Here is a 56,642-nt window from a genome sequence, read left to right on the forward strand (position 1 = left end):
CACCCATGGTCATGTGCGGGCCCCACCCGTGGTCGTGCAGTGTTTTGTGAGTTTTCCTGGTGGGGCGCGACTCTTTTTGTGTCCGGATACCGAATTGTGTGATGCGAAATGGGTTTTGGCGAAATCTGTCTCAGAAAGCCTCGTTACCCGCCGGTAACGTTGTGTATGCTCTCGATCATTCGACCAGCTCGAGAGATGGATCACGACCTATGAAGTTCGTGTTACGCGCCACTGTGGCAATGGCCGCCGTCGTGCTGATGGTGCCACTGCTGGGCGGCGGCGCCGCGGCCGCGCCGGTGGTCACGGGACCGGATGGCGGAGCGGCGGGGGCGCAGTGGGCAGCCACCCATGATGGGCCGCAGCAGTATCCGAATATCCACATCACCTGGGATGTGCCGATCACGATGAGTGACGGCACCGTGTTGAAGGCGAATGTGTACCGGCCCGCCGATACCGCATCGCGGCCGATCGACACTCACACACCGGTGCTGGTGAATATGACGCCCTACACCAAGCTGGCGTCCAATCTCGTCGACCACCTGGGATCGGTGCCGGGCCTGTCCGATGCGGTGAGCCAACTGGCCGGGGATATCGATATGACCGGTACCCCGCTGTCCGGGCTCACCGATCTCACCAAGGCGCTCGGTGGTGGTGCGCTGCGGAACTTCGCCGTCGACCGGCAGCTGGTGAAGAGTGGTTACGTCCAGGTCGTGGTGGATGTCCGGGGTACCGGATTCTCCCAGGGCGTATGGGACATGCTGCGGCAGCGAGAACAGGCCGATACCGTCGAGGTGATCGATTGGGCGTCCCGGCAGTCCTGGTCGGACGGTCGGGTCGGGATGACCGGCATGTCGTATTCGGGGATCAACCAGCTCCAAGCCGCCGAAAAGCATCCGCCCGCGCTGAAGGCGCTGTTCCCCGTGGTGCCGGGCAGTGATCTCGCCCAAGACGTCCTCATGCCCGGCGGTGGGTTCGGCTTCAACTTCATCCCGCTGTGGATGACGCTGATCAACGCGACCAAATGGATGCCGAATGTGGAATCCATGGTGGACGGCACCTTCGATCCGCGGTGGTTGCACGACAGGTTGTCCTCGCCGTTCACCTACCTGGATGTCTTCCTCAACGCCTACACCACACCGCGGGTGGAGGATCTGGATCCGCGGCTGCAGGACATGATCCGCGGTGACAGCGCCGACCGGCAGGCCTGGCTGGGTGACCCGGCGAATATCGAGGTGCCGACCTTCGTCACCGGTGGCTGGCACGATCTGTTCACCTATTCCGAATCGCAGATCTACAACCGGATCCCGCTGGCCCCAGGGCAGAAACAGCTGCTCATGGGCGATACCTACCACATCAATTCGGGTAGCGAATCGGGTAGACCAGGGTTGCCGCCGCGGTTGGACGTGCTGCAACGCGCTTGGTTCGACAAGTGGTTGAAAGGTATCGACAACGGGATCGATCGGTACGGGCCGGTGACGCTGCGGCAGCAGGGTGGGGGCTGGGTCACCCGGGACGGCTTCGGGGAAAGTGCGCCGGCCGATCAGCAGGCCGGCCACCGCCGGATGTATTTGTCCGCGGCGCCCAGCGGTACAGGTGGTCACAGCGTGCACGACGGTTCGCTGACCACGGCCGCCGACAGCTCCGCGCGGCTGACCGTCGCGCCGGGCCTCACCGGCCTGTGCTCCAACGACGCCGGCCAGGCCACCGCGGGGGTTGTGGCGATCATCAATGCCTGTGGTGCGGATTCCCGGATCCAGGAATCGAACGGGCTGACCTTCACCAGTGCCCCGGTCGCCGAAGCCGTCGATGTTTCCGGTCCGATCGCGGTGCATCTGGAGACCGTGCACGATGCGGCCGACGGCTACTGGTCGGTGACGGTCAACGATGTGGCGCCGGACGGGCAGTCGCGGGTGTTGTCGTCGGGGCAGCTGATGGCCTCCCTGCGCGAGATCGACGAATCCCGCAGTAGCCGGTCGGCCAACGGCGACTACACCGATCCGCGGCCGTTCGTCTCGATCGAACACCGGCAGCTCACGGCGCCGGGTGAGATCACCACACTGGATATTGCGGTGCCCGCGATCGAGGCGCGGCTGGAGCCCGGGCATCGGCTGCGGGTGGATGTCTATGCCGGTAATCCCCCGAAGGGGGTGCCGCCACTGCCGATGCTCCTCGACACCGGGTTCAAGCCACAGCATGTGCAGCTGGACCCGAACCGGCCGAGTTTCGTGAACGTGCCGGTACGCGGAAACCCCGGCTGGTGATCGCCTGCGGGCGGTGAACGATGCGAACCCCGTTGTGTCCCAGACGCAACGGGGTCCGTTGTTGTCAGGGGTGGAACACGCCCGGACCGATTTGAAACCCGGCCTATGCCCAACATTGCGTAAACGCCCGGCGAACGCCGCCGTAAGCGCCCGTGACCTGCGTGAAACTTCACCGACCCCGGGTTTGTTTACGCGTGGTCGACCGTACGATTCTTGGTGTGAGCGTTCCTCAGGCCGTACTGCTGGCAGTCCTGGCGGCTGTCGTCGGACTGGCCGTCGGCGGCCTGCTGATCCCTTATGTGAACGCCCGGACGGCGCAGCGCCGGCAGACCGACTCCGGTCTCACCATGTCCCAGGTTCTCGATCTGATCGTGCTCGCCTCGGAAAGTGGTATCGCGGTGGTGGACGAGTACCGCGATGTCGTGCTCGTCAATCCGCGCGCCGAGGAGCTCGGCCTGGTGCGCAACCGTTTGCTCGACGAGCGCGCGTGGGAAGCGGTCGAGAAGGTACTGCTCACCGCCGAGTCGGCGGAGTTCGATCTCACCGCGGAGAAACCCACACCGGGCCGTGGCCGGATCGCGGTGCGCGGCCTGGCCCGGCCGCTTTCTCCGGAGGAAACCAGTTTCACCGTCCTGTTCGCCGACGACGATTCCGAACAGGCCCGGATGGAAGCCACCCGCCGCGATTTCGTCGCCAATGTGAGCCATGAGCTGAAGACTCCGGTCGGCGCGATGAGCCTGCTGGCCGAGGCACTGCTGGAATCGGTCGACGATCCCGAGGCGGTCCGGCATTTCGGGGAACGCGTCCTGGGCGAATCCAATCGGCTCGGGAAAATGGTCACGGAGCTGATTGCGCTGTCGCGGTTGCAGGGGGCGGAGAAACTGCCCGAACTCGAGGTCGTGGATGTCGATACGGTGGTGAGCCAGGCGGTGGACCGTTCGCGCACGGCCGCAGAAGCCGCCGGGATCACGGTCAGTACCGATCGGCCCAGCGGGCTGGAGGTTCGCGGCGACGAAACCCTGCTCATCACCGCCCTGTCGAATCTGGTGGAGAATGCCATCGCCTACTCGCTGCGCGGCTCGCATGTTTCGGTCAGTCGCTCGATCCGCGGTGACTATGTGGCGATGGCCGTCACCGACCGGGGGATCGGTATCGCCAAAGACGACCAGGAACGCGTCTTCGAACGCTTCTTCCGGTCCGATAAAGCGCGCTCCCGCGCGACCGGAGGAACCGGCCTGGGCCTGGCTATCGTGAAACACGTGGCCGCCAACCACAACGGTGAGATCACGCTGTGGAGCAAGCTCGGCACCGGCTCGACATTCACCCTGCGCATACCCGCGCACCAGGAGGCCGACGGTAGCGGCGTCGCGGGTCTGCCCGCGTTGACGAAGAGAGAACCCAGCCCGCGGCCGTCCGGCCCGGGCCGATCGAATGGTGTGGAGGCACGCAGATGACGAGTGTGTTGATCGTCGAAGATGAGGAATCGCTGGCCGATCCGCTCGCATTCTTGCTGCGCAAGGAAGGTTTCGAGGTGACGGTCGTCGGCGACGGACCTTCGGCGCTCGCCGAGTTCGACCGTTCCGGCGCCGATATCGTCCTACTGGACCTGATGCTGCCCGGGATGAGCGGTACCGATGTCTGCAAACAGCTGCGCACCCGCAGCGGGGTCCCGGTCATCATGGTCACCGCGCGTGACAGCGAGATCGACAAGGTGGTCGGGCTGGAGCTCGGTGCGGACGACTACGTCACGAAACCGTATTCGGCGCGGGAATTGATCGCCCGCATCCGGGCAGTGCTGCGCCGCGGCGCCGGTGACGAACTGGACGCAGGTAGCGAGAACGGTGTTCTGGAGGCCGGCCCCGTGCGGATGGATGTGGACCGGCACACGGTGCTGGTGAACGGCAACCCGGTAACCCTGCCGCTGAAGGAATTCGACCTGCTCGAATACCTGCTCCGCAACTCCGGCCGGGTCCTCACCCGCGGCCAGCTGATCGACAGGGTGTGGGGCGCCGACTACGTCGGCGATACCAAAACCCTCGATGTGCACGTCAAACGGCTGCGGTCGAAGATCGAAGCCGATCCGGCCCGGCCCGAACACTTGGTGACCGTGCGCGGCCTGGGATACAAGCTCGAAGCCTGAGTGAGTTATTTCGCCCTGAGGGCGGCGCGTTCTCTCGGCCGGGCCGAGGAGTACAGCCCGAGCACGCGAACTCGACGCGGGCGATCCTGTAGTGGCACTCAGGGGAAGTAGATCCAGACCTCGCCCACAGGCGTATCGGTCCGGTGCAGCGGCGCCCAGCCCAGGCCGTCTTCCTGGCTGCAGTCGTATCGCGGCACGGTGATGCCGTCGCCGCGGCAGACGATACTGCGCCGCGTTCCGTGCGGGCTGAGTACCAGCTGTTTTCCCGTATCGCGGGCGGCCAGCGCATTGGGTGCGCCGAGCGGAACGAATTCGGCGGTGTGATCGGAGAACTGATGGGGGTCCGCGGCCGGTTGTGCGTGCGCGCCGGCCGCACCCACGGTCACGCCGGTGCCGATGAGGACGACAGTGAACACGGTGCGAGATATGCCCGCAGTCCGGACGGTCGGTGCCGCCCGGCCGGACGAAGGCAGCGCCCCAGGCCACCACGCTGGTCGTGGTGCTACGCGACCCTGCTGCACCGGTAGAAGTTTCCTGACGCCGCCCAAGGCGCTGCTCGGCCGGTCGTAGCGCGGGGACTTGCTATCGGGGCGGATGAACCTGGTGTGGAGTGCAGCGAATCGCCCGACTTTCATGGCGCAGCCTCCGGTAGTGGGGGTTATCGCAGCTCGAGTCCCCGAATTTTATCCGCCGCGGGCGGCAAATCATTGTGACGCGCCCGGGCCTTGCGGCGAGCCTCGGTAGTTGCGGGGTGTTCCGCGACGATCGGGGTGCCCTCGCGGCGGCGCAGCTGCCGCTCCAGCTCGAGGTAGGCGGGTTCGCCCAGCAATTCGATGAGTTCGGCGCGGTAGGCCTGCCAGACCGGCCGCTCACCGATATGTGCGTCGGGGGATCCGGAGCAGTACCAATCGAGGTCGATCCCACCGGGGCCCCAGCCGCGCCGATCGTATTCGGTGAGCACTGTTCGCAGGATCTCCTCGCCGTCCGGCCGGGTGACCCAGTCCTGGGTCCGGCGGATCGGCAGCTGCCAGCAGACGTCGGGTTTGACGGTATGCGGTTCCAGACCCCGGCGTACGGCCATGATGTGCAGGGCGCAGCCGGCGCCGCCCGGAAAGTCCGGCCGGTTGAGGAAGATGCAGGCATCGTTGTGGCGCCGGGTCCGTTCGGCGGACTCGCCGTCCAGTTCGTCGGTTTCCAGGTAGGACTTGCGGTTGATCTTGCCCTTGTCGTTGCGGGCCTGATCCATCAACTGCCAATCGTCGGCGGTCAGCATCTTCACCGCTGTGCGCAGACGTTTGCGATCGTCGTCGTCGGAGAGGAACGCGCCGTGCGTACAGCAGCCGGCGTCGGGTTGTTCGGCGACGATCCCCTGGCAGGCGGGGGTGCCGAAAACGCAGGTCCAGTGCGAGAGCAGCCAGGTCAGATCCGCGGCGATCAGATGTTTGTCGTCGGCCGGATCCACGAACTCGAGCCATTCCCGGGGGAAGTCGAGGGACACTTCCCCGCTCGGCCGCATCTTCGGCATCGGAAGATCGGTCGGGGTGTGCCCAGCGGGGGTGGGCATAGAGTCGTTCGTGGCTGCGCCAGACGTCACAACCCCTAACGCTAACACCACGACCAGGTCGATTGCTGTTCAGGTAGACCAAGTACCGTGTTCGTGTGCGTCTAGGTGTCCTCGATGTCGGCAGCAACACTGTTCACCTACTGGTGGTGGACGCGCACAGAGGTGGTCATCCTATGCCGATGAGCTCGACGAAGGAGTCGCTGCGGCTCTCGGAGAGCATGGACGATGCCGGGCGGATCACGGCCGAGGGGGCGCAGAAGCTCGTCGATACGGTGGCCGATCTGGCCAATCTGGCGATCACCTCCGGCTGCGCGGAACTGATGGCGTTCGCCACCTCGGCGGTACGCGAGGCGACCAATTCCGACGAGGTACTGGCGCGCATCCGTACGGAGACCGGCGTCGACTTGCGGGTGCTGGCCGGAGTGGACGAGGCGCGGCTGACCTTCCTCGCTGTTCGCCGCTGGTACGGCTGGAGCGCCGGCCGGATTCTCAATCTCGATATCGGTGGCGGTTCGCTCGAGATGAGCAGCGGTGTCGACGAGGAAGCCGAAGTGGCGCTGTCGCTGCAACTGGGAGCCGGCCGGTTGACCCGCAAATGGCTGCCGGAGGACCCGCCGAGCAAACGACGGATCAATATCCTGCGGGACTGGCTTGCCGCCGAACTGGTCGACCCCGCCAAACAGCTGTCGGTGCCGGGTAAACCCGATTTGGCGGTGGGCACCTCCAAAACCTTCCGGTCGCTGGCCCGGCTCACCGGCGCTGCCCCCTCCGGCGCGGGGCCGCGGGTACGGCGGACACTGACCGGTTCGGGACTGCGGCAGCTGATCGCGTTCATCTCCCGGATGACCGCGGCCGACCGTGCGGAACTGGAAGGGGTCAGCGCCGATCGTTCGCAGCAATTGGTGGCCGGGGCGCTTGTTGCGGAGGCCGCCATGCGCGCACTTTCCCTCGATACGCTGGAAATTTGTCCGTGGGCGCTGCGCGAAGGGCTGATCCTGCGCAAACTGGATACCGATATGGATGGTGGACCACTGACAACGAACGCTCCGAAGGCGGCGGCCGGTAACGGTTGGGTGCCCGGTGGCAGCACGTCGGCGGGCCCGGTCGAAACGGTGCCTTCATGAGCAGGAATTCCAATCAGCTGTCGGTCGCCGAACTCTTGGCCCGCAACGGTCAGCAGCCGGCCGCCGGCGGCGGACGCAGACGGCGCGGTACCGGCGGTGTTTCGGTCTCCGAGCTGACCGGCGATCTTCCGGTCGTCGACGCCGGTACCGCGCACGGGGCCGCCGATGAGGACGAGGACCCGGCGGGCTATCCGCCCGCCGGCACCGGATACTCGCCACACGACGGCTATGCGGGTGAACAGGTTTCGGGCGGAGAGCCGAGCCAGTCGCCGATGTCCGGGCCGATCACGGTGTACAACCCGTTGGCCCCGCACTCGGACAGCGCCCCGCCGGACGGCCCGCCCGCCCGCCTGGGTGAGCCGGTCCCGTACCCGGCCGAAGACACCGCACCGCGGCGCGGCGGCCGGCGCCGGCGCGCCGAACCGGACGATGACGAGCCTGGGGCCGACATGTACCCGGGCGCCGACCCGGCCGCGGCGAATGAACCCCGGGAGACCGGTCCACCGCTGCCCGGCGGCGGCCGGGCGGCTCGCAGACGGGCAGCGGAAGCCGCCGAGGCCGCATCGGTGGTGGACGATCCACCGGCCCCGGTGGCAGAGGCCCCGGCGGAATACGGCTTTGCTCCGGCAGCCGGGGGAGTCGCTCCGTTCCCCGCGGCCGCGCCGCCGAAGTTCGGGCATCCCGATATGGGCCCGCCCTGGCCGGCGTCGGAAGGCGGGCCGCCGCGCCTGGGCCCGCCGGCACCTGCCACCGAGGTATGGTCGGCGCCCGCACCCGCCGATGATCCGCGGCCCCAGCTCGAACGCCGACGCCGAGGTGCGCGCCCACTGCCCGATCCCGCCCCCCGGCCGGAACCCCCGCGGCAACCCGGCGAGCCGGCGAACGCGGATCACGCGACCGCGGTGTGGTCGCTGGCCGAACAGAACCAGGGGTCGCCTTCGGGCCCGCCGGCCCTCGCGCCGCCGCTCGAGAAGGTGGACCGGGGCCTGCGCCGTGGGAAGCGCAGCGATCAACCCGGCGCCCCGCCGCCGGGTTTCCCCGAGCCCGGTCCGCCGCCCCCGGATTTCGCGGCCGGCGACGGTTTCCGCAATACCGATATGTATGCCACGGATGTGCACGGACCCATGCCGCCGGCGCCGGGTCCCATGCCGCGCGAGCGCGACACCGACACGGGCGATTTCGAGCCGGATTCCGATGTCTACGCCATCCCCGGGGACGAGATCGACGACGAGCCCCGCAAGGGCCGCAACCGGCTCTCCCGTTCCGGCAAACCGGGCGCGACGAGCACGAAATTCGGTGGGGCGAGCGGAAAACTCGCCGCCGCTCGCTCGCGGCTGGCCGCCGCTGGCCGGGAACGTGACAGCGCGGAAGCGGCGGATCCCCGGAAGCAATGGGTCATGCTGGGTGTCCAGAGCGTCGGCGCGGCTCTGGCCGGGATGCTGATGTTCAAGGGCTTCGAAATGCTGTGGGAGATGCAGCCGCTGGCGGCGCTCGCGCTGGCCGTCGTGGTGATCCTCGGTCTCGTGGCCCTGGTGCGGATCCTGCGCCGCACCGACGATATCTTGAGTACCGTGATCGCCGTGGTCGTCGGTGTGTTCGTGACATTGGGGCCGTTGGCATTTCTACTCAGTACCGGCTGAGCGAGGGCAGCGATGGCAGGCAACACTCCCGTGGCCCGGCCGCGGGACGGGGGGATAGAGGTCGGTCTGTCGACTGCCTCTGTCTATCCGCAGAACACCGAGGCAGCCTTCCGTTATGCGGCCGAACTGGGTTACGACGGTATCGAATTGATGGTGTGGGCCGAACCGGCCAGCCAGAGTGTCGACATCGTGCGCGGATATTCGCGTAAATATTCGGTGCCTGTGCTCGCGGTGCATGCGCCGTGTCTGCTCATCTCGCAGCGGGTGTGGGGCGCCGACCCGGTGGCCAAACTCGCCCGCAGTGTGCGCACCGCCGAGGTTCTCGGTGCCGATACCGTGGTCGTGCATCCACCGTTCCGGTGGCAGCGCCGTTATGCCGAGGGGTTCGCCGAACAGGTCGCCGGCCTGGAGCGGCAGAGTTCGGTGGCTGTCGCCGTGGAGAACATGTTCCCGATGCGCGCCGACAAGCTGTTCGGCCGCCGGTCCGGCGATATCCGGCGCCTCGAGCGCCGCGGTGGTCCCGGCCTGGCGCTGACCGCGTTCAGCCCCGGTTACGACCCCACCGTGACCGGTTTCCAGCACTACACGCTGGATCTCTCGCATACCGCGACCGCGGGTACCGACCCGCTGGACCTGGTCGAACGAATGGGCGAGGGCCTGGTCCACCTGCACCTGGCCGACGGCCGCGGTGCCGCCCATGACGAACACCTGGTCCCGGGCGAGGGGACGCAACCTTGCGCGGAGGTCTGCGCCGCACTTGTCGGCAACGGTTTCACCGGTCACGTGGTTGCCGAGATCAACACCCAGGAAGCTCGTACCACGGCGGCCCGCGCGGCCATGCTGACCCGCACTCTGGACTTCGCTCGCGCACAACTGTGTTGATCTGCTTCTCGAAATCGGGCGGGTCGCGCTGAGCCCGGTCGCCGTGAGACGCGTCATAGAACGCGCGGTCTTCCGGACAAGAGGGCCCACACCTCTCGGGGTTCCTCGGAAATCACCCGTAGGCTGTTCTCTCAGGAACGGCACCACCGCGGCGCCGAGTCCGGCGACGCCCCTCGGCTCGAAGTGCGCCCGCGGGCCTCGACCTCGTGGCGTCGCAGGCGCCGCAACATGAACACAGGAGTATTGATGACGACGGAAACGGAGCCCGGCACCGATATCGACCTGGTGCAAGCGGAGGCGCCGTTCAGTCGGGTCTGTGCTCTGACCGAGCTCGCCGCCGACGAGCCGGGCGCCGGGCGCTATCGCGGCGTCGTCGACGAGATCTGGACGATCGGGCCGAAGGTGCACGGCGGCACGATGGTCGCGGGCTCGGCCGCGGCCGCGGCCCGCTGGCTGCGGACCGTGGAGCCGGATCGGGCGGCGATGGCGCCGCTGTCGGGCAGTACCGATTTCCTGGGTGCGCCCGAGCCCGGTGAGGTCCTCTACGAGGTGTCCATCCGGAAGGTGGGCCGGCAGATATGCCTGGTGGATGTGACGCTGAACCAGCGGGGGCGACCGCTGGTCCGTACGGCGTTCACGTTCGGTCATCTCGACGGTCCGGAGCGGGCTCCCCTGTACACCCCTACCCATACCGATCTTCCGGTCGAACCGTCCGCGGATGCGATCGGTTACGAACCGGGTTCCTCGATGGGCCGGATCGTGCACGTCGCCCGCGGTATGGATGCGTTCCTCGACCGTGACTGGGCGCGGTTCATCGACAACGAGCAGGGCGAACCCCGGTTGCGGATGTGGCTGCGGCCGCGGCCGCGGGATCAGGCCGATCCGGAGACCGCATCCTATATCGCGATCATGGCCGCCGATATGTGCCCGCCTGTACCCATCAACCTGGGATATTTCGGCTGGTCACCGACCGTGCAGATGACGACCTATCTGCGGCGGCGCCCGGCTCCGGGGTGGTTGCGGATCATCGCGACCACCCATGAGGTGGGCGGGGGCATGTTCGATTCCGATCAGATAGTCGTCGACTCCACCGGCGTGCTGGTGGCGCAGAGCCGCCAGCTGGCGCTGTTGCCCTCTCCGAAGCGGTAGCCGGACTCGGGCGGGGCCCGGCGCGCCGCCTGCGGTGCGGCATTGGACACTGTCTTCATGACACGTATTGCGGTGATCGGCGGTGGCCGGATCGGTGAGGCCTTGATTGCCGGCTTGCTGGAGGCCGGGCGAGCCGTCAGAGACCTGGTGGTCGTCGAAACCCATGCCGACCGGGCCGAACTGCTGGCGGGAAGATTCGGGGTGCGGGTGGCCGATGCGGTCGCCGACGCGGCCGTCGGTGCCGATCTGCTGGTGGTCGCGGTGAAACCGATCGATGTGGACGCGGTGCTCACCGAACTCGGAAAAGCCGATCTCGGTGGTGAACGGGATCAGATTCTGGTGTCGCTGGCGGCGGGGGTGCCGACGCTCCGGCTGGAGAACAAATTGCCGGCGGGCTTCCCGGTGGTCCGGGTCATGCCGAACACGCCGATGCTGGTGGGTGAGGGAATGAGTGTGCTCGCCGCGGGACGTTATGCCAAGCCCGAGCAGCTGGAATTGGTGACCGAGTTGCTCAGCACCGTGGGTCAGGTCTGTGTGGTGCCCGAGTCGCAGATGGACGCGGTGACCGCGGTGTCGGGGTCGGGTCCGGCCTACTTCTTCCTCGTCGTGGAAGCGATGGTCGAGGCAGGTGTCGGGCTGGGGCTCACCCGGGATATCGCTACCCAGCTGGTCACCCAGACCATGCTCGGTTCGGCGGCCATGCTGGCGGAGTCGGGGCAGACCGCAGTAGATCTGCGGGCGGCGGTCACCTCGCCGGCCGGAACGACCGCTGCGGCCCTGCGCGAACTGGAACGTTCGGGACTGCGGTCGGCCTTCCTCGAGGCGTTGCATGCGGCAAAGCGGCGTTCGTCGGAACAGGGCGGGTCCGCTGAATGACCTGCTGACCCCCAGCGTATGAACCTGTTTTCTCACTCCCGTCGCAGTAATCCCACTGGTCCCGCTAAGCTTCAAGGAGCACGTGCGTGTCTGTTCCGCCGGTGGGGAAGCCGGCGGCGCGGACGTGCCGGAGGTCAGTGGTGCGATGATGTCTTCTAACAAGATGTCCGCTGGTGGCGGCGGTGGTTCGTCCCCAGGACAATCAATACTCGGTGGTGGGACGCAATTTCTCACCGTCGCCGAGGTGGCAGATTTGATGCGAGTATCGAAGATGACGGTGTACCGGCTGGTGCATTCGGGCGAGTTACCGGCAGTACGTGTCGGCAGATCGTTCCGGGTACACGCGAAGGCGGTACACGAATATCTGGAGACGTCCTACTTCGATGCCGGGTGAAGGCGGTTACCGGCCCCGTCCGGTGGGCCGGTAACATCAACCCTCGCTGTGTTGGATCGGTGGCGGCCCTCGAACTGCCTTCGGGCGGTCGTGGCCGGCCGCCGCCTCCAGGGCTGAGTGCTCAGCCGCGAGCAACCGGGCATACGGCCGGATAGAGAACGTAAGCGAGCGCGTGACGCGCCGAGGAGAGAACGCGAGGACACCCTATGGGTTCTGTGATCAAGAAGCGCCGCAAGCGCATGTCGAAGAAGAAGCATCGCAAGCTGCTTCGTCGTACCCGCGTGCAGCGGCGCAAACTCGGCAAGTAAGCGCGAGGCGCCTCGTATCGGGAAAAACCCGCTACCATTCGGTGGCGGGTTTTTCATTGCGTTTCGGTGGGCTGAAGTTGGGGTTAGATCCTCGTTAACGGCGGCGGGGGTCGCTGTCACGGTCGCTAGTCTGGTACGTGGAACATTGAGCGGGGGATTCCGATGCTCGAGGTGGGACGGTCCGGTGCAAGTGGACGCTGACGTGAACGGCGACGACAAGCCCAGGGTGGTGCTGGTGACCGGCGCCAGCCGATATTTCGGCGGAAATGTCGTCTGCCGATTGGCAGCGGACCCCGATATCGAACGTGTTGTCGCAGTCGATGTACTCACGCCCGCCCCGCCGCTGCGCCGCCGGATGGGCCGCGCCGAATTCGTGCGCGCCGATATCCGGAACCCGTTGATTCGTAAGGTTATCGAACGTTATCGCGTCGATACCGTGGTGCATACCGCGATTTTGTCGCAACCGCCTTCGGGTGGCGGCGGCCGGGCGGCGATGAAAGATATGAACGTGCTGGGCGCGATGCAGTTGTTCGCGGTCTGCCAGAAATCACCGACTCTGCGCCGGGTGGTGTTGCGCTCGAGTTCCGGGGTATACGGCGGCAGTGCGAAGGATCCCGCGAAATTCACCGAAGAAATGAGCGCGCGCACACCGCCGGGCGGCTGGTTCGCCCGGGACATGATCGAGGTCGAGGGTTTCGCCCGCGGCCTGGCCCGGCGTCGGCCGGATATCGCCGCCACCACCTTGCGGCTCGCGCCGATCGTCGGCCCCGGCCTGGGCGGGCGGGCCGCGCAACTATTGCGTTCGCCGATCACGCCGACCGTGCTCGGCCGGGATGCGCGGATGCAGTTCCTGCACGAAGAAGATGCCGTAGCGGCACTGGTCCACGCCACTGCGGCGGGGCCGGGCGGTACCTTCAACATCGCCGGCGACGGAGCCTTGGCACTTTCTCAGGCGGTTCGCCGTGCGGGCCGGGTCGCGATGCCGGTACCGTGGTCGGTGTTCCGCACCGTCGGCCGGACCTTGATGGGCCCGGTGATGCGTGATTTCAGTTCCGAGCAGCTCGACTATTTCCTTTTCGGTTGTGGTCTGGACACGACGCGTATGCGCGCAGAACTCGGGTTCGAGCCGCGCTGGACGACGGTACAGGCGTTCGACGACTTCACCGGGGGCGCAGCGTTGCGGCCCGTAGTCGATCCACTGTGGATCGACGCCGCAGAAAACAAACTGCTCGGCCTGCTGAGGGCCGGTACGGGAGCACATAAATGAACGACGTCGCCAAAGTTATACGGTTACAAGATCTTTCCACCGTGCCGCGGCCCAGGCCGCCCGCGCGGGACCGGGCCGATTCCGTCGACCGGTCGGTGACCTCGCTGATCGACCGGCTGACACCGCCCGCCCCGCCGCCGCCACGGTCGTTCGGAGATCTGCTGCGCGACGCCGTCGGCAAACAGGTCGGGCGCACCGCCGAGTTCGCCCGTCGCCGCCTCACCGGCGACTACCAGGTCGACGAGTTCGGCTTCGACGAGCATCTGCTCGAATCGGTGCTACTGCCCGCCATGCGACCGCTCGCCGAGAACTGGTTCCGGGTTCAGGTGAACGGGATGGAGAACATCCCGGAGGCAGGCGGCGCGCTGATCGTGGCCAACCATGCCGGCACCATCCCGATCGATGGGCTCATGCTGCAGCTGGCGGTGCACGACCACCACCCCAAACAGCGGGCCCTGCGCCTGCTGGCGGCCGATCTGGTCTTCGAGATGCCGATGGTGGGCTCGCTCGCCCGTAAGGCGGGACACACCCTGGCCTGCCGCCCGGATGCCGAACGTCTGCTGCGGTCCGGTGAGATCACCGGGGTCTTTCCGGAAGGATTCAAGGGTGTCGGCAAGCAGTACGCCGACCGCTACAAGCTTCAGCGCTTCGGCCGGGGCGGCTTCGTGGCCGCAGCCGTGCGCGCGGGTACGCCGATCATCCCGTGCTCGATCGTCGGGTCGGAGGAGATCTATCCGAAACTCGCCGATATCAAACCGCTCGCCCGGCTACTGGGGCTGCCGTATTTCCCGGTGACCCCGACCTTCCCGCATCTCGGCCCCCTGGGAGCGGTCCCGCTGCCCTCCAAGTGGTACATCGAATTCGGCACCCCGATCAGCACCGCCGAATACGAAATCGAGGACGCCGACGATCCGATGCTCATGTTCGAAGTCACCGACCAGGTCCGCGAAACCATCCAGCAGACCCTCTACAAACTGCTCATCAAACGCCGCAATACCTTCATGGGTTGAGGTCCGTGTCTATGTGCGCCGCCTTCAGCGGCGCGGGGTTTCGGCCCGCCTTGGTCCCTGCTGTCAGCACGTCGATGCTCGCGGCTGCACCGCATCGCATCGAGCACTGACAGCCGGGCCGGGCCGAAACTTTTCAGGACCTCGCTGAACTCGGCGCCGCCTTCGGTTGCGTTGGTGGTGCCGACTGTTGCGTCGGTTTGTGTCGGTATCGGATTGTGGGACGTTTCGACCGTCGCTTTCCGGGGCGGCGCGTTCGGCCGGCCGCACGGTGGTGGTGGGTCGAGGGGCCGAGACATGAGCACGTCCGTCTCGGCTGTGCGCTGGGGTACTACCGTCGCCGGCGGGTTACGGCGGCGGCAACGGCACCGCCGGCGGCGCCGAGGGCGAGAGCGGTGGGGACACCGATCTTCGCGGCCTTGCGGCCCGTGCGGAAATCGCGGATCTCCCAGCCGCGCGCCTTGGCGACTTCACGCAGGTCGGAATCGGGGTTGATAGCGACCGCGGTGCCGGTGAGCGAGAGCATCGGCACGTCGTTGTGGCTGTCGGAGTAGCCCGTACAGCGTTTGAGGTTGAGGCCTTCGCGGATGGCGAGCGCGCGTACGGCATGCGCCTTACCGAGGCCGTGCAGAATATCGCCGACCAGGCGGCCGGTGAATTTTCCGTCGACACTTTCGGCGACTGTGCCGAGGGCACCGGTCAAGCCGAGTCGTTTGGCGATCACCTGGGCGAGTTCGACCGGGGTCGCAGTGACCAGCCAGACCTGCTGGCCGGCGTCGAGATGCATCTGCGCCAGGGCGCGGGTACCGGGCCAGATCTTGTCGGCGATGATCTCGTCGTATATTTCCTCGCCCAGCGCTGCCAGTTCGGCGGTGGAGCGACCGGAGATGAATTCCAGTGCTTTCTCTTTACCGGTGGCCATATCGGTGCTGTTCTCTTTGCCGGTGATCCGGAACTTCACCTGCTTCCACGCGATATCCGCCAGATCGGCGCTGCGGAAATATTTGCGCGCCGCCAGTCCACGGGCGAAATGCACGATCGAGGCGCCCTGCACCATCGTGTTGTCGACGTCGAAGAATGCGGCGGCGGTGAGGTCACGTGGGGCCTCGGGGATCCCCGTATCGCCGACGTCGGCCCGTTCGGCATCCTGGAGCGCCAGGGCGGCGTCGGCACTGGCCTCACCGGCGACGTTGGCGCGGACTTCTTCCTCGCTGGGCCCGAACGGGCTGCGTGAGATACGCGCGAGCTGCTCGGTGAGGCCCTGTCCGAGCGGCCCGAGATTCCAGCGCACCGGAAGTTCCCCGAACCGGCCCGCGATGAACCCGGTTTTCCCCACCTTCGATCGTTCCGGCACCAGTACCTCCGCCTGTTCGCGCGAATCACGTCCACACTAACCGGACGCGCGCTCCTGGACGCACCGCAGTGGCGCGAACGGCACCGCCGGGCGGGTTGAATGGTGGTTATGACCTACCCGAGGACCCATGAGGTGACACTGCTGACCCGCGCTGGTTGTGCACTGTGTGACCGGGCACTGGAGCAGCTGCGAACGATATGCGCGGAATTCGGTCTCACCCCCGGTGCGGTGGATGTGGATGTGGCCGCCGGTACCGACCCGGCACTGCGCGCGGAATACGGTGACCGGCTCCCCGTCGTGCTGCTCGATGGCCGGGAACACAGCTATTTCGATGTGGATGAGACACGTTTACGCAGCGACCTCGGTCGCTGACCTTCCGTGAATTGTGGGCGCAGATCGTACAAGGCTCGGCCGCGACACAAAATGAGGCGAATTTCACCGACTTTGTGCATGGGTTCACAAGCAGTTACGGTGGTGGCACGCGAACCGCAGGCCGGGGCGAGTATCCGGCCGCCGGTAGCAGGTGAATCAACCCGATATCCGACCCCAGGCACAAAATCATGGCCGAGGTCGCCGAGCATCCTGGACCGTCTGGCGGTCCGGACGAGGAGCCGAGGACGTGAGTGAGCACCATGAGACGCGCGACGTCTCCGGCGATGCTCCCAACGTCACCTCTCGTACACCGCAGAAGGACATCCCTCAGGCTACGGTGGCCCGGCTCGCCACCTATCTCCGGGTGCTCGCCCTGTTGACCGATGACGGTGTCGCCATCGTATCCAGTGAGGAGCTGGCTGTCGCGGCGGGTGTCAATTCGGCCAAACTCCGTAAGGATCTGTCGTTCCTGGGCCCGAACGGGGTGCGCGGTGTCGGCTACGACGTCGCCAGGTTGCGAGCCCGGATCGAAGATGTTCTGGGCCTGTCCGGTGGTCATCGGGTGGTGCTGGTCGGCGCGGGCAATCTGGGCCGTGCGCTGGTCGGTTATCGCGGTTTCCGGCGGCGCGGATTCTCCGTGGTGGGCATCTTCGACAACGACCCCGAGGTGATCGGTCTGGAGGTCGAGGGCCTGCGGGTGCGCGACGCCGCCGACCTGGCCGGTGGGATCGCGCTGCTGCGTCCGACCATTGCCGTGATCGCGGTGCCCGACGACAGTGCCCAGCAGGTATCCGACGAGCTGGTGGCGGCCGGGATGCAGTCCATCCTCAGCTTCGCGTTGTGCCAGCTCACCGCACCACCGGGGGTCGAATTGCGGCGGGTCGATCTCGCTGTGGAGATGCAGATGCTCTCGTTCGAGCGCGTCCGCAATGCCGACCCCGCCGGGGCCGTGGAGGGCTCGGCCACCGCGGGTGTGGCACAGACCGCCACCGGTCCGGCGAATGGAACCGGTGCCGCCGGCGTTGTACCCAACAGTGCCGTACCGGCCGCTCGTCCGTTGACCGGTTCCGGCCGGATCGCCCGCCGGGTGCCCACCCACCCGACGCCGGGTCCCGCCGGACTGTCCCATTGCGCGGCGCAGGCCGCCCAGACGACCTCGCATACGGCAACGGAGCCAACCAGCAAGGGATCGGTGGTCACACCATGAGCGTTCTTCTCGTCGGGATCTCCCATCGCAGCGCACCTGTTGCGATGCTGGAGAAGGTGGCGATCACCGATGCCGATCGGCCCAAACTGATCGACCGAATGCTGAGTTCGGCCCATATCTCCGAAGCGATGATCGTATCGACCTGCAACCGGGTGGAGATCTACGCCATCGTCGACGCGTTCCACGGCGGCCTCGCCGATGTCGGTGAACTGCTGACGGCGCATTCCGGGCTGCCCATGCCCGAACTCACCCGCCACGCCTACGTCCGTTACGGCGAGGCCGCCGCCGAACATCTCTTCGCGGTGGCCAGCGGGCTGGATTCCATGGTGGTCGGCGAACAACAGGTGCTCAGTCAGATCCGCAGCGCCTACACCACCGCCGACGCTCAGCAGGCCATCGGGCGCACCCTGCACGAGTTGTCGCAGCAGGCGCTGCGGGTGGGTAAGCGGGTGCATTCGGAAACCGGCATCGACCGGGCCGGCGCCTCGGTGGTGTCGGTGGCATTGGACCGCGCGGCCACCATTCTCGGGCCGCTGGCCGGCCGGTCGGCGGCGGTGGTCGGCGCCGGAGCGATGGGCGGGCTGTCGGTGGCGCATCTGTCCCGCGCCGGAATCGACGAGATCCTGGTGGTCAACCGCACCATCGAGCGGGCCGAACGCCTGGCCGCGACCGCCGAATCGCACGGTGTGAAAGCCCGTGCCTACGAACTGTCCCGGTTGCCCGAGGCGCTGGTAGCCGCCGATGTGGTGATCACCTGCACGGGTGCGGTGGGGTCGGTGGTGACTCTGGCCGACGCGCACAACGCGCTCTCGCATCCGGAACGCAGCACCGGCCGGCCGCTGGTCTTCTGCGATCTCGGGCTACCTCGCGATGTCGATCACGCGGTGGCCGGGCTGCCCGGTGTCACCGTGATCGATATCGAAACCCTTCAGCGCGACCCGGCCGCGGGCGCGGCGGCCGACGATACGGCCGCGGCCCGGACCATCGTCGCCGACGAACTCGCCAAATACCTGGCCGGGCAGCGGATGGCCGAGGTCACCCCCACCGTTGCTGCGCTGCGGCAGCGGGCCGCGGAAGTGGTCGAGGCCGAACTGCTCCGGTTGGATTCCCGCCTGCCCGGCCTTGCCGATCCGGACCGCGACGAAGTTGCCCGTACGGTGCGCCGGGTGGTGGACAAACTGCTGCACGCGCCGACAGTGCGGGTCAAGCAGCTGGCCACCACACCGGGCGGCGACAGCTATGCCGAGGCCCTGCGCGAGCTGTTCGAACTGAAGCCGGGAGCGGCCCAGGCCGTGGCAACGCCCATGGAGATCAGCCGTCCCGAACACAACGGCGCCGGCTGGATGGGTCTGGACGGCGATGTCGCCCTGGCCGACGATTTCACCCCCGGCAGCCACGACGACGAACAGGAGCGGTCGACATGACAGTCCTGCACGGGGAGGGTGCCCCGGCCGCGGGCCCCGGCTCCGGTGGCCGGCCGGCGTGGCGGATCGGTACCCGCGCCAGCCTGCTTGCCCGCACCCAGGCCGGCGATGTGCGCGACGCACTCGTTGCGGCCGGGCAGCCGGCGGAGCTGGTGCTGATCGAAACGCCGGGTGATTTATCCACCGGGCCGGTCGAAGAGATCGGCGTCGGGGTTTTCACCAGCGCGCTGCGTGCCGAACTGGCCGCCGGAAAAATCGATATCGCGGTCCATTCGTACAAGGATCTGCCCACTGCCGCCGATGAGCGTTTCGTACTCGCCGCGGTGCCGCCCCGCCAGGACCCGCGTGACGCGCTGGTCGCCCGGGACGGCATGGTGCTCGGGGAACTTCCGCCGGGCGCGGTGGTCGGGACCTCCGCGCCGCGCCGGATCGCGCAACTGCGCGCCCTGGGGCTCGGCTTGGATATCCAGCCGTTGCGCGGCAATCTGGACACCCGGCTGGGCAAGGTCGCCGGAGGTGAGCTGGATGCGGTGGTTGTGGCCCGCGCCGGGCTCGCCCGGATCGGCCGGCTCGACGCTGTCACCGAAGCCTTGGAACCCGTGCAGATGCTGCCCGCGCCCGCTCAGGGCGCGCTGGCCGTCGAATGCCGGGCCGGGGATACCGAACTGATCGAGCTGCTGGCCGCGCTCGACGATCACAGCAGCAGAACCGCTGTGACCGCCGAACGTGCCCTGCTCGCCGAACTCGAGGCGGGCTGTACGACGCCCGTCGGAGCGATCGCCGAAATCGTCGAATCGTTGGATGACGACGGACGCATCGTCGAGGAACTGTCACTGCGCGGCGGTGCCGCCGCGGTCGACGGTTCCGATGTGATAAGGGCCTCGACGGTGGGAGCACCGGCGCAGGCCGCGGAACTCGGCCGCGCATTGGCGCGCGAACTGCTGGAGCTGGGTGCACGCGAGCTACTCGCCGCCGAACCCGGCACCGCGGATTCACCCGCCGCGCCGGCCGGGAGTAACACCACCCCGGTGGGAACGAGCACCGCCGCAGCGAAACCAGGCGGCACCGCCGCAGCGGGAACGAGCACCGCCACGGACTTCACCGAACCCAGTCCAATGGAGAACAACCGATGAGTCGAGCCAGCAAGAAGCATCCGGGGCGGATCCTGTTCGTAGGGTCGGGCCCGGGGGACCCGGCATTGCTGACCACCCGATCCCGCGAAGTGCTGTGCCGGGCCACCCTTGCGTTCACCGATCCCGATGTGGACGCCGGAGTACTCGCCCTGATCGGCACCGAGGTGGAAGCCGACGCCGAGGGGCAGCGCCCCGTGGACGTGCGGCCCGCCCTCGGCGACCCTGCCGAGGTCGCCAAAACCTTGATCGCCGAGGCGAAGGCCGGCCACGATGTGGTGCGGGTGGTCTCCGGTGATCCGCTGACCACCGATGCGGTGATCGCCGAGGTCACCACGGTCACCAGGTCACATATCGTTTTCGAAGTACTACCCGGTCTACCGTCCGCTTCGGCGGTGCCCAGTTACGCGGGTATCGCACTCGGCTCCGGGCATACCGAGGCCGATGTGCGCGGTGAGGTGGATTGGCCGGCGCTGGCCGCTGCCCCCGGCCCGCTGGTACTGCACGCGACCTCCGGCCATCTGGCCGAGACCGCGAGCGCCCTGGTGGAGCACGGTATGGCACCGCAGACCCCGGTAGCGGTGACCGTCCGCGGCACCACCCGCCAGCAGCGCACCATCGAGGCGACCCTGGCCACGCTGAACAGCACCGCCTCCGAACTGGTCGGTCCGCTGGTCGTCACCATCGGCAAGGCGGTCGCGCAGCGGTCGAAGATGTCGTGGTGGGAATCGCGGGCGCTCTACGGCTGGACGGTCCTGGTGCCGCGCACCAAGGACCAAGCCGGGGAGATGAGTGAACGGCTGGTGACCCACGGCGCCATCCCGAAGGAAGTTCCCACGATCGCCGTCGAACCGCCGCGCAGCCCCGCGCAGATGGAACGCGCGGTCAAGGGGCTGGTGGACGGCCGATATCAGTGGGTGGTTTTCACCTCCACCAACGCGGTGCGCGCGGTCTGGGAGAAGTTCGCCGAATTCGGGTTGGACGCGCGGGCGTTCTCCGGTGTGAAGATCGCCTGTGTGGGTGAGGCCACCGCCGACAAGGTGCGTTCCTTCGGTATCAATCCGGAGATGCTGCCCAGCGGAGAGCAGTCCTCGCTCGGCATGCTCGCCGATTTCCCGCCCTATGACGATGTGTTCGATCCGGTGAACCGCGTGCTGTTGCCGCGCGCCGATATCGCGACCGAAACCCTCGCGGAGGGTCTGCGTGAACGCGGCTGGGAGATCGACGATGTGACGGCTTACCGCACGGTGCGCGCTTCTCCGCCGCCTGCGGAGACCCGCGAGATGATCAAGACCGGTGGTTTCGACGCGGTCCTGTTCACCTCGAGCTCCACGGTCCGGAACCTGGTGGGTATCGCCGGTAAACCGCACGCCCGGACGATCGTGGCCTGCATCGGCCCGAAAACTGCGGAAACCGCGGTCGAATTCGGCCTGCGCGTCGACGTGCAGCCGGAGGTTGCCCAGGTGGGCCCGCTGGTGGAAGCTCTCGCCGAACACGCCGCCCGCCTCCGTGCCGAGGGTCTGTTGCCGCCCCCGCGCAAGAAGAGCCGCCGCAGCAGGTGATCGGCCTCGGCGGTGCGCGGGGACCCGGGGGCCGAAACCTGCGCGCGACAGCGCGCAAATAGACTCGGCCCATGAGCGGAATCGAGCGCCCGCGGCGGTTGCGGCGCACCCCCGCGCTGCGGCGGCTGGTGGCCGAGACAAGTGTGGAGCCACGGCATCTCGTATTGCCGATGTTCATCGCGGACGGGCTGTCCGAACCGCGGGAAATCGGTTCGATGCCAGGCGTCTTCCAGCATTCGCCGGATTCGCTGCGCAAGGCGGCGGTGGAAGCTGTGGAGGCCGGGGTCGGCGGGTTGATGTTGTTCGGGGTCCCCAAACCCGAGGACAAAGATCCGGAGGGTAGTCAGGCGGCCGCGCCGGAGGGCATCCTCAACCGAGGGTTGCGGGCGCTTTCTGCCGAGGTGGGTGACGCGACCGTGGTGATGGCCGATACCTGTCTGGACGAATTCACCGATCACGGGCATTGCGGTGTGCTCGACGCGTCGGGCGCGGTCGACAACGATGCCACCCTGCTGCGCTATGTGGAGATGGCGTTGGCGCAGGCCGAGGCCGGGGCCGATCTGCTCGGGACAAGCGGGATGATGGACGGGCAGGTCGGCGCGATCCGGGAGGCGCTGGACGACTCCGGGCGCACCGATACCGCGATTCTGGCGTATGCGGCGAAATATGCGTCGGCGTTCTACGGGCCGTTCCGCGAAGCGGTGGCCTCCTCGTTGCAAGGCGACCGGCGCACCTACCAGCAGGACGCCGCGAATCGGCGCGAATCCATCCACGAGCTGGAACTGGATCTGGAACAGGGCGCGGATATCGTCATGGTGAAACCGGCCATGGCCTATCTGGATATCCTGCGTGATGTGGCGGACCGTTCGCCTGTGCCTGTCGCGGCTTACCAGATCTCCGGCGAGTATTCGATGATCACGGCGGCCGCCGAACGCGGCTGGATCGATCGCCGGGCCGCGATACTCGAATCGCTGACCGGTATCCGCCGCGCCGGTGCGGATATCGTGCTCACCTATTGGGCGACCGAGGCGGCGCGTTGGCTGTGTCGGTCGTGAATCCGCCCGCGGATGTCGTCACCGCGCGGCAATTATGGTGGGGCGTAATCGGTTTGGGCCTCGTTCAGCTTTTCGTTTCGCTGGCCGATACGTTGCTGAATCGCGAGCGGTTCACTGCCGAGTTCCGGGAACGGATGCAGACGGCGGATCAGCAATTCGCGCCGGCGACGATCGATCTGCTCGTCACGGTGGGTGCGGTGCTCGGCGTGGTGTTCGGAGCGCTGATTGCCGCGCTGGGGGTACTGGTCGCCCATCAGCTCGGCAAGGGCAAGTTGTGGGCGCGGACGCTGCTGACCTTCGTCGGGATCTGGCTGGTGATCATGGGCGTTGCCGCTCTGTTCTCCATCGGTGTGGTGGAGAGTGCCGGTCAGGTGCTGTCCGGGGCAGTGTCCATCCTGCAGGCTGTCCTGGCGGGCGGCGCGATCTACCTGTGTCAGCGGCCGGAGGCCGCGAAATGGTTCATACCGCCCGGTCCGGGTGCGCCCGGAAGATCGTGAAATCTCTGAACCAGCCCCCTGATCAGCAGGTTGATACCGGCTTCGGGTAGGCGGTGCATTCAGATAACGAACGTCGAGTTTGTTACCGGTATTCCGGCATGTATGGTGAGGGCTGTCACAGACGACATGCGAACCGGTGGTCACGGGTACCCGTCCAGTAGGACGAAATCCCGGGACCGATTTCCCGGGGATCGGAGGCAACGATGCGAGTGGTGATCCAGCAGCCGCAGAGTATTCGGCGGGATATGCTCGTCCTGACTCTTCTGATCCTGTTCGGTGTTCTCACCGTCGCGGTGCTGCTGATTCCCAGTATCGTCGGCTGATTCGAGTGTTCCCGGTTTCCGGTTCGCGCCCGTATGTCTGAACGATCCGGCACCACGGCCGATACCGGAGAGCTGCTCTTCACCGAGCCGGGAGCCCGATGGCGTGCGGTGGCATACGGTCCACTGATCTGCGCACTCCTGCTGGCCGCCGAAATTGCCGCAGGTGTTACTCCCCATTGGTTCGCATTACTGTTCTGTGCCGCGCTGATCACCGCGTTCGCGGTTCTACAGGTTTATGCGGCCCGCACGCACGTGAGCGTGGAAGTGACAGACGGTTTCCTGCGCAACGGCGCGGAGACGACCCCGATCGGGTCCATCGCCGCGGTACTGCCGGCGGACTCGGATGATCCCTGGGAGGGCGGCCGGGCGCTGGGCGAACTGACCGGTGTGCCGCGTCGGCGCACCGCCGTCGGCCTGCGGCGCAGCGACGGCGAATTGGTCCGCACCTGGGCGAAGGACCACCGGGCCCTACGTGCCGCGCTGACCGAGGCGATCGCCCGGTCCGGTGCCGGTTCGGAAGGCGACACAGCCCGCGACGATTGATTATCGGATCGCGCACGGGCAGCATCTGTTGTCATGGCCGGGGCGGTATCGCGAAATGCCCGCCCGCCGGCCGGTCGGCATACTCCGGATGCGGGGGAGTCGTAAAGGATCGAGAAGTCGCGACAGGCAGCAGTAGATGAGGAGACCCGTGAACCGTTCGCATGTCGTACCGGCTGTCGATCTCGCGGTGGCGGTTCTCGCGATCGGGTTGGCCGCACTGTGCTGGGCGCGGGGCCTGCAGACCACCGATCTCCCTGCCACAGGCGACTACCCGGCCTACACCGCGACCCGATACGTCGCGCCGTGGCTTTTCCTCGCGGGGGTGCTGGTGACCGGCGCCGGATTGGCCGTCATCGACGCGGTCGCCCGGCTTCTGCGCCCTGCGCGGGCTCGAGCGGACCGGATCGGTCCCCGCTAGTCCCACTGCTGGTAGATATCGAAAACGCGGCCGTGCGGGGCGCCCGGGACGTGCACGAACACGATCACCGAACCATCGTTGTCGACCGATTCCAGCATCACCTGCCGTAGCGAGGCGTGCACGCCGCCGTCTTCGTCGCGGTACAGGCGGGTCCCGCCGTGCAGACCTGCGCCGATCCGGGAAGCGGGCACGACCTGGTCGACCAGCGCCGGTACCGGGCCGCCGGCCAGTGCCGCGGTTTCGGCCTGGTTGAGCCGGAGACCGGCGCGCGCGTTGTCGGGATCCACGACCGGTTCGGCTGCCGCGGCCGTTCCCGCGCCGAATCCGGTCGCCAGGACACCACACGCGACCGAGACTGCGGCCAGCGCCGAACCTCTGATGGCAATTCGCAAAACGACCTCCCCGGCCGATGATTCACGGAGTTGTTACGACGGAACAGAACAGTACGCACTCCGGGCGAACCCCCGGTGTATTTGATGCGGCAAGTGTCGGGGCGGCGGTATGGGTCACCTATGGCGCACCCTGTCGTCGACGCTGCGGGGGTGGGCTGCCAAACTGGAGGCCGTGAGTTCTCTGCGCGTGGCCGGTACGGCGGTGCCGGCCTCCAGTCAGCTTTTCCAGCGAGCCGAAGCGGTTGTCCCCGGTGGTGTCAATTCCCCGGTGCGGGCCTTCGGCTCGGTGGGTGGCACGCCGAGGTTCATCTCGTCCGCCAGCGGTTGCCGCCTGGTCGACGCCGACGGGAACGAGTATGTGGACCTGGTGTGCTCCTGGGGGCCGATGATTCTCGGGCATGCGCATCCCGCGGTGGTCGAGGCGGTGCGCGCGGTCGCGGGCAACGGGTTGTCGTTCGGTGCGCCGACGGCCGGCGAAGTGGAACTCGCCGAACTCATCGTGGAACGAGTCGCTCCGGTGCAGAAGGTGCGCCTGGTGAATTCCGGTACCGAGGCGACCATGAGCGCGGTGCGCCTGGCTCGCGGCTACACCGGCCGGGCCAAGATCATCAAGTTCGCCGGGTGTTATCACGGCCATGTCGACGCGCTGCTGGCGGACGCGGGATCCGGGGTCGCGACATTCGGGCTGCCGACTTCGCCCGGCGTCACCGGTGCCCAGGCCGCGGATACCATCGTGCTGCCCTACAACGATCTGGATGCCGTGCGCACGGCCTTCGAACAGTATCCCGGTGAGATCGCCGCCGTGATCACCGAGGCCGCCGCGGGAAATATGGGTGCGGTGGCGCCGCTGCCCGATTTCAACCCCGGACTGCGCAGGCTCACCGCCGACAACGGTGCGCTGCTCATCATGGACGAGGTGATGACAGGGTTCCGGGTGAGCAGTGCGGGCTGGTACGGAATCGAATCCGTGGCCGCGGATCTCTACACCTACGGGAAGGTGATGAGTGGCGGGCTGCCCGCCGCCGCGTTCGGCGGCCGGGCCGAGGTGATGGACCGGCTTGCCCCGCTCGGCCCGGTGTACCAGGCCGGCACCCTGTCCGGGAATCCGGTGGCGGTGGCCGCCGGGCTGGCCACGCTGCACGCCGCCGACGAGCAGGTGTACGCGGCCCTGGACCGCAACAGCGAACGGCTGGGCATTCTGCTGACCGAGGCCCTCACCGGCGCGGGGGTCGCGCATCAGGTGCAGTTCGCAGGCAATATGGTGAGCGTGTTCTTCGCCGAAACTCCGGTCCTCGACTATGCCGCCGCCAAAGCGAGCCAGACCTGGCGCTATCCGGCCTTCTTCCACGGGTTGCTGGACGGCGGAGTGTATGCCCCACCCAGCAACTTCGAGGCATGGTTCGTCTCCGCGGCCCTCGACGACGATGCCTTCGAGCGGATAGCCGCCGCGCTGCCCGCCGCCGCTGCCGCGGCCGCCGCTGCCACACCCGACCGCACGAGCGGGTCGCGCCCGGAGGCGGTAGCGGAGCGTAACCACGGAGGGCCCCCGCCCATGCACGATGGACAAGGAACATCAGCGTGAGCCGATCCGATTCCGAGCGCGTATCCGCCGGCTCCGCCGAAGCGGCGGATTCGCCCGACCGTATCGACTCCGTCACCTCCGCAGCCGGGAGCGGTATCGCCGCCGAACCGCCCACGTCCGGCTCCGACGACGCCGAATCCGTGGAAACCATCGTGCACGTGCTGCGCCACGGTGAAGTGCACAATCCTCGGGGCATCCTGTACGGGCGGCTGCCGGGATTCGGGCTGTCGGTGACCGGGCGTGCCCAGGCCGGCGCAGTGGCGAGGTCTCTGGCCGATCACGATATCGCCCTGGTCATCGCGTCCCCGCTGCAGCGCGCGCAGGAGACCGCGGAACCGATCGCGGGTACGCACGGACTCTCCGTGCGTACCGACGAGAACCTCATCGAAGCCGGCAACACCTTCGAGGGGCTGCGGGTCTCGGTGGGCGACGGCGCCTTGCGTAAACCCCGGCACTGGTGGAAGCTGCGCGATCCGTTCACTCCGTCGTGGGGCGAACCGTATCTGCAGATCGCGCACCGGATGCTCGCTGCGGCGAACAAGGCACGGGTGGAGTCGGCCGGCCGCGAAGCGGTGCTGGTTTCGCATCAACTCCCGGTGTGGACACTGCGCCGGTTCCTGCAGGGCCAGCGGCTCTGGCACGATCCGCGCAGCCGGCAGTGCGGTCTGGCGTCACTGACATCGCTGGTCTACCGGGGTGACACTCTGGTCGATATCGTCTACTCCGAACCCGCCGGTGGTTCGGATCCGACAGTGCACGGCGCATGAGCGCGCCAGGCCCGGAGACGGTAGCGGAGCGTGGCCACGCAGGGCCCGCGCACCTGCGACATGGACACAGCACGAGCGGATCCGGCGTATGAACAAGGTTGCCTCGGCGCTCCGGGGCCGGCTGTTGCCGGCCCTCGCCGCGCTGGCGTGCCTCGCGCTGGTTCCGGCCTGCGCGACGGGGACCGACGCGGTCGCCACGGGCGGCGGCACGTTCGAATTCGTTTCACCTGGTGGGCAGACCGAAATCTTCTACGATCCGCCGTCTGCCCGCGGCACCATCGGCGACCTTTCGGGGCCGGAGCTGATGTCCGACGAGGACAAGAAGGTTTCGGTGAACGATTTCCCCGGACAGGTGGTCGTGATCAATATCTGGGGGCAGTGGTGCGGCCCGTGCCGTGCCGAGGCGCCTGCGCTCGAACAGGTCTACGAGCAGACCAAGGATCTCGGGGTTGCTTTCCTCGGGATCAATGTCCGCGACAACCATCGGGACAAGGCTCGCGATTTCGTTACCGACAACAACATCGGTTATCCGTCGATCTACGACCCGCCGATGCGCACACTGCTGGCACTCGGTGGCATCCCGACCAGCGTCGTTCCCACCACAGTGGTGCTGGATCGGGACCATCGGGTAGCGGCAGTGTTCTTGCGCGCCCTAATTGCCGAAGATCTTATGCCGGTGGTGCAGCGCATCGCCGCGGAGGGAGCATCATGAGGAGTTTGCGGTCTCGAGGCGTACGCCGGTACGGGGCGACCCGCCCGCCGCGCGGCGTCCGTGCCGAGGTACTGGTGAAATCGTCGCTGGGCTCCTGGGAGCTACAGCCGGCCGAAACCACCGGTAGCGATCGGAAGGTCTCGAATTCGCGTCCGGCGGGCGCGCGCGGTTCGACCGCGCCGGCCGGCCGGTCCGGTGACCGGCGGGCGAACAATCCCGAAACGGAACCGGAGCGTAGTTCGAATTGATTGTGCTGGCAGGAGTGGGGGAGTCATTTCAGCAGACAGCGGCCACGGGGCCGCTGCTGTTGGCCCTCGGTGCCTGCCTGCTGGCCGGTCTGGTGTCGTTCGCCTCGCCGTGCGTAGTGCCGTTGGTGCCTGGGTATCTGTCGTATCTGGCCGGTCTGGTGGGCGCCCAGTCGCCGCCGGTCACAGTTGAGCAGGCCCGTCGCGACCGCGCCGCGGCCGCCGCCGGTTCGGGTACTACGGCGGTACTGACCGAATCCGTGGCGCAACAGGACACCGGCCCCACGCCGAATAACGGGCGGCTGCGGGTGGCTGGTGCGGCCGGGCTTTTCGTCGCCGGTTTCACCGTGGTGTTCGTCCTGGCCACGGCCACTGTTTTCGGGCTCATCCAAACGCTGAACGTGAACCGTGAGCTGCTACAGCGGCTGGGCGGTGTGGTCACCATCGTGATGGGCCTGGCCTTCCTCGGGCTGATCCCGGCGCTGCAGCGCGATACCCGAATGGCGCCGCGCCGGTTCGCCGGGATCGCCGGGGCGCCGCTGCTCGGTGGGGTGTTCGCGCTCGGCTGGACGCCGTGCCTGGGGCCGACTCTTTCCGGTGTGATGGCCGTGGCCGCGGGTACCGAGGGCACCACCGCCGTGCGCGGGATCGCGTTGATCGTGGCGTATTGCGCCGGGCTCGGGTTGCCTTTCGTGGTGCTGGCGTTCGGCTCGGCGAGTGCGCTGCGCGGGGTGGGCTGGCTGCGGCGCAACACCCGCACTATTCAGGTGGTCGGCGGGCTGCTGCTCGTCGCGGTCGGGGTGGCGCTGGTAACCGGGGCGTGGGATCTGTTCGTGAGCTGGGTGCGCGACAGTTTCGTCGCAGAGGTGACGTTGCCGATATGACCGTGACAGACCGAGCCGAGGCGACCCCCGGTCCGCCCCGGCAGTCCCCGTTGGGTCGTGCCTGGGGGTTCGTGCGAAACACCTGGCGCGGGCTCACCAGTATGCGCACGGCTCTGGTGCTGCTGTTCCTGCTGGCGCTGGCCGCGATACCCGGTGCGCTGCTGCCGCAGCGGAGCCTGAACGAGCAGAAGGTCGACGAGTACATCGCCGACCGCCCGGTCCTCGGAGAATGGATGGACCGGTTCGAACTGTTCGATGTGTTCTCCAGTTTCTGGTTCACCGCGGTGTACGTGCTGCTGTTCATCTCGCTGGTGGGCTGCATCCTGCCGCGCACCGTGGACCACTACCGCGCCCTGCGTACCCCGCCGGTGCGGGTGCCGCGCAATCTCGCCCGGCTACCGCATCACCATCGCGTAGTCGTCGACGGTACCGCCGCGGAGATCACCGACCGGGCTCGCGCCCGGTTACGTGGCTGGCGCACCGAGGTCCGCCCCGGAGAGCGCGAGGGCGAGGTGACACTGTCGGCCGAGAAGGGCTACACGCGCGAACTGGGCAATCTGGCCTTCCATCTCGCGCTGGTGGCGCTGCTGGTGGCCATCGCGGTGGGCAAACTGTTCGGCTACGAGGGCAATGTGATCGTGATCGCCAACGGCGGGCCCGGTTTCTGCACCACCTCGCCGGCGGTTTTCGATTCGTTCCGCACCGGCAATGTCAACGACGGCACCGGGATGACCCCGATGTGTGTCAAGGTGAAGAACTTCCGGGCCGACTATCTCGACAACGGCCAGGCCGAGATGTTCACTTCCGATATCTCGTATCAGGCGGGCGAGGACTTGACGACCGACACCTGGCGGGATACGACCATCCAGGTCAACCATCCACTGCGGGTCGGCGGCGACAGGGTCTATCTGCAGGGGCACGGGTATGCCCCGACCTTCACCGTGACGTTCCCGAACGGCGAGACCCGCACCGAGACCATACAGTGGGCGCCCAACGACGCCACGACCTTTCTGTCGAGTGGTGTGCTGCGTATCGACCCGCCGGGCGGGATGTATGCCACCGATGCGGAGCGCCGGCAGAACCAGATCGCGATCGAGGGTCTGTTCGCGCCGACCGCGAGTTTCCACGGCACGCTGCTCACCTCGGTGTATCCGGCGATGACGGATCCGGCGGTCGCGGTGGATGTCTATCGCGGTGACACCGGCCTGGATACCGGCCGTTCGCAGTCGATCTTCGCGCTGGACCAGGAGATGGTGCGGCAGGGACGGCTCACCAAAGAAGACCGGGTGAATTTGCGGCCCGGCGAATCGACCACCTTGTCCGACGGCACCGAGGTCCGGTTCGACGGGGCCGAGGAGTTCGCGAATATCCAGGTCTCGCACGACCCGGCTCAGCAGTGGGTGCTGGTGAGCTCGGTGGTGATGATGGCCGGTCTGCTGGTGTCACTGCTGATTACCCGGAGGCGGGTCTGGCTGCGGGTGACCCCGGAGGGTACCGTGGACCAACGACGCGTCGTAGTAGAGATGGGTGGGCTGGCCCGCACCGACCAGGCCGGCTGGGGCGGAGAATTCGATCGCCTGCGGGACCGCCTGCTGGACACGTCCGACAAGTGAACGCGGGTCCGGCAGGAGTGGGCACGCCACGCCACGCAGGTCAGGCGGCGGTGCCCGCAAGGCGCCGCGGCACGAACACGGGAGAACAATGATGTCGATCGACGACACTCTCGCACGCTACAGCGACCTCGCCTATGAAACGGCGTCCGCTGTATACGCGCTGGTGCTGTTGCTGTTGATTGTGCAGTACGCCTCCGCTCGGGCCCGTCAGGTGACCGAACGGGAACTGGTGCCGGCCGGTGGGGTCGCAGCGGGTAGCGATACGCCGGGCAAGATCAGCGAGGAGCCGCGAGCGCCGCTGTCCGAGCGTCTCGGCAATATCGCCTTCTCGGTGCTTTTCGTGGCAGTCGGCCTGCAGATCGCCTCGATCGTGCTGCGAGGTTTCGCGACCGGCCGTTTCCCGCTGGGCAACATGTACGAGTTCGTCTCCATGGCGACCGCCGCCGCCGCGGTGGTGGGGCTCGTATTCATGCGCGATCAGCGTTACCGCGGTATGTGGGCGTTCCTGCTGGTGCCGATGCTGATCCTGATGTTCCTCGCGGGAACCGTGCTCTATTCCGATGCGGCACCGGTGGTCCCCGCGCTGCAGTCGTTCTGGCTGCCGTTGCACGTCACGATCGTCAGTATCGGCAGCGGGGTATTCCTGGTTTCCGGTATCGCCAGCCTGTTGTTCCTGTACCGGCTGCGGCAGCCCGAGGGCGCGGAATCGGGCAATGTACTCGGTGCCGTGGCGCGCCGGCTGCCTGATGCCCGCACTCTGGACCGGCTGGCCTACCGGACCACGATCATCGGCTTCCCGCTCTTCGGGGCGGGTGTCATCCTGGGCGCGATCTGGGCAGAAGCGGCCTGGGGGCGGTTCTGGGGCTGGGATCCGAAGGAAACGTGCTCGTTCATCGCCTGGGTGCTGTATGCCGCGTATCTGCATGCCCGTGCCACGTCGGGCTGGCGGGATACGAAAGCCGCGTGGATCAATGTGGCGGGTTTTGTGGCGATGCTGTTCAACCTGTTCATCATCAATCTGGTCGTGTCCGGATTGCACAGTTACTCCGGCCTGACCTGATTCGACCCGGCACTTTCGTAACGATTCGAAGCGCTTTCATTCGACACGGGCTTTCTGTGCCGATGTTCGTTACGCCACCGCAATGCCGAGTTGCTATTGTTCCGTCGGTAACAGCTGAATTGCATACAGCCCGGTAGCTCGCGCGAAAATCGGGTGTGAACGGTCTTTTCCCCTCCACCACGCGGATAAAGCCGCGTCGAACAGTGAGGAGAGCGGCAGTGGATTCGGAAAATGTCAGTGCGGATACCGGCGTCGACCTGGATTGTTGTACATCCGAGACCGCGAACTCCGCGATCATCTGCGGTCTCGAACCGGATTCCCTCGTGCGGTTGGTGCAGACCGCTGTCGGACTGCCGGCCGAGGCGCTGGACCGCCTGGCCGGAGTTGCCGATAAATTGCGGGCGGTGGAAGGTCTACCGCAATTGGACAGCACGGCCGATTAGGCGCGCTCTCGGCTGCCCAGGCCGATTTCCGATGTCGTTTCCGGGCGCGGAATCAATGCTCGGTGGAATCCGAATCGCCGTCCGTATGTTTCTGCGGGCGCGAGATACGCCAGAGGAATTCGGGATCGTCATCCGGTCCGACCACCCGTTTACGGGTGGGTCCCGGGGTCGATGTGGGGCCTGCGGGGCCGAATGCTTTCCAGCACAGCACCGCGATCACCACGATCGCGATGAGTGCCAACACGTAGATCACGTGGCTCACCTCCTCTATCGAGGTTAACTCCGGAACTGCCGGAGGGTGAGTCCGCCGCCCACAGCGGGCGGATCACGCCGGGATGAACCGCTACGGGTCGCACTCGGCCGCGCCGTTGCGGGCCGGCCGAGTCACCCCGTTCCGGTTGCGGTGCAAATCCGGGTCAGGCGCCTTGCACGGTTGCCTCGGTGGTGAGCGATTCGAGCAATTGCATCACCTCCGATTCGCGGAACCGGCGATGGCCGCCCGGCGTGCGCAGGGAACCGAGTCGTCCCGCGTGTGCCCAGCGGGTGACGGTTTTGGGGTCTACGTGGAACAGGGTGGCAACCTGGCCGGGGGTCAGCAGGTTCTCCTGGGCCCCGACGGCAATCGCGGTCATGGCAAACCTTTCTGTTTCGTCACGTTTTCTCATCGGATTCCGACATAGTGGCACCGCGACCCCCGGGTGTTCGAACCACCTACTGTTGGTAAAGCGGAGGTAATGGACAAAACGGATGTGCGCGTGCGGCGGTAGCAAACCGGTCGCTTACGCTGGTCAGGTGAGTGATGCGAACCCGTTCGAGGAATCGACCGCCCCGCAGCCCGGTACGTCGCCCGGCCGGCGACTCGCCCGCAACCTGGCGCTCTACACGCTGGCCCGGCTGGTGCTGGTCGTGCTACTCACCGCCGTGATCATGGCCGGCGCGTGGGTGCTGTCGGTAGAGGTGCCGCTGATCGTGGCGATCCTGTTCGCCATCGTGATCGCCATGCCGCTCTCGCTCACCCTGTTCAAGGGGCTGCGCGGACAGGTGAACTCCGATATCGCCGCGGTCGACGAACGCCGCCGTGAGGACAAGGCGCAACTGCGGGCCCGTCTGCGGGGCGACGCGGATCCGGCCGGGTCGGGGGAAACCGAACCGGGAACATCCGGTAAGCCGCCGAAAGACGCGGGCGAAGGAGAGGAACCAGGCGGCACCGGCGGTACGGCGTGAAAACCTGCACTCGCGGTAACCCGCGGGACTGGGCCGATAACGCCGTCCGGCTCATCGACGCCGACGCGCAACGCAGCGCCGATACCCATCTGCTGCGCTACCCGCTGCCGCCGGAGTGGAATATCCGGCTGTACCTCAAGGACGAATCGACTCATATCACCGGCAGCCTGAAGCATCGGCTGGCGCGGTCGCTGTTCCTGTACGGGCTGTGCAACGGCTGGATCGCCGAGGGCACCACGATCGTGGAGGCCTCGTCGGGCTCGACGGCGGTGAGCGAGGCGTACTTCGCCAAGCTGCTCGGGCTGGATTTCGTGGCGGTGGTTCCGGCGCGAACCTCGCCGCAGAAAATCGCGTTGATCGAAGCGCAGGGTGGGCGGTGCCACTATGTGGAACGTCCGCCGGATATGTACACCGAGGCGGCGCGGCTGGCGGCCGAATACGGCGGCCACTACCTCGATCAGTTCACCAACGCCGAACGCGCCACCGACTGGCGGGGCAACAACAACATCGCCGAATCGATCTTCGACCAGTTGCGTCTGGAAACCGATCCCGTCCCGGAGTGGATCGTCGTCGGCGCCGGTACCGGCGGAACCAGTGCGACCATCGGCCGATACCTGCGCTACCGCCGGCATACGACCCGGCTGGCCGTCGTCGACCCGGACAACTCCGCGTTCTACGGCGCCTACGAAACCGGGGCCCGCGACTACACGACCGGTCTGCCCTCCAGGATCGAAGGTATCGGGCGGCCGCGGATGGAGCCCTCGTTCGTCCCGGAGGTGGTGGACCGGATGATCCACGTACCCGACCCGGCATCGATCGCCGCGGCCCGGTTCGCGAGCGCCGGGCTGGGCCGGAAGGTCGGTGGGTCGACCGGTACCAACTTCTGGGGCGCCTGCGCGTTGATCGCGCAGATGCGGGCGGCCGGACGTGGCGGCAGCGTGGTGACATTGTTGTGCGACGGCGGCGAACGGTATACGGGGACCTACTACGACGACGAATGGGTCGCCGCTCAGGGCTGGGATCTGGCGGGCCCCACGGCGGCGCTGGAGGAGTTCGTCGCGACCGGCCGCTGGTCCGGCTGACACCGGGATTCGGGGCGGCCCGCCGAACCGGGCGGCGCATACGATGACTCCGGTATGGTTCTCGATCCGGGCCGTTCGGGCGGCCGATATCCCGTGACGCCGGTACCGGCGGACGATCCGCTCGTGGTCACCCTGCTGGGCCGGATCGCGCTGCGCCACGACTCCACGCTGGTGGATGTACCGGGCAACCGGGCGCGTTCGCTGCTGGTGGCGCTGGCCCTGCGACCGGGCCGGACGCGTAGCGCTGCCGCGCTTATCGGGGAGGTCTGGGGGGAAGAACCGCCGCGAGCACCGGCGAACGCGCTGCACACCCAGATCTCCCGGTTGCGGTCGGTATTGCCGGACGGCGTGCTGGAGGCCGGGCCGGGCGGCTACCGCCTGGCGCTGCGTGCGGACCAGGTCGACCTCACCGCGGCGCGGGAGCTGGCGGTGCAGGCGCGAGCCCAGCTGACTGCGGGCGAGGTGGAGGCCGCCCAGCGCAGCGTCGACCGGGCACGCGCGCTGTGGTCGGGTGAGCCGGGTGCGGATCTGCCTGCCGGCCCGCTCGCCGACGAACTGGCCGCCGCGGCCGCGACGCAGACCGAAGTACTGGACGAGATCGAGCGGGAGACCCGTGCGGCAGTGGGCGATCTCGACGGCGCCATAGCGGTGGCCCGGCGACAGCTGCGCCGCCGGCCCACTGCCGAGGCGGTCGCGCATCCGCTCATGCGGCTGCTGGCCACGGCGGGTCGCGACAGCGAGGCGCTCGGGGTGTTCGCCGATCTGCGGGCAGCGCTTGCCGGTGAACTCGGTACCGATCCCGGGCCTGCTGTCACCGAGTTGAATACCGCCGTACTGCGCGGGCGATTCACCCCGCGGGCGACCCTGCCCGGTACCGGCCCGGCGGCCCGGGGGCCGGCGGCGGTAGGTGTACGGGCGGCGCCCAACGCATTGCTCGGCCGGGCGGACGATCTGGCCGAACTGTCCCGGCTGCTGCGGGCTTCCCGGGTCGTCACCGTCCTCGGGCCGGGTGGTACCGGGAAGACCCGCGTCGCCAACGAGCTTGCGCTACGGGAAGCCGGAAACCAGCCGGTGGTGCTTGTCGAGCTGGCCTCTGTCCGGCCCGGCGGTGCGCCGGCCGAGGCGGTGGCGGATATCGAATCGGCCACCGCCGCGGCCATGGGGCTGGGGGAGATCAGGCGCGAATCCGGACTGTCGCCGGCGGTTTCGGGGCCCGATACCCGCCGGCGATTACGGGACGCGCTGTCGGCCCGGCCCATGCTGCTGGCACTGGACAATTGCGAGCACCTGATCGACGCCACGGCCGCGGTGGTGGCGGATCTGGTCGGTAGCTGCCCGCAGCTCACCGTGCTCACCACCAGCCGCGCACCGCTGGCGATCACCGCCGAGACGGTGTACCCGCTGGGGCCGTTGGCCAGCGATGCCGCCGGCTCCCCGGCGACCGATCTGTTCAGTGCGCGGGCGCGGGCGGTGCGGCCGTCCGTACGCCTCGATATGGAATCCGTGGCGCGACTCTGCCGCACGCTGGACGGCCTTCCGCTGGCCATCGAACTCGCCGCCGCCCGCGTGCGCACGATGAGCGTGGAGGATATCGAGCGGCGACTGGACCAGCGTTTCGCACTGCTGCGCACCGGGGACCGGACGTCCCCCGAACGTCATCGCACCCTGCACGCGGTGATCGCCTGGAGCTGGAATCTACTGGAACCGGACGAGCAGATCACATTGCGCCGGATGTGCCGATTCCCGGGCGGGTTCACGCTCACAGCCGCCGAAACGGTCGCCGGTGCCGGTGCACTATCGGTCGGTGATATCGCGTCGGCTGTGGACGGGCTGGTCGGGCAGTCTCTGCTGACCGTTGTCGAGACCGAGGGGGCCGGACTCCGCTACCGGATGCTGGAAACCGTTCGCGAATTCGGTGAACAAGAGCTTGTCGCGGCGGATCTCGGCCCAGGGTCGGAAATCGATCTGGTGGCAACGCGGATGGCGTGCTGGGCGCGCGATTTCGCGGTGCTGATGGCCGAATGCTACGGCCGCGGTGACGAGCTCGGGCCGGCATTGACCGTAGCGGCGGAACTCGACAACCTGGTTGCCGTACTGCGCCGCGCCGAATCGGCCGGCGACCGGCAGACCATGTATGCGGTCTTCCCGGTCGCGGCCATGCGGTGGGTGATGCACGGGGCGAACCTCGAACTCATGGGCTGGATTCCCCGAATGCTCGCGATAGCGCCGCCGGCGGGTTCCCGCGGGGTGTACGCGGAACTGGAAGCGGCCGGCCACGCCGTGATCGCCCTGCATCTGGCCTTCATGGACCGTAGCCTCCGGCCGCTGGCACTTGTGCGGACCCGGGCGCGGCTGCTGCTGCGGCGCGACACCGGCCTGCGTGCGCCGTTCCGGTTTCTCGCGCAGCTGCTGACCTGCCCGCCCGAATCGCTGCGGCTCGCCCGGCTGTTGGCGCGCGCGACGCGCTCGCCGGACCGGCACACCAGAGCACTGGCGTTGATGGCCCGCACCAATATCTGGGAGAACATGGGCCGCATTCACGAATCGAGCCGCGACGCCCGGGCGGCGGTGTCGACTCTCACCGAGGCCGAAGTATGGAGCCGGGCGATGCTGGCCCAGCATCGAGGGGCGCTGACCGGGCAGGTCGCGCGGTATCGCGAATCGGTCGCGTTCTATGCGGAAGCGGCCGGGCTGCTGCACCGGATCCGCGCTTACGAAGAAAGCTTGGAAGTGCATTCGTATCTCGCGGCATCGCTGGCCGGCAGCGGCGCACCGGCTCGGGCCCGGCGGGAACTCGCCACCGCGCTGGGATTCTCCGGGGCCGGTGGGGCGGATCCGGCGGTGATCGACGACCCGGGGATCCACCGTAATCACCGATTGTCGACCATCGCCGCCGTGCTGGCCGGAATCGAACTCGTCGAAGGTGAAACCGAGGCCGGGCTGGGGCATTTCCGGCGTGCGCTCGACCTGATCGGCTGGCCGGTCCACGACACCACGCCGGGACCCGGGATGCTCCTCACCGGGTCGGCGGCCCTCGCCGCGCACGTCTTGTACGACCGCGGTGATGTGGTCGCCCGTTTGGTGCCCGAGCTCATCGATCTGGTGCCGCGGCGATTAGGTCATGTGCTGGACTTGCCGCAGCTCGGTGCGGTGGCCTGTGCCGTCGGTTCGGGCCTGCTCTTGCTGGGCGAGCAGGAGGCGGCCGGTGTGGAACTGCTGGCCTTGGCGCCGCGGGTGGTGTCGCGGCAGGACTATCCGGTGCTGCGGTGGGACCGGCATCGTGATCTGTGGCGCGACCGGATCGGGGCCGACCGGCTGTCGTCGGCAGTCACCGCCGCGGGCGGATTGCGCCGCGGCGTGGCCGCGGAGCGGATCGTGGAAGTGATCCGTGACCTGGGCCCGCACCTACCGGCCCGCTCGCCCGGCCCGTAACCGGCCGAGGGAGCGGGATCGTGGTCAGGCGCGCCGCATATAGGACCGCACGGTCAGTGGCGCGAAGATCGCGACGATTACCGCCGCGCCCACCAGCGACCAGACCACATGCATTCCGATATGCCCGGTGTTCATCAGTTCCCGGCAGGCCCATACCAGATGTGAGACCGGGTTGACATCGATGAACGCCTGCAGCCAGCCCGGCATCGTCTCCTTCGGGACGAAAGCGGGCGAGGCGAAAGTCAGCGGGAACATGACCAGCATCGAATAGCCCTGTACCGCGGAGGCTTTGTTCGCGATAACGCCGAAGAACGCCCAGATCCAGCTGGTGGCGAACGAACAGACGACCACCAGCAGCACGGCCGCCGCGACCCCGGCGGCATTCGGCCGGTAACCGATGAGCAGGCCCATCACGACGGTCAGCACCGAGGCGATGCCGTACCGGACCATATCGGCGGTGAGCGCCCCGGACAGCGCCGAGATCCGGGCTATGGGCAGGGATTTGAACCGGTCGAAAACGCCTTTCTCCATATCCTCCTTGAGCTGGACCCCGGTGACCACCGAAGTCATCACCACGGTCTGCACGAGAATGCCCGGAATGATCACCGGCAGATAGCTCTGGACATCACCGGAGATGGCACCGCCGAAGATGTAGGTGAACATCAGGGTGAAGATCACCGGCTGGATGACTACGTCGAAGAGTTGTTCGGGGTTGTGTTTGATCTTCAGCAGCCCGCGATAGGCCATGGTCAAGGTGTTGTCCACGGTCCGGCGCAGACCGATCCGGCCGGTCGGTGGCGGTACCGGCCGTGCCGGCGCGGTGGTGGGTTCGATGAGAGTGGTGGTCATGCCGCCGTCCGTTCGGAATCGGTATCGGCCGGGTGGCCGGTGAGGGTGAGGAAGACTTCGTCGAGACTGGGTTTGCTCACGGTGATCTCGTCCACCGCGATACCGCGTTCGCGCAACCGGACCAGCAGTTCGGTGGTGTCGTTGGGGTCGGGTAGCGCGGCGGTGAGCCGGCCGGCCTCGGGTGCCGGCTGCGGTTCGCTCCCCAATACGTCGGTGATGATGCGGCGGGCGGCGTCGAGTTGGGTGCTCACCGCCAGCGTGAGATGCAGCGAGGAACCGCCGATGGAGGATTTGAGCGCGTCGGCGGTGCCGTCGGCGATCACCCGGCCGTGGTCGATCACCGCGATCCGGTCGGCGAGCTGATCGGCCTCGTCGAGGTATTGGGTGGTGAGCAGAACCGTCGTACCCTCGCGGACCAGCTTGCGGATGGTTTCCCACATCTGGGCGCGGGTGCGCGGGTCCAGGCCGGTGGTGGGTTCGTCGAGGAACAGGAGCGGAGGTGTCGCGATGAGGCCCGCGGCCAGGTCCAGCCGGCGGCGCATACCGCCGGAGAAGTTCTTCAGTGCTTTTCCGGCAGCCTCGGTGAGCGCGAATTCCTCCAGGAGTTCGGCGGTCCGCCGGCGGGCCGCGGGCCTGCTCAGCCCGAGTAGCCGAGAGAAGATCATCAGGTTCTCGGTGGCGGTCAGATCCTCGTCCACCGAGGCGTATTGACCGGTCACCCCGATCAGCGAGCGGACGGTGGATGGTTCGCGCAGCACATCGTGACCGAAGACGCGCGCGCTGCCGCCGTCGGGCCGCAGCAGGGTCGCGAGCATGCGGATGGTGGTGGTCTTTCCGGCGCCGTTGGGGCCGAGGACGCCGTAGACGGAGCCCTGCGGTACCGCCAGGCTCACTCCGTCGACGGCGCGCTGGGTGCCGAACACCTTGACCAGGCCCGTCGCCTCGATGGCGAGCGGCGCCGCTGATACGTGATTCGTCATGGTGACCACGGTGGCGTTCGCTTCTTGCACGGCCCTTGCGCGGCGATTGCGCCGGCCCTTCGTCAATTTTTGTTGACATCCGGCGAATCGTCAATCAAAATTGACGCATGACAGAAGCAACCACACTGGCCGCGGCGGCGGGCAGTCCCGACCCCGCGGTGGGATTGCGGGCGGTGCTGGCGCTGCGCAGACTGCTGGACCGGCTCGAGGCCATCCAGGTCGGCAACGCCCGAGACCAGGGCTGGTCCTGGCAGGCCATCGCCGACGCACTCGGGGTCAGCAAACAGGCGGTCCATCAGAAGTACAACCGGAAAGGCAGGAGCCGATAGATGTTCGAGAGATTCGCAAAAAGCGCCCGGTCGGCGGTCGTCGCAGCCCAGGAACACGCCCGCGAACTGCGGTCGCCCGATATCCGGGTCGAGCATCTGCTGCTCGGTCTGCTGGACGAGGCCGAACCGGCCTTACGCACACTGCTGGAGCGCAACGGTATCGCCCACGATGCTGCGCTGAACGAACTCACCACCGCGGCCCGCGCCGAACCGCTCGGTGCGGAAGACGCCGAGGCACTGCGTTCCATCGGGATCGATCTCGACGCGGTACGCGAAAGCCTGGAAGCCAATTTCGGGGCCGACGCCCTCGACCGCGCCATCCCGCCGGAGGAAGCCCGCGGCCGCATGCGGTTCGGGCATATCCCGTTCAGCCGCGACGCCAAGAAAGCCCTCGAACTTTCGCTGCGGGAGGCTCTGGCGCGCAAGGACAAAACCATCGAGTCCGGGCATATCCTGCTCGCTGTCCTGCGCGCCCCCAATCCGGCCACCACCGAACTCCTCGGCGGTGCCGAGGCCCTCACCGGGCTACGCGAGCAGGTACACACCCACCTCGACCGCGCAGCCTGAACCGGCCGGCCCGGCACCCGCGGGGAACTTCGCCGGCCGCCACACTCGCGGCCCGACCTCTGTACGGCGCAGGGCGCCGCAGTAACGCTTCGAATTATTCGGCCGAAGAATCCCGGCGTAACGAAGGGTGCTGCCGAGTTCAGCGAGGCCCTGAGAGGTTTCGTCCCGTCCCTGCTGTCAGTGCTCGTTGCGATGCGGCACAGCCGCGAGTGTCGAGTTGCTGACAGCAGGGACCAAGGGGAGCGAAACCCGCGCAGCCCCGGGCGGCGCAGATATATACAGCAAAACAAGCGCACCTGTGATTAGCATGGGGCATGCAGCTTGTGCTCCGGTTGATCGGAACCGCCTTCGCCATCTGGCTGGCCGCGTTGTGGGTCGGCAAAATCGAGATCGCCTCGCCACCGGATCAGGGCAACGGCGCGAAAATCGTTGTACTGCTCGCGGTAGCAGTGGTGTTCACACTGGTGAATGCGTTCGTGAAGCCGATCGTGAAACTCTTGTCGTTGCCGTTGGTGATCGTGACCCTCGGTTTGTTCTTGCTGGTGATCAACGCGTTGATGCTGTGGCTCACGGCGTGGATCACCGAGGCCACCGATTACGGTCTGCGCATCGACGGTTTCTGGGCCGCGCTGCTGGGCGCGGTCATCATCACCATCGTGAACTGGGCGATCGGCATCATCCTGCCGGACGACTGAGGACTCAGGCGCCGAACCCCAGGGCCAGGGCACCGAGGGCCGACCAGGCCAGCATTGCCAGACCCGAATCGCGGAGAGCGGGGATCAGCTCAAGCCCGCCCTTGCCCGCCCGAACCGGGGAGTTGGCGCGGACGGCCAGCGGTACGGCCAGCAGTCCGACCAGGGCCCAGGGGGTGCGGGCGGCCAATACCAGGGTCATCACGAACGGCGCCGCCAGCAGCGCCAGATGCAGCGTGCGGGTGCGGGTATCGCCGAGTTTCACGGCCAGGGTTGTTTTCCCGGTCTCGGTATCGGTCGGGATATCGCGCAGGTTGTTCGCCACCAGCACTGCGCTCGAGAACGCCCCGACTCCCACCGCGAGCGCGAACCCGGCCCAATCTATCCGCCCGGCTTGGACGAACTGGGTGCCGAGGACAGCCACGAGCCCGAAGAACACGAAAACCGCGATCTCCCCGAAACCGCGGTAGCCGTACGGTTTGCTGCCGCCGGTGTAGAACCAGGCGCCCGCCAGGCAGATCGCACCGATCAGGATCAGCCACCAGGCCGAGAATGCGGCCAGGATCAGGCCCGATACCGCGCCCAGGGCCAGGCTCGCGATCGCTGCGCCGCGTACGGCGGCGGGTGCGGCCACGCCGGAGCCGACCAGGCGCAGCGGGCCGACGCGTTCGTCGTCGGTGCCGCGGATCCCGTCGGAATAATCGTTCGCGAAATTCACCCCGATGATCAATGCCATCGAAACTCCGAGCGCCAGCAGCGCTTTCCACCAGACCGCACCGTCGATGGCGGCCGCGGCGCCGGTTCCGGCGAGAACGGGGGCGATCGCGTTCGGCAGAGTCCGGGGCCGGGCGCCCTCGATCCATTGTGCTGCGGTAGCCATTCTCGAAGCCTAATCCGCGCGACCGGGCGGGGTGCAGCCGCAGACCGCACGTGGGCACCTCGGCGGCGGCGTGGTGCCGGTGTGTATATCCCCCCCCCGCTGCCGGAACGGTACTTGCCGGATCGGCCGTACGGGGGCATTGTCGAGATCGTTGGACTGATCTTCCTCTCGGCGGGTAGTCGCCCGGCGAGGCCACAACGGAGGAGAGGAGCCCACCATGGCGGAGCGCAAGTTTTCCCGGACGGCCGGACCAGGCACCTTCGAGGCGGTGTCCGAGGCCGACCGTGCCGAACAGGACACACCGGCTTACCCCGACGACGCCCCGTACACCGATATCGACCCGCGTTCGGTTCCGGACGATATGCCGGTGCCGGAGGAAGCGGTGACGGCCCCGGGTGGTACCCGGGACATCTGGAGCGCGGACCCGGTCGATATCGCCGAACAGTCCATCCCGGTGCCGATGGGTGATGACTACGACGGTTCCTACGCCGACGAGGAGCCCTGAACAAGCTGCGCAAGAGACGCTGAACGCAGAGCGTCCGGGCTGCGCACGACAGCGTCCGGACGGGCGACGACTCACTCGTCCGTCCGGACTGGGCGCTGCGTATCCCCGGCGAACTCGCCGGAGGTCGGCTCGACCGTTCCCGTCCGGCCGCCGAGCGACAGGCCACCCGGGGCCCATGACCCGTGTAGCCACGTCGTTCGAGTGGTGCCGGTCCGGCGGCAGAAGTTACTGGTCCCGGTCACCAGGGGCTGGTCTCGCGTAGGTAGTCGGTGACCGGCGGAAGGGGCGTGGCCTGAGCCGTCGCGCTTCAGTTCGGAACGCGGTGCCGAACCCGTCCCTTCAGGACGCAGACCCCGTGAGCAGGTATTTGCGGAGTCCGGCGCGGTCCGGCTTACCCGGACCCAGCAACGGGATGTCGTCGACGAGCGTGAGTTCGCGGGGCGCGGCGGCGGTATCCAATTCTGCCAGCACGTGGTCACGGAGTTCGTCCAGCGTGGGCGCGGTACCCGGCACCGGTACCACCGCGACAGCGACCCGCTGCCCGAGTCGTTCGTCGGGCAGGCCGAGGACCACGCATTCGGAGATCGCGGGATGGGTCGCCAGGACCGCCTCCACGACCTGCGGTATCACCAGCAGGCCGCCGGTGGAGATCGCCTCGTCCAGCCTGCCCTGAACGCGCAGGACACCGTCGGTGAAAACGCCCGCGTCGTCGGTGCGGAACCAGCCGGGTTCGGCGAAGGCGGGGTGATCGGGCATATTGCGGTAACCGGCGGCCAGCATATCGCCGCCGAGCAGGATGCGACCGCCCTCGATACGTACGTGAGCGCCGCGCAGCGGGATACCGTCGTATACGCAGCCGCCGCAGGTCTCGCTCATCCCGTACGTGCGGACGATATTGATTCCGGCGTCGCGGGCCCGCTCGTAGAGGGGCAGCGGGGTCGCTGCGCCGCCGATCAGCACTGCATCCAGTTCGGCCAGCGCGGCGGTCGCGGCGGGAGCGTCGAGCACCTTGACCAGCTGGGTCGGCACCAGCGAGGTGTAGCGGCGTGCTCCGCGCATACTTGCGATCGCCCCGGTGAGAGCCTCGGGCAGGAAGCCGCCGGAAACGTCCACCACGGTCGGTTCCGTGCCTGCAAGCAGCGAACGCAGCAATACCTGGAGTCCGGCGATGTGATGAGTGGGCAGCGCCAGCAGCCAGCTGCCCGGGCCGCCGAGCCGTTCGTGGGTGGCGTCGCCGCTGGCGCGTAACGCGGACGCGGTGAGCATGGCGCCCTTCGGCACCCCCGTGGTCCCGGAGGTGGTGACCACCAGCGCGATATCGTCGTCGATCGGTTCGCCGGGCGCGAGCGCGTCACCCAGCCGGCGGGCCTCGCGCCGATCACTGGCGGGCACCGGCAGCCAGGCGGCCGAACCACTGCCGTCGAGGACCTGCCGCAGGTGCGGGAGCACGTCGCTGACTCCACCGCCGGTGGGTATGGGCAGGGTACGCAAGGTTTTCATCACGCTCACGCCTTGCCTCCGGTGAACCGGAAAACCATGGTGCGCTCGCTGTACTCGCTCACGGCTGCGATGGTGTCGTCACGTCGGCCGGGCCGCGGACAGCAGGGGCCGGTGCTGCCGGTGCAGGGCGCCGGAGCCGGATGATCGGTTGGGGCTGGGCCAGGCATGGAACTGCGATTCACTCGTCGGACGGTACGAAAGCGGTCGCACCGGGCGTCGGTGATCGGGCGGCCATCCGATCGTATCGTCGCGTGGCGGGCCATGGGTTGGCAACCCGGCAGAAAACCGGAGCCGGTCCCGGTCAGCGGTTGTCCCGCCGCAGCGGATGCTCCTCCGGGATCTCGACCAGCACGATCGGCACCCCGTCCGGATCCTTCAGCCACATCTCGATCAGCCCCCAGGGCTCGGTCACCGGGGCCCGCTCGATCGCGACCCCACGCAGCGTCAACTCGACCGCGACGGCCCCGAGATCACGGACCTGCAACCAGATCGCCCCTGCGAAGCCCTGCGGGCCGGTCTCCGATGCGCCGTGTCCCGCGACCTCGATCAGTGACTGGCCGGCGAAGAACACCGTGCCACCCGGGTACTCCCGGAAAACCGCCAGCCCCAGTGAGTCACGATAGAACGCCAGGGTGGTGGCATAGTCGCGGGGGCGCAGGATTATCCGGCTGCTGAGGATGTCCATCACCGGCAAGTCTAGGGGTAGGTCGGCTGTTGCCGCCGGACCTCGGGCGCACCCGAGCATGCCAGTGTCCGGCCTGGGCTCCCTGCGTGCCGTGGATTCAGAAGTACCAGGGGTACGGGCTCCAGTCGGGGTCGCGTTTCTCCAGGAAGGAGTCGCGGCCTTCGACTGCTTCGTCGGTCATATAGGCCATCCGGGTGGCCTCACCGGCGAAGAGCTGCTGGCCGACCAGGCCGTCGTCGGCGAGGTTGAACGCGTATTTGAGCATGCGCTGGGCCTGGGGCGATTTCCCGTTGATCGCCGCGGACCATTCGAGGGCGACGTCCTCGAGTTCGCCGTGGTCGATCACGGCGTTCACCGCGCCCATGGCGTGCATTTCCTCGGCCGTGTAGGCGCGTCCGAGGAAGAAGATCTCGCGGGCGAACTTCTGGCCCACCAGTTTGGCCAGGTAGGCGCTGCCGTATCCGCCGTCGAAACTGCCGACGTCGGCATCGGTCTGCTTGAAGCGGGCGTGTTCGCGGCTGGCCAGGGTGAGGTCGCACACCACGTGCAGGCTGTGCCCGCCGCCGGCGGCCCAGCCGTTGACCAAGGCGATCACCACCTTGGGCATGAACCTGATGAGCCGCTGCACCTCGAGGATGTGCAGGCGGCCCGCGCGGGCCTTGTCGACCGTTTCGGCGGTGTCGCCGCTGGCGTACTGGTAGCCGCTGCGGCCGCGGATCCGCTGGTCGCCGCCGGAGCAGAAGGCCCAGCCGCCGTCCTTGGGGCTCGGTCCGTTACCGGTGAGCAGGACCGCGCCGACGTCGGAGGTTGTGCGGGCATGGTCGAGAACCGCGTAGAGTTCGTCGACCGTGTGCGGCCGGAAGGCGTTGCGCACTTCGGGGCGGTCGAACGCGATCCGGACGGTGCCCTGTTCGATATGCCGGTGGTAGGTGATATCGGTCAGGCCCTCGAACCCGGCCACGTCGCGCCACAGCGTCGGATTGAACGTCATGGGTGTGATTACATCAGGCGCGGTGGGGCCGGTGGTGTCGCGTTGACTTCACCACAGTTCGGCCGAAATGTTTGGACGCCGTAAAATTCGGGGCTACGGTGCCTGTATGACCGAGCAGACCCGACCGAGGATCGACGAAACCGCTGTCGACGCGGATCGGTACGAGAGGCACGGGGGATTTCCCAGGATCACTCCGGCTCAGGTCGGCCCGGAATACGGCGAATTCGTTGCGGGTATGCGCACCCTGCAGGACCTGACGGTTTCGGTCGATGCCCCGGACGAGGTCTATCGCGAAGCCCGTGACCGGGTGAACGCACTGATCGAACTGCTCGAACCGTATCGGGCGCCGGAACAACAGGGTCCCGCCGGCCGGGCCGTCGAACTGCCCGGTCGCGGCAGCCTGCTCCTGCTGCCCTGGAAGACGGTCTCGGCCGGACCCGACGGCATCGTGATGAAGGGTGTGTTCCGCCGGTTCCATCTCGGCGGGAACTCCGCCGCGCACGGCGGTGTCCTGCCGCTGCTGTTCGACGACCTCTTCGGAATGACCGTCCACTACGCCGGGCGGCCGATCAGCCGGACCGCCTTCTTGCACGTGAACTACCGCAAGGTGACTCCGCTCGACACTCCGCTGACGGTGCGCGGCCGGGTCGAGCGGATCGAGGGGCGGAAAACCTTCATCAGTGCTGAACTGGTGGATGAGGAGGGGACTGTCCTGGCCGACAGTGAAGGCCTCATGGTGCAACTCCTGCCCTGGCAGCCCTGACCCTCTGCCGTCGCGGACCCGATCGGTCCCGGTGCTCTCGGATCGCTTGCTGCTGTGCCCGGTTCGGTCGGTTGTCCAATATTGCTCCTCGCTCCGCAGACAGTTACGGGCGGAAATGCATTCGTGTGGGCGATGCGTATAGTTGCGTTGCCCGTCCATACGAGTACTGATCCGGAGGATCCTTAAATTGGTTGCAGCACTGTCTGAATCACTGCTTGGCGAGTCTACGCGCCCGGCCTTCCTCGCCGATGCCGTCCAGGTCCTGGATGCCGAGGTCTCCGATAAGGGTGGTGCCTCGGGTCTGGCTGTGAAGGGTGGGTACGCGGCGGTCAAGAAGATCAGCCCGTCCATCGTTCCCGACGGCCTGGAATCGCTGGCGCCCAAACTGCTCGAGCAGCTCGAGCCCTACTGGAACGAGTACCAGGCCGGTGCGGCGGGGACCTTCGGCGAACTGCTCGCCGGCAAGGGCGACGAGGTCGCCGAGGCCCTGCTGACCGTCACCGATGCGCGCGCCGCGGCCTCCAGCCGGCCCGCCCTGCAGAAGGTGTACAACTCGATGCGTTCCTCTGCCAAGAAGAATGTCATCGAGGCGCTGCCCCGCGTCGGCGAACTGGTGCAGAAGCACGCCGGATAGCATTGCGCGCGTAGCGATTCGGCCGCGCGTCAGCGCGGCCCGTGGGGGCCTCGACGACGAGGTCCCCAACGGGGGAGTTCCAGGGGGTTCCCAGGCGCCGGGCGCTGTCCGCGACCGGCCTTGCCGATGTGAGCAGGGTGACGCAGACGCGGCCCCAGGGGTCTGACAGTCTGGAGTCGTGAATCCGTCAACTGCGCAAGCTCGGGTGGTCGTCGACGAACTCGCCCGCGGTGGGGTGCGGGAAGTGGTGCTGTGCCCCGGTTCGCGTAACGCCCCGCTGGCCTTCGCACTGCAGGCGGCCGACGCGGCGGGGCAGCTACGGCTGCATATGCGCGTCGACGAGCGGACGGCCGGATTCCTCGCGGTCGGCCTGGCCGTTGCCTCGGGCGCTCCGGTACCGGTGGTGATGACCTCGGGCACCGCGGTCGCCAACCTCGGCCCGGCGGTCCTGGAGGCCAATTACGCCCGGGTTCCGCTGATCGTGCTCAGTGCCAATCGTCCCTACGAAATGCTCGGTACCGGCGCGAATCAGACGGTCGAACAACTCGGCCTGTTCAGCAGCCAGGTCCGGGCGACCATCAGCCTCGGCCTGGCCGAAACCGAATCCGGCCCCGAATACCCACGGCAGAACAGCGTGTGGCGGTCCGCGGTGTGCCGGGTACTGGCCGCCGCACGAGGCACCCGTTCGGGCAACGCGGGTCCCGTACATTTCGATATCCCCTTGCGGGAACCACTGGTCCCGGAGCCTGGTAGTCCGGAATTCACCCCGGCCGGGCGCGGCGTGGACCAGCCGTGGACGGCCACCCAATACGCGACCCTCGACGTTCCACTCGACATCGACCTCACCCCGGATACCGTCGTGATCTCCGGCCACGGCGCCGGACTGCGCGCCGAGCTCGCCGGCCTGCCCACGGTGGCCGAACCCACCGCCCCCGTGCACGGCCCGGCCCTGCATCCCCTGGCGCTGCCGCTGCTGAAACCGCGGCAGGCGATCATCACCGGCCGCCCGACCCTGCATCGTCAGGTGTCGCGGGTGCTGGCCGACCCCGAGGTGACGGTGTACGCGTTGACCACCGGCCCGCGCTGGCCCGATGTCTCGGGCAATGTGGTCGGAACCGGTACCCGGGCGGTGACCAGCGGCGCCCCTACAGTGCAATGGCTGGACCGCTGCCGGGAACTGGACCGGCGGGCCCGCACCGTGGTGCGCGACGAGCTGGATCGCCACCCCAAACCCACCGGATTGCACGTGGCCGCGGTGATCACGGACGCGTTGCGCGAAGGTGATCAGCTGCTGTTGGGTGCGTCGAATCCGGTCCGCGACGCCGCGCTCGTCTCGGCACCGAAACCGGGCGTGCGGGTGCTGTCGAACCGCGGTGTCGCGGGTATCGACGGAACGGTGTCGTCGGCGGTCGGCGCCGCATTGCACCACCGCGGCCGGACCATCGCCCTGATCGGCGACCTCACCTTCCTGCACGATGCGTCCGGTCTGTTGATCGGGCGGGGCGAACCCCGCCCCGACGACCTCACCATCGTGGTCGCCAACGACGACGGCGGCGGTATCTTCGAACTCCTCGAACAGGGCGACCCCCAGTACGCCGGTGTTTTCGAGCGTGTTTTCGGCACCCCGCACGGGATGGATCTGTCCGCGCTCTGCGCTGCGTACCGGATCCCGCACCGCCAGGTGGGGCCGGCCGAACTGGCCGCCGAACTCGCCGGTCCCGGTCCCGGTTTCCGGGTACTCGAGGTCCTTACCGATCGCTCCGGGCTGCGTGAGCTGCATGCCGCGGTCCGCGCCGGGATCGATTCCTGACCTCTCGCGAGCGAGCTCGGCCTTCCCACTGAATCGGCGCTGGCGGTGGTCGCGACGATTCACGCGACGGTCCCCGGCTGCGTGCGGCCGATGAGTTTGTGTCCACGGCCTCGTCTGGACTACAGCAGCCCTGGATCGAGGAGACCGCATGCACCCGGAATTCGACCTGTCGCCCGCGGCGGACGCGCTGGCCGATATCGTCACGGCGATCGACGACGCCCAGCTCGAGGCGCCCACGCCCGCCGATGTCCCCGTTCGTGTGCTGATCCAACACGTGGATGGTTTGGCGGAGGCGTTCCGCGCCGCTGCCACCAAAGAATCGCTCGGCGCATCCGCCGCTCCCGAATTCGGTTCCGGCGCCGCGCTACCCGCGCAGTGGCGGATTGCCGTCCCGGCTCGGCTGCGGGCGCTGGCGCGGGCTTGGCGCGAACCCGCGGCGTGGCAGGGCGATACCGAAGCGGGTGGGGTCACCATGCCGGCACCTGTCACTGCCCGGGTTGCGCTGGACGAGATCGTCGTCCATGCCTGGGATCTGGCGCACGCCACCTGCCAGGAACTGAAAGTGGGCGATTCCGATCTCGCCGTTCTGCTGGATTTCCTGAAGGACACCCCCGCGGAGGGCACCCCCGGCCTCTTCGGCCCGATCGTGCCGATCGGGCCGGCGGCGCCGGTACTGCACCGGGTTCTGGGACTCGCCGGGCGAGACCCCTTCTGGATCCCCCGGCGAGGTGAGCCGGCGGACCGCGCCGCCGGGTGAACCCGTACCGGGGCGTTCGGCCACCCGCGCGATGCCGGTGGGCGACCGCGTAGGCTGGCGGCGCCATGATCGCTCTACTGCTCGCCCTCGCCGGGTTCGCGTTCATAGACTCGCTCGATCTCCTGCTGGTGGGGGTTACCGCGGCGATCGTCATGGACAGCAGGCTCGCCCGGAAATCACCGGTACCCGGTGGGGCAAGTTTCATTGCCGGGGTTTTCGCGGTAACCACGACTTTCGGGTTGCTGGCGGTGCTGGGGATCGATTTCCTCACCGATCTGGTGGATTTCGAGCTCACTCCGACGATCCGTACCTGGGGTGCCTTGGGCTTCGGCCTCGTACTGCTCGTGATCGCCGCCGTGCCGGCCGGTGCGCAGGCCGAACCTCCGGCATGGACGGTGACCTTCCGGCGGCGCCCTTGGCTACTCGGTATGGCAGGTATGGTCGTCGGCCTGGCGCAGGCACCGACCGCGATTCCGTACCTGGCCGGGTTGGCGTTGATATCGGCCCGGGACCCGCTGCCGTCGGTGTGGCCGCTGATCGTCATCGCCTATTGTGCGCTCGCGTTGCTGCCGCCGCTGGTGGTGCTCGCGCTGGCGACCAGGCGGACGCGCCGGGCCCAGCGTGTGTACCGATCCGTTCTGCGGGTGGTCACCAGCTATGGCCCGTTGTCGGTGCGCGTTATCTTCGTCCTGCTGGGACTCGGGCTGATTGTTGCCGCGGCCCTCGATTACCAGCACCTCTGGTGACGCGAACGGTTCGCCGGTCGCGGGCGGTCAGGTTGCGCTGCGGACGAAAACTCCGGCCGTGGTGGCGCTCACTGCGGCCTGTACCGCGACCCGGACGGCCTGCTCGTCGATCGGGTCGCCGCTGGCCAGCAGCCGGTAGTACAGGGGAGCCGAAACGGCGGTGAGTACCGCCCGGGGTTCGGTGCCGGGCGGCGCCTCGCCCCGGCCGATGGCATCGGTGACACAGGGGGACCACTCGGTGAGCCGCACATCGTAGAACCGGTGGAGCGCAATCGCTGCCGCGTCGTCGAAGCTTGCGGCGGCCATCACCGCACGGAACAGCCGGCTCTGCCGGGGGTCGGTCAGAGTTTTTGCCACCAGGCGGGCGTTGGCTTCGAGGTCGCCGTGCAACGAGCCGGTATCCGCGCGCGGTAGGGATTGTTCGGCCATATCGACGAGCAGGTCGGCGGTCAGCCCGGCCGGGGTGCGCCAGCGCCGGTAGACCGTTGTCTTCCCGACTTCGGCCCGGGCGGCGACCTCGGCGAGGTCGAGCCGGGCGAAGCCGTGTTCGGCGAGCAGGTCGCCGGCCGCCTCGAGTACTGCGGTGCGGACGCGGGCGGTGCGGCCGCCGGGGCGAACCGATCCGGGGCCGTCTTCGTCAGCCATAAAGGAACTCCAGTTTCATTTAGCCGTCTTTCGGTGTATCTTCATAATCGTTAATGACACTCTAGACCCATTAGGAGTCGAGATGGAATATCGCCGCCTGGGAGCTTCCGGCTTGATCGTTCCCGCACTGAGTTTCGGTGCCGGCACCTTCGGAGGACGCGGGGAACTGTTCGGCGCCTGGGGCGATACCGACGCCGAACAGGCCCGCCGCCTGGTGGATATCAGCCTGGACGCCGGCGTCACGATGTTCGATACCGCCGATGTGTACTCCGACGGCGCCTCCGAGGAAGTGCTCGGCGCCGCCATCCGCGGCCGGCGCGACCGGCTGCTGCTGTCCACCAAGGCGAGTCTGCCCACCGGGCCCGGTCCGTTCGATGCGGGTTCGGGTCGCACTCGGCTGATCGGCGCCGTGGAAGCCGCGCTGCGCCGGCTCGGCACCGGACATATCGACCTGTTCCAGTTGCATGCATTCGACGCCCGGACCCCGGTCGAGGAGGTCCTGCGCGCCCTCGACGACCTGGTCCGTGCGGGCAAGATCCGTTATCTGGGTGCCTCCAACTTCGCCGGTTGGCAGCTGATGAAATCGCTGGCCGCCGCTGATCGGCACGGGCTCACCCGCTATATCGCCCACCAGGTGTACTACTCGCTGGCCGGCCGCGACTATGAGTGGGAGCTGATGCCACTGGGGGTCGCCGAAGGTGTGGGCGCGGTGGTCTGGAGTCCGCTCGGCTGGGGCCGGCTGACCGGCAAGATCCGCCGTGGCCAACCACTTCCCGCGGAGAGCCGGCTGCACCGCACGGCGGAGGCCGGCCCGCCCGTGGACCAGGAATATCTCTACAACGTCGTCGATGCCTTGGATGAGATCGCCGCCGAAACCGGCCGGACCGTCCCGCAGATTGCGTTGAACTGGCTGCTCTCCCGGCCGACGGTCGGCACCGTGATCGTCGGTGCCCGCAACGAGGAGCAGCTACGGCAGAATCTCGGCGCGGTCGGCTGGAAGCTCACCGCCGATCAGATCGCGCGGCTGGACGCGGCCAGCACACTCACCCCGCCCTATCCCTACTACCCGTACTACCGCCTGCCCGATTTCACCCGCCTGAACCCGCCCGCCGTCCCGGTGGGAGCGGTTCAGTAGACATCACGGACGTAACGCTTCTCGGCCACCAGCTGCTTCTTGAACGCCAGGGCGCCGTCCTCGTCGAGTGTGCCGTGGACGCGGGCGATGCGCAGCAGGGCATCGTCGACATCTTTGGCCATGCGGGCGGCGTCACCGCAGACATAGAAGTGGGCGCCCTCGCGCAGCCACGACCACAATTCTGCGCCGTGTTCGATCATCCGGTGCTGCACGTAGATGCGTTCGCGCTGATCACGGGAGAAGGCCAGATCCAGTCGCGAGAGGTGGCCGGATCGGAACATATCCTCGAGTTCGGTGCGGTAGTAGAAATTCTGTGCCGTGTGCTGGTCGCCGAAGAACAGCCAATTCTGCCCGGTGGCGCCGAGAGCGCGGCGTTCGTGCAGGAAACCCCGGAACGGGGCGATACCGGTGCCCGGACCCACCATGATCATCGGCACGCTCGGATCCACCGGCGGCCGGAAATGCGGGGCGCGCTGTAGGAAAATCGGCACGGCACCGGCGGCGCGGTCGGCGAGGAAGGTGGAGCAGACGCCGCCGCGGCGGGCCGCCGAGCCCGCGACCCGCGGATCACCGTAGCGGACGATCCCGACGGTCAGCTCCACTTCCCGCGGGCTGACCAGCGGGCTGGAGGAGATCGAATACTGGCGTGGTTGCAGCTTCTTCAGAACGTCGAGCCACTCCACGAGCCCGGCGCGGATCGGGAAATCGCGCAGTACGTCCACCAGTTGGCGGTCCCACAGGTAGCCGGACAGTTCGTTGCGATTATCGCGGCGCAGCAGCTTGGCCAGCCGGTTGCTGGGGTTGCGGTCGGCCACGAATTCCAGCAGGTTCCGGGAGACCCGGGTGATATCGAAATGAGTGCGCAGCGCCTGTTCCAACGGCATCTCGGTATCGCCCGCGGTGGCAGTGCGCCCGGCGTCCAAACCCGCCGCGTCGAGGAACTCGCCGACCAGCGCCGGACAGTTGCTCGGCCATACCCCGAGCGAATCCCCCACCTCGTAGCGTGCGCCCGAATCGCCGAGATCGAAGGCTACCCGCCGGACCTCCTTCGTGGCGCCAGGAGTTGTCAGGACCTCGTTGCGGACCAATGCAGCGGGAACCGGTAGCGCCCTGCTGAACGGAGTCGGGGCCGGGCGCCGGGGGCGTGCGGGTGCCCCCCGCTCCAGCAGATCCGTCGCTGTGCCCACACCGGATGCGGAACTGGTTCGTTCGCGTGGACTTGCGTCACCGAACCTACCCTCCGGGCGCACGTGGGTGCCGTGGCCGCTCAGATGGTCCCCGGAGTCCCCACCGGCGTCGTTGTCCGCCGGGGCGCCGTCGAGCGCCGCGATCACCTCATCCAGCCAGCTCGATCCGGGGCCGTCGAAATCCGGTTCGCAGTCCACGCGCGGGAGCAACCGGGTCGCGCCACGTTCGGCGAACGCCGTATCGAGCCGCCGGCCGTGGCCGCAGAAATCGTCATAGGAGGAATCGCCCATGGCGAATACCGCGAAACGTATGCCCGTGAGCTTGTTCGCGTTCTCGTCGAGCCGGGCCCAGAAATCGGCGCCGTTGTCCGGCGGACCGCCGTCGCCGAACGTACTGCTGACCACCAGGACATCGCCCGTCAGCGAAGGGAGGTCGCAGGAATCCATATCGATCAGCCGCGGCCGGTAACCGGATTCGGTGAGCCGCTGCGCCGCGGTGGCCGCCAACTCTTCGGCATTGCCGGTCTGCGAGGCCCACAGCACCGTTACGGCCGGGCTCGGCGGTGCCGGTACCGCCGAACCCGGTTGGCAGGCACGGGAATACATTCCAGCCAGCAATCCGTCCACCCACAGCCGGCTCTGCCGCGACAACGGCGCGGTTTCCGGGAGCACCGGCTGCCCCGACACCGGCAAGGATTGCAGGGCCGCGAGATATCCACCCAGGTAGATCCGCTCGGTTTCGCTGAGGGTAGGCGAGATGGCCGCGCCCAGGCCGAGTATCGCCGCGAGTGGATGGTCTCCGGTGCTCGCCGGGGGTTCTCCAGGACTGCCGGGGGCCACCGGTGTTTCGGCGGGTACCGCCGGCGCGACCCGGCGCAACGCTACGGCGCAGGCCTTGAACTCCGGTTGCAGCGAATCGGCGTCCACCGCGTCGTTGGTGACGGCGTTGACGGTCAGGTATTCACCCTGTTCGTCGTTCCAGTGGAACGGTGCGAAACATCCGCCGGGACGTACCCGGTCGCTGATCCGCACGGGGAGTACCGCGCGCCCGCGCCGGGAGGCGATCTCCACCTGGTCGCCCGCGGCCAGCCCCAGTTCTCGGGCGTCGCCGGGATGGACCTCGGCGAATGGCTCCTGGTCAAGCCTGTTGAGCTTGTCGATCCGGCCTGTTTTCGTCATCGAATGCCACTGATGTTGCAGGCGTCCGGTGTTGAGCAGGAACGGGTATTCGTCGTCCGGCATTTCCGCCGGCAACATATGAGGGCGCGGCCAGAAGACCGCTCGCCGGCTGGGAGTGGGGAAGGCCAGGTGTGGCCGGTGTCCGGTGTCGTCGACGAACGCCTCCCGGCCGATCCCGTCGTTGAGGTAGCGGATCGGGTTGCGGCGCTGTGCCGGATCCGGGCACGGCCACTGCATGGGGCCCTCGCGCAATTCATCGTGGCTCATACCGCGCAGGTCGTAACCGGTGGCCGGATTGGCGAAGCCGCGAATCTCGTCGAATACGTCGGCGGCGGAAACGTATTCGAATCCGGGAAAGCCCATAGCGGTCGCCACCTGGGCGATGAGCTGCCAGTCCGGCCGCGCGTCGCCGGCCGGTTCGACCGACTGCCGCTGCAAGGTGACGGTCCGTTCGGAATTGACCACAGCAGCATCGGCCTCGGCCCACAGTGTGGCCGGTAACAGCAAGTCGGCGTAGGTATTGGTGGCTGTCTCGGTGTAGGCATCCTGGGTGATCACCAGTTCGGCGGCCTCCAGGCCCGCGATCACCGTTTTGCGATTTGCCACCGTGGCAACCGGATTCGTGCAGATGATCCACGCCGCCCTGATGGTTCCGGCCGCGAGCTGCCGGAACATTTCCACGGTGCCCGGCCCGGCCTCGGCGCGTATGGTGCCCGCCGGTAGGTCCCACGCCCTTTCCGCAAATGCCCGGTCGGTGGGGGAGAGCACGCTGCGCTGGCCGGGCAACCCGGGCCCCATATACCCCATTTCCCGGCCGCCCATGGCATTCGGCTGCCCCGTCAGCGAGAAGGGCCCGCTCCCCGGGCGGCAGATGGCACCGGTGGCCAGATGCAGATTGCACAGTGCATTGGTGTTCCAGGTGCCATGGGTGGACTGGTTCAGGCCCATCGTCCACAGACTCATCCATTCGCCCGCCGCCCCGATCCAGCGGGCGGCCGTGCGGATATCCGCCTCGGCCAGGCCCGTGATCCCGGCGACTCGATCCGGAGTGTAGGCGGCGAGGAAATCCGGCATCGCGGCCCAGCCCTCGGTGTGCTCGGCGATGAACTGCTCGTCGATATCACCGGCCTCGACCAGCAGATACAGCAGGCCGTTGAGCAGCGCCAGATCGGTTCCGGGCCGGATCTGCAGGAACAGGTCCGCGCGGGCGGCGGTATCGGTACGCCGCGGGTCCACCACGATCAGCCTCGCGCCGGATCTGAGGCGCTCGGACATGCGCAGGAAGAGGATGGGATGGCAATCGGCCATATTCGCACCGATGACGAAGAACAGGTCGGCGCGGTCGAAATCGTCGTAGGAACCGGGCGGGCCGTCGGCGCCCAGCGACTGTTTGTATCCCGTGCCCGCGCTCGCCATGCACAGCCGGGAGTTCGCCTCCATGTGTACGGTCCGCAGATACCCTTTGGCGAGTTTCGTGGCCAGGTACTGCGCCTCCAGCGACATCTGACCGGAGACGTACAGCGCGATCGCGTCGGGTCCGTGCTCGTCCAGGATTGCCCGTAACCGCGCCGCGGTCTCGGCGACCGCCTCGTCCACCCCCACCGGCTCCGGTTCGGTCTCGCGCGCCGGGCGACGGTACGCGGTGGTCATCCGGCCCGGCGCCCGCATCAGCTCGAGGTGGGTGGCGCCCTTCGTACACAGTCGACCGGCGTTCGCCGGATGTAGTTTATCGCCGCTGACCCGGGCGATCACCGGAGCGCCGGTGGCATCCGGAGTCGTGGTGACCTCGATCCCGCAGCCGACCCCGCAGTACGAGCAGGCCGTCCTGGTCTTGACCGGCTGCCCATCGAGCATGGCCGGCGATCCGGCGTGGTC

Annotated in this window: 55 protein-coding genes and 1 pseudogene; 42 read left to right on the plus strand and 14 right to left on the minus strand. The window is 67.6% G+C overall.

All coding sequences use genetic code 11. From position 1 onward, the window contains the following. Window positions 1-209: 209 nt before the first annotated feature. From NS6_RS21030 to NS6_RS21040, 3 genes are all read left to right on the plus strand, one after another. Window positions 210-2,261: a CocE/NonD family hydrolase gene (locus NS6_RS21030; RefSeq protein ID WP_068044393.1), complete on the plus strand. Its 2,052-nt coding sequence runs from the start codon at window positions 210-212 to the stop codon at window positions 2,259-2,261. A 218-nt stretch (window positions 2,262-2,479) separates the two neighbouring features. Continuing rightward, window positions 2,480-3,715, plus strand: a complete 1,236-nt coding sequence (locus NS6_RS21035) for a sensor histidine kinase (protein WP_068044497.1) — start codon at window positions 2,480-2,482, stop codon at window positions 3,713-3,715. Then, the gene (locus NS6_RS21040) at window positions 3,712-4,401 is read left to right on the plus strand and encodes a response regulator (RefSeq protein WP_033247009.1); all 690 of its coding nucleotides are present in this window, start codon (window positions 3,712-3,714) and stop codon (window positions 4,399-4,401) included. The genes NS6_RS21035 and NS6_RS21040 overlap by 4 nt, the downstream gene beginning before the upstream one ends. A 98-nt stretch (window positions 4,402-4,499) precedes the next feature. Here NS6_RS21040 and NS6_RS21045 read toward each other — a convergent pair whose 3' ends face one another. Together NS6_RS21045 and NS6_RS21050 are read right to left on the minus strand one after the other, a co-directional pair. Beyond that, window positions 4,500-4,817, minus strand: coding sequence for a hypothetical protein (locus NS6_RS21045; RefSeq protein WP_084471260.1), 318 nt, complete (start codon window positions 4,815-4,817; stop codon window positions 4,500-4,502). Window positions 4,818-5,059: 242 nt separating this feature from the next. Next, window positions 5,060-5,965, minus strand: a complete 906-nt coding sequence (locus NS6_RS21050; RefSeq protein WP_245669441.1) for a DUF3109 family protein — start codon at window positions 5,963-5,965, stop codon at window positions 5,060-5,062. Window positions 5,966-6,060: 95 nt separating this feature from the next. Here NS6_RS21050 and NS6_RS21055 point away from each other — a divergent pair, with 95 nt between their 5' ends. The 9 genes from NS6_RS21055 (at window position 6,061) to NS6_RS21090 (ending at window position 14,615) form a co-directional block, all read left to right on the plus strand. Continuing rightward, window positions 6,061-7,089, plus strand: a complete 1,029-nt coding sequence (locus tag NS6_RS21055) for a Ppx/GppA family phosphatase (protein WP_068044396.1) — start codon at window positions 6,061-6,063, stop codon at window positions 7,087-7,089. Then, window positions 7,086-8,729, plus strand: a complete 1,644-nt coding sequence (locus NS6_RS21060; RefSeq protein ID WP_068044398.1) for an Rv0497 family membrane protein — start codon at window positions 7,086-7,088, stop codon at window positions 8,727-8,729. Before NS6_RS21055 ends, NS6_RS21060 begins: the two co-directional genes overlap by 4 nt. Window positions 8,730-8,741: 12 nt before the next feature. Beyond that, the gene (locus tag NS6_RS21065; protein ID WP_068044400.1) at window positions 8,742-9,611 is read left to right on the plus strand and encodes a sugar phosphate isomerase/epimerase family protein; all 870 of its coding nucleotides are present in this window, start codon (window positions 8,742-8,744) and stop codon (window positions 9,609-9,611) included. Between the two features lie 246 nt (window positions 9,612-9,857). Then, window positions 9,858-10,760 (plus strand): thioesterase family protein, encoded by a 903-nt coding sequence (locus NS6_RS21070; protein ID WP_084471268.1) that lies wholly within the window; start codon window positions 9,858-9,860, stop codon window positions 10,758-10,760. A 57-nt stretch (window positions 10,761-10,817) separates the two neighbouring features. Beyond that, complete coding sequence (gene proC / locus NS6_RS21075; protein ID WP_068044402.1) at window positions 10,818-11,636, plus strand: pyrroline-5-carboxylate reductase; 819 nt, start codon at window positions 10,818-10,820, stop codon at window positions 11,634-11,636. A gap of 163 nt (window positions 11,637-11,799) precedes the next feature. Further along, complete coding sequence (locus tag NS6_RS21080) at window positions 11,800-12,030, plus strand: helix-turn-helix domain-containing protein (RefSeq protein ID WP_086007797.1); 231 nt, start codon at window positions 11,800-11,802, stop codon at window positions 12,028-12,030. Between the two features lie 206 nt (window positions 12,031-12,236). Continuing rightward, window positions 12,237-12,338, plus strand: a complete 102-nt coding sequence (locus NS6_RS34130) for a 30S ribosomal protein bS22 (protein WP_003402602.1) — start codon at window positions 12,237-12,239, stop codon at window positions 12,336-12,338. Window positions 12,339-12,522: 184 nt separating this feature from the next. After that, window positions 12,523-13,605, plus strand: a complete 1,083-nt coding sequence (locus NS6_RS21085) for an NAD-dependent epimerase/dehydratase family protein (RefSeq protein WP_245669442.1) — start codon at window positions 12,523-12,525, stop codon at window positions 13,603-13,605. Beyond that, window positions 13,602-14,615 (plus strand): lysophospholipid acyltransferase family protein, encoded by a 1,014-nt coding sequence (locus NS6_RS21090; protein ID WP_068044404.1) that lies wholly within the window; start codon window positions 13,602-13,604, stop codon window positions 14,613-14,615. Before NS6_RS21085 ends, NS6_RS21090 begins: the two co-directional genes overlap by 4 nt. A gap of 328 nt (window positions 14,616-14,943) precedes the next feature. On the opposite strand, the gene NS6_RS21095 is transcribed toward NS6_RS21090, so the two are convergent. Then, window positions 14,944-15,903: an HAD family hydrolase gene (locus NS6_RS21095; RefSeq protein ID WP_068044505.1), complete on the minus strand. Its 960-nt coding sequence runs from the start codon at window positions 15,901-15,903 to the stop codon at window positions 14,944-14,946. A gap of 171 nt (window positions 15,904-16,074) precedes the next feature. On the opposite strand from NS6_RS21095, the gene NS6_RS21100 reads away from it, so the two are divergent. From NS6_RS21100 to NS6_RS21140, 9 genes are all read left to right on the plus strand, one after another. Further along, window positions 16,075-16,338 carry a glutaredoxin family protein gene (locus NS6_RS21100; protein WP_068044406.1) on the plus strand — a complete coding sequence of 88 codons (264 nt, stop codon included), beginning with the start codon at window positions 16,075-16,077 and terminating at the stop codon, window positions 16,336-16,338. A 247-nt stretch (window positions 16,339-16,585) separates the two neighbouring features. Then, a complete protein-coding gene (locus NS6_RS21105) occupies window positions 16,586-17,545 on the plus strand; it encodes a redox-sensing transcriptional repressor Rex (protein ID WP_068044408.1) in 960 nt (319 codons plus the stop codon). Continuing rightward, a complete protein-coding gene (locus NS6_RS21110; protein ID WP_068044409.1) occupies window positions 17,542-18,969 on the plus strand; it encodes a glutamyl-tRNA reductase in 1,428 nt (475 codons plus the stop codon). Before NS6_RS21105 ends, NS6_RS21110 begins: the two co-directional genes overlap by 4 nt. Further along, a complete protein-coding gene (gene hemC, locus NS6_RS21115) occupies window positions 18,966-20,102 on the plus strand; it encodes a hydroxymethylbilane synthase (protein WP_084471261.1) in 1,137 nt (378 codons plus the stop codon). Before NS6_RS21110 ends, hemC begins: the two co-directional genes overlap by 4 nt. Continuing rightward, complete coding sequence (locus NS6_RS21120; RefSeq protein WP_068044411.1) at window positions 20,099-21,661, plus strand: bifunctional uroporphyrinogen-III C-methyltransferase/uroporphyrinogen-III synthase; 1,563 nt, start codon at window positions 20,099-20,101, stop codon at window positions 21,659-21,661. Before hemC ends, NS6_RS21120 begins: the two co-directional genes overlap by 4 nt. Before the next feature lie 71 nt (window positions 21,662-21,732). Continuing rightward, a complete protein-coding gene (hemB, locus tag NS6_RS21125) occupies window positions 21,733-22,716 on the plus strand; it encodes a porphobilinogen synthase (protein WP_068044413.1) in 984 nt (327 codons plus the stop codon). Next, window positions 22,713-23,213: a hypothetical protein gene (locus NS6_RS21130; protein WP_157112866.1), complete on the plus strand. Its 501-nt coding sequence runs from the start codon at window positions 22,713-22,715 to the stop codon at window positions 23,211-23,213. The genes hemB and NS6_RS21130 overlap by 4 nt, the downstream gene beginning before the upstream one ends. Before the next feature lie 356 nt (window positions 23,214-23,569). Then, complete coding sequence (mce1N, locus tag NS6_RS21135; protein WP_068044417.1) at window positions 23,570-24,079, plus strand: transport-regulating membrane protein Mce1N; 510 nt, start codon at window positions 23,570-23,572, stop codon at window positions 24,077-24,079. A gap of 148 nt (window positions 24,080-24,227) precedes the next feature. Beyond that, a complete protein-coding gene (locus NS6_RS21140) occupies window positions 24,228-24,497 on the plus strand; it encodes a hypothetical protein (protein ID WP_068044419.1) in 270 nt (89 codons plus the stop codon). Here NS6_RS21140 and NS6_RS21145 read toward each other — a convergent pair. Continuing rightward, window positions 24,494-24,889, minus strand: a complete 396-nt coding sequence (locus NS6_RS21145) for a hypothetical protein (RefSeq protein ID WP_245669443.1) — start codon at window positions 24,887-24,889, stop codon at window positions 24,494-24,496. The two genes, NS6_RS21140 and NS6_RS21145, sit on opposite strands and share 4 nt — an antisense overlap. A 172-nt stretch (window positions 24,890-25,061) precedes the next feature. On the opposite strand from NS6_RS21145, the pseudogene hemL reads away from it, so the two are divergent. The 8 genes and pseudogenes from hemL to NS6_RS21185 all read left to right on the plus strand — a co-directional run. Then, window positions 25,062-26,375, plus strand: a pseudogene (gene hemL, locus NS6_RS21150) (glutamate-1-semialdehyde 2,1-aminomutase); the annotation flags it as partial. 191 nt (window positions 26,376-26,566) lie between these two features. Next, on the plus strand, window positions 26,567-27,238 hold the full coding sequence (locus NS6_RS21155; RefSeq protein ID WP_068044508.1) for a histidine phosphatase family protein: 672 nt from the start codon (window positions 26,567-26,569) through the stop codon (window positions 27,236-27,238). 88 nt (window positions 27,239-27,326) lie between these two features. Next, complete coding sequence (locus NS6_RS21160) at window positions 27,327-27,950, plus strand: TlpA disulfide reductase family protein (protein WP_068044420.1); 624 nt, start codon at window positions 27,327-27,329, stop codon at window positions 27,948-27,950. Then, window positions 27,947-28,198 carry a hypothetical protein gene (locus tag NS6_RS21165; protein WP_068044422.1) on the plus strand — a complete coding sequence of 84 codons (252 nt, stop codon included), beginning with the start codon at window positions 27,947-27,949 and terminating at the stop codon, window positions 28,196-28,198. The genes NS6_RS21160 and NS6_RS21165 overlap by 4 nt, the downstream gene beginning before the upstream one ends. Then, window positions 28,195-29,079: a cytochrome c biogenesis CcdA family protein gene (locus NS6_RS21170; RefSeq protein ID WP_068044423.1), complete on the plus strand. Its 885-nt coding sequence runs from the start codon at window positions 28,195-28,197 to the stop codon at window positions 29,077-29,079. The genes NS6_RS21165 and NS6_RS21170 overlap by 4 nt, the downstream gene beginning before the upstream one ends. Beyond that, complete coding sequence (resB, locus tag NS6_RS21175) at window positions 29,076-30,692, plus strand: cytochrome c biogenesis protein ResB (RefSeq protein ID WP_068044425.1); 1,617 nt, start codon at window positions 29,076-29,078, stop codon at window positions 30,690-30,692. The genes NS6_RS21170 and resB overlap by 4 nt, the downstream gene beginning before the upstream one ends. Before the next feature lie 91 nt (window positions 30,693-30,783). Further along, a complete protein-coding gene (ccsB, locus tag NS6_RS21180) occupies window positions 30,784-31,752 on the plus strand; it encodes a c-type cytochrome biogenesis protein CcsB (RefSeq protein ID WP_068044510.1) in 969 nt (322 codons plus the stop codon). A gap of 218 nt (window positions 31,753-31,970) precedes the next feature. Beyond that, window positions 31,971-32,195 (plus strand): hypothetical protein, encoded by a 225-nt coding sequence (locus tag NS6_RS21185; RefSeq protein ID WP_068044427.1) that lies wholly within the window; start codon window positions 31,971-31,973, stop codon window positions 32,193-32,195. Window positions 32,196-32,247: 52 nt separating this feature from the next. On the opposite strand, the gene NS6_RS21190 is transcribed toward NS6_RS21185, so the two are convergent. Continuing rightward, window positions 32,248-32,448: a hypothetical protein gene (locus NS6_RS21190; protein WP_068044429.1), complete on the minus strand. Its 201-nt coding sequence runs from the start codon at window positions 32,446-32,448 to the stop codon at window positions 32,248-32,250. A gap of 163 nt (window positions 32,449-32,611) precedes the next feature. Further along, complete coding sequence (locus NS6_RS21195) at window positions 32,612-32,827, minus strand: BldC family transcriptional regulator (RefSeq protein ID WP_068044431.1); 216 nt, start codon at window positions 32,825-32,827, stop codon at window positions 32,612-32,614. 160 nt (window positions 32,828-32,987) lie between these two features. On the opposite strand from NS6_RS21195, the gene NS6_RS21200 reads away from it, so the two are divergent. Genes NS6_RS21200 through NS6_RS21210 form a run of 3 tightly spaced genes read left to right on the plus strand, consistent with a single transcriptional unit; the run spans window position 32,988 to window position 37,933 of the window. After that, window positions 32,988-33,419, plus strand: a complete 432-nt coding sequence (locus tag NS6_RS21200) for a DUF4229 domain-containing protein (protein ID WP_068044433.1) — start codon at window positions 32,988-32,990, stop codon at window positions 33,417-33,419. Next, entirely contained in the window at window positions 33,416-34,501 is a 1,086-nt protein-coding gene (cds1, locus tag NS6_RS21205) for an L-cysteine desulfhydrase Cds1 (RefSeq protein WP_068044435.1), read from the plus strand. Before NS6_RS21200 ends, cds1 begins: the two co-directional genes overlap by 4 nt. 54 nt (window positions 34,502-34,555) lie before the next feature. Further along, window positions 34,556-37,933: an AfsR/SARP family transcriptional regulator gene (locus tag NS6_RS21210; protein ID WP_068044437.1), complete on the plus strand. Its 3,378-nt coding sequence runs from the start codon at window positions 34,556-34,558 to the stop codon at window positions 37,931-37,933. Window positions 37,934-37,957: 24 nt separating this feature from the next. Here NS6_RS21210 and NS6_RS21215 read toward each other — a convergent pair whose 3' ends face one another. Both NS6_RS21215 and NS6_RS21220 read right to left on the minus strand, forming a co-directional pair. Continuing rightward, on the minus strand, window positions 37,958-38,782 hold the full coding sequence (locus NS6_RS21215) for an ABC transporter permease (protein ID WP_068044439.1): 825 nt from the start codon (window positions 38,780-38,782) through the stop codon (window positions 37,958-37,960). Beyond that, complete coding sequence (locus NS6_RS21220; protein ID WP_068044511.1) at window positions 38,779-39,762, minus strand: ATP-binding cassette domain-containing protein; 984 nt, start codon at window positions 39,760-39,762, stop codon at window positions 38,779-38,781. The genes NS6_RS21215 and NS6_RS21220 overlap by 4 nt, the downstream gene beginning before the upstream one ends. A 107-nt stretch (window positions 39,763-39,869) precedes the next feature. Here NS6_RS21220 and NS6_RS21225 point away from each other — a divergent pair, with 107 nt between their 5' ends. From NS6_RS21225 to NS6_RS21235, 3 genes are all read left to right on the plus strand, one after another. Beyond that, window positions 39,870-40,091 carry a helix-turn-helix domain-containing protein gene (locus tag NS6_RS21225; RefSeq protein WP_068044441.1) on the plus strand — a complete coding sequence of 74 codons (222 nt, stop codon included), beginning with the start codon at window positions 39,870-39,872 and terminating at the stop codon, window positions 40,089-40,091. Next, entirely contained in the window at window positions 40,092-40,658 is a 567-nt protein-coding gene (locus NS6_RS21230; RefSeq protein ID WP_068044443.1) for a Clp protease N-terminal domain-containing protein, read from the plus strand. It abuts the gene before it with no gap. Window positions 40,659-40,972: 314 nt separating this feature from the next. Further along, complete coding sequence (locus NS6_RS21235; RefSeq protein ID WP_068044444.1) at window positions 40,973-41,353, plus strand: phage holin family protein; 381 nt, start codon at window positions 40,973-40,975, stop codon at window positions 41,351-41,353. 4 nt (window positions 41,354-41,357) lie between these two features. On the opposite strand, the gene NS6_RS21240 is transcribed toward NS6_RS21235, so the two are convergent. Then, window positions 41,358-42,230 carry a 1,4-dihydroxy-2-naphthoate polyprenyltransferase gene (locus NS6_RS21240; protein ID WP_068044446.1) on the minus strand — a complete coding sequence of 291 codons (873 nt, stop codon included), beginning with the start codon at window positions 42,228-42,230 and terminating at the stop codon, window positions 41,358-41,360. A 217-nt stretch (window positions 42,231-42,447) separates the two neighbouring features. Here NS6_RS21240 and NS6_RS21245 point away from each other — a divergent pair, with 217 nt between their 5' ends. Beyond that, the gene (locus tag NS6_RS21245) at window positions 42,448-42,735 is read left to right on the plus strand and encodes an Rv3202a family protein (RefSeq protein ID WP_068044448.1); all 288 of its coding nucleotides are present in this window, start codon (window positions 42,448-42,450) and stop codon (window positions 42,733-42,735) included. A 339-nt stretch (window positions 42,736-43,074) separates the two neighbouring features. On the opposite strand, the gene menE is transcribed toward NS6_RS21245, so the two are convergent. The 3 genes from menE to NS6_RS21260 form a co-directional block, all read right to left on the minus strand. Further along, complete coding sequence (menE, locus tag NS6_RS21250; protein ID WP_068044450.1) at window positions 43,075-44,235, minus strand: o-succinylbenzoate--CoA ligase; 1,161 nt, start codon at window positions 44,233-44,235, stop codon at window positions 43,075-43,077. Between the two features lie 301 nt (window positions 44,236-44,536). Further along, window positions 44,537-44,920: a VOC family protein gene (locus tag NS6_RS21255; protein ID WP_068044452.1), complete on the minus strand. Its 384-nt coding sequence runs from the start codon at window positions 44,918-44,920 to the stop codon at window positions 44,537-44,539. A gap of 97 nt (window positions 44,921-45,017) precedes the next feature. Continuing rightward, entirely contained in the window at window positions 45,018-45,911 is an 894-nt protein-coding gene (locus NS6_RS21260; RefSeq protein ID WP_068044454.1) for a 1,4-dihydroxy-2-naphthoyl-CoA synthase, read from the minus strand. A gap of 106 nt (window positions 45,912-46,017) precedes the next feature. Between NS6_RS21260 and NS6_RS21265 the strand changes: the two genes are divergently transcribed. The 5 genes from NS6_RS21265 to NS6_RS21285 all read left to right on the plus strand — a co-directional run bounded on the left by NS6_RS21265 (window position 46,018) and on the right by NS6_RS21285 (window position 50,621). Beyond that, window positions 46,018-46,674, plus strand: a complete 657-nt coding sequence (locus tag NS6_RS21265) for a PaaI family thioesterase (protein WP_068044456.1) — start codon at window positions 46,018-46,020, stop codon at window positions 46,672-46,674. A gap of 187 nt (window positions 46,675-46,861) precedes the next feature. After that, complete coding sequence (locus NS6_RS21270) at window positions 46,862-47,308, plus strand: DUF6918 family protein (RefSeq protein WP_068044458.1); 447 nt, start codon at window positions 46,862-46,864, stop codon at window positions 47,306-47,308. Between the two features lie 178 nt (window positions 47,309-47,486). After that, window positions 47,487-49,118, plus strand: a complete 1,632-nt coding sequence (menD, locus tag NS6_RS21275; RefSeq protein WP_068044459.1) for a 2-succinyl-5-enolpyruvyl-6-hydroxy-3-cyclohexene-1-carboxylic-acid synthase — start codon at window positions 47,487-47,489, stop codon at window positions 49,116-49,118. A 148-nt stretch (window positions 49,119-49,266) separates the two neighbouring features. Beyond that, window positions 49,267-49,875: a TIGR03086 family metal-binding protein gene (locus NS6_RS21280; protein ID WP_068044461.1), complete on the plus strand. Its 609-nt coding sequence runs from the start codon at window positions 49,267-49,269 to the stop codon at window positions 49,873-49,875. Window positions 49,876-49,940: 65 nt separating this feature from the next. Beyond that, window positions 49,941-50,621, plus strand: coding sequence for a GAP family protein (locus NS6_RS21285; RefSeq protein WP_068044463.1), 681 nt, complete (start codon window positions 49,941-49,943; stop codon window positions 50,619-50,621). A gap of 27 nt (window positions 50,622-50,648) precedes the next feature. On the opposite strand, the gene NS6_RS21290 is transcribed toward NS6_RS21285, so the two are convergent. Beyond that, window positions 50,649-51,266 carry a TetR/AcrR family transcriptional regulator gene (locus NS6_RS21290; RefSeq protein WP_068044466.1) on the minus strand — a complete coding sequence of 206 codons (618 nt, stop codon included), beginning with the start codon at window positions 51,264-51,266 and terminating at the stop codon, window positions 50,649-50,651. 82 nt (window positions 51,267-51,348) lie between these two features. Here NS6_RS21290 and NS6_RS21295 point away from each other — a divergent pair, with 82 nt between their 5' ends. Beyond that, the gene (locus tag NS6_RS21295) at window positions 51,349-52,401 is read left to right on the plus strand and encodes an aldo/keto reductase (protein WP_068044468.1); all 1,053 of its coding nucleotides are present in this window, start codon (window positions 51,349-51,351) and stop codon (window positions 52,399-52,401) included. Here the strand turns inward: NS6_RS21295 and NS6_RS21300 are convergent. Beyond that, window positions 52,395-56,621: a bifunctional nitrate reductase/sulfite reductase flavoprotein subunit alpha gene (locus NS6_RS21300; RefSeq protein ID WP_068044514.1), complete on the minus strand. Its 4,227-nt coding sequence runs from the start codon at window positions 56,619-56,621 to the stop codon at window positions 52,395-52,397. The genes NS6_RS21295 and NS6_RS21300 overlap by 7 nt on opposite strands. Window positions 56,622-56,642 lie beyond the last annotated feature (21 nt).

This window comes from Nocardia speluncae NBRC 108251 (genome assembly GCF_001613245.1).
GTDB classification, from domain to species: Bacteria; Actinomycetota; Actinomycetes; order Mycobacteriales; family Mycobacteriaceae; genus Nocardia; species Nocardia speluncae.

Coding starts and splice junctions, on each gene's coding strand:
- NS6_RS21120 (WP_068044411.1), top strand. CDS start 20,099: ATGAGTCGAGCCAGCAAGAAGCATCCGGGGCGGATCCTGTTCGTAGGG.
- NS6_RS21285 (WP_068044463.1), top strand. CDS start 49,941: ATGATCGCTCTACTGCTCGCCCTCGCCGGGTTCGCGTTCATAGACTCG.
- NS6_RS21255 (WP_068044452.1), bottom strand. CDS start 44,920: ATGGACATCCTCAGCAGCCGGATAATCCTGCGCCCCCGCGACTATGCC.
- NS6_RS34130 (WP_003402602.1), top strand. CDS start 12,237: ATGGGTTCTGTGATCAAGAAGCGCCGCAAGCGCATGTCGAAGAAGAAG.
- ccsB (WP_068044510.1), top strand. CDS start 30,784: ATGTCGATCGACGACACTCTCGCACGCTACAGCGACCTCGCCTATGAA.
- NS6_RS21225 (WP_068044441.1), top strand. CDS start 39,870: ATGACAGAAGCAACCACACTGGCCGCGGCGGCGGGCAGTCCCGACCCC.
- NS6_RS21110 (WP_068044409.1), top strand. CDS start 17,542: ATGAGCGTTCTTCTCGTCGGGATCTCCCATCGCAGCGCACCTGTTGCG.
- proC (WP_068044402.1), top strand. CDS start 10,818: ATGACACGTATTGCGGTGATCGGCGGTGGCCGGATCGGTGAGGCCTTG.
- NS6_RS21215 (WP_068044439.1), bottom strand. CDS start 38,782: ATGACCACCACTCTCATCGAACCCACCACCGCGCCGGCACGGCCGGTA.
- hemC (WP_084471261.1), top strand. CDS start 18,966: ATGACAGTCCTGCACGGGGAGGGTGCCCCGGCCGCGGGCCCCGGCTCC.
- NS6_RS21060 (WP_068044398.1), top strand. CDS start 7,086: ATGAGCAGGAATTCCAATCAGCTGTCGGTCGCCGAACTCTTGGCCCGC.
- NS6_RS21040 (WP_033247009.1), top strand. CDS start 3,712: ATGACGAGTGTGTTGATCGTCGAAGATGAGGAATCGCTGGCCGATCCG.
- NS6_RS21265 (WP_068044456.1), top strand. CDS start 46,018: ATGACCGAGCAGACCCGACCGAGGATCGACGAAACCGCTGTCGACGCG.
- NS6_RS21165 (WP_068044422.1), top strand. CDS start 27,947: ATGAGGAGTTTGCGGTCTCGAGGCGTACGCCGGTACGGGGCGACCCGC.
- NS6_RS21295 (WP_068044468.1), top strand. CDS start 51,349: ATGGAATATCGCCGCCTGGGAGCTTCCGGCTTGATCGTTCCCGCACTG.
- NS6_RS21030 (WP_068044393.1), top strand. CDS start 210: ATGAAGTTCGTGTTACGCGCCACTGTGGCAATGGCCGCCGTCGTGCTG.
- NS6_RS21245 (WP_068044448.1), top strand. CDS start 42,448: ATGGCGGAGCGCAAGTTTTCCCGGACGGCCGGACCAGGCACCTTCGAG.
- NS6_RS21070 (WP_084471268.1), top strand. CDS start 9,858: ATGACGACGGAAACGGAGCCCGGCACCGATATCGACCTGGTGCAAGCG.
- NS6_RS21160 (WP_068044420.1), top strand. CDS start 27,327: ATGAACAAGGTTGCCTCGGCGCTCCGGGGCCGGCTGTTGCCGGCCCTC.
- NS6_RS21090 (WP_068044404.1), top strand. CDS start 13,602: ATGAACGACGTCGCCAAAGTTATACGGTTACAAGATCTTTCCACCGTG.
- NS6_RS21195 (WP_068044431.1), bottom strand. CDS start 32,827: ATGACCGCGATTGCCGTCGGGGCCCAGGAGAACCTGCTGACCCCCGGC.
- NS6_RS21260 (WP_068044454.1), bottom strand. CDS start 45,911: ATGACGTTCAATCCGACGCTGTGGCGCGACGTGGCCGGGTTCGAGGGC.
- NS6_RS21300 (WP_068044514.1), bottom strand. CDS start 56,621: ATGCTCGATGGGCAGCCGGTCAAGACCAGGACGGCCTGCTCGTACTGC.
- NS6_RS21220 (WP_068044511.1), bottom strand. CDS start 39,762: ATGACGAATCACGTATCAGCGGCGCCGCTCGCCATCGAGGCGACGGGC.
- NS6_RS21280 (WP_068044461.1), top strand. CDS start 49,267: ATGCACCCGGAATTCGACCTGTCGCCCGCGGCGGACGCGCTGGCCGAT.
- NS6_RS21100 (WP_068044406.1), top strand. CDS start 16,075: ATGACCTACCCGAGGACCCATGAGGTGACACTGCTGACCCGCGCTGGT.
- NS6_RS21210 (WP_068044437.1), top strand. CDS start 34,556: ATGGTTCTCGATCCGGGCCGTTCGGGCGGCCGATATCCCGTGACGCCG.
- resB (WP_068044425.1), top strand. CDS start 29,076: ATGACCGTGACAGACCGAGCCGAGGCGACCCCCGGTCCGCCCCGGCAG.
- NS6_RS21235 (WP_068044444.1), top strand. CDS start 40,973: ATGCAGCTTGTGCTCCGGTTGATCGGAACCGCCTTCGCCATCTGGCTG.
- NS6_RS21230 (WP_068044443.1), top strand. CDS start 40,092: ATGTTCGAGAGATTCGCAAAAAGCGCCCGGTCGGCGGTCGTCGCAGCC.
- NS6_RS21050 (WP_245669441.1), bottom strand. CDS start 5,965: ATGCCCACCCCCGCTGGGCACACCCCGACCGATCTTCCGATGCCGAAG.
- hemB (WP_068044413.1), top strand. CDS start 21,733: ATGAGCGGAATCGAGCGCCCGCGGCGGTTGCGGCGCACCCCCGCGCTG.
- NS6_RS21240 (WP_068044446.1), bottom strand. CDS start 42,230: ATGGCTACCGCAGCACAATGGATCGAGGGCGCCCGGCCCCGGACTCTG.
- mce1N (WP_068044417.1), top strand. CDS start 23,570: ATGTCTGAACGATCCGGCACCACGGCCGATACCGGAGAGCTGCTCTTC.
- NS6_RS21080 (WP_086007797.1), top strand. CDS start 11,800: ATGTCCGCTGGTGGCGGCGGTGGTTCGTCCCCAGGACAATCAATACTC.
- NS6_RS21065 (WP_068044400.1), top strand. CDS start 8,742: ATGGCAGGCAACACTCCCGTGGCCCGGCCGCGGGACGGGGGGATAGAG.
- menE (WP_068044450.1), bottom strand. CDS start 44,235: ATGAAAACCTTGCGTACCCTGCCCATACCCACCGGCGGTGGAGTCAGC.
- NS6_RS21290 (WP_068044466.1), bottom strand. CDS start 51,266: ATGGCTGACGAAGACGGCCCCGGATCGGTTCGCCCCGGCGGCCGCACC.